This is a genomic window from Pseudomonas azotoformans, from assembly GCF_900103345.1.
Taxonomy (GTDB): Bacteria; Pseudomonadota; Gammaproteobacteria; order Pseudomonadales; family Pseudomonadaceae; genus Aquipseudomonas; species Aquipseudomonas azotoformans.
In genome coordinates this window covers 286,026-342,661 of sequence record NZ_LT629702.1, presented here as the reverse complement: position 1 = coordinate 342,661, position 56,636 = coordinate 286,026, and the positions used below count along the sequence as shown (strand labels likewise).

Below are 56,636 nucleotides of genomic sequence, written 5' to 3'. Positions count from 1 at the left end.
AATAGTCGAACAGCATGGAAGTCCCGTGTATGTCTATTCAGCACACACCCTGAAAAATCACTACAGCGTGCTGAAAGATGCTTTTTCTGCCCTCTCGCCGTTGATTTGTTTCTCAGTTAAAAGCTGCAGTAATCTCAGCATCCTTAAGCTCTTGGTCGATCAAGGATCAGGGCTGGATGTGGTCAGTGGCGGTGAGCTCCACCGGGCACTGATGGCGGGAGTGACTGCGGACAAGATTGTGTTTGCCGGGGTCGGCAAGTCGCGTGAAGAAATTCGCTACGCGGTTGAAGCTGGCGTTTTCCTTTTTAATGTGGAGTCTGAAGGCGAGCTGCTGCGTTTGGATGAGGTCGCCACAACTGCCGGTAAGCGTATAAAAGTGGCCATTCGTATCAATCCGGATGTGGCGGATGCTGACACCCCTGAAAAAACCTCAACAGGCGGCCGCCAGACAAAATTTGGCATACCGATGGAACGCGCCTACGAACTGTTCGAGCCGAAACGTTACTCAAGCGTCGATGTCGTTGGGATCCATATTCACCTTGGATCGCCGATTCCATCAGCTCAGACCTATTTGTCTGCCATCGATAAGATCGAGGACATGATCAACCGACTTAAGGCGACTGATTGCGCGATCGAATTTGTCAACATTGGCGGAGGTTTTCCAGCGCAGTACGGGACCGAAAGCAATCCCGTTGGCTCATTAACAGAAACGGGAGCACTTATTTGTCAGCGTCTGCAAGGGCTGAAACAGCGCGGTATCCGCTTCATCATTGAACCGGGTCGTTCGATCAGCGCAAATGCGGGTATTTTGCTGACCACCGTCGAATACATTAAACAAGGCTGGGATCGAAAGATCGCTATTGTCGATGCGGGCATGAACGTACTGCTGCGGCCCACCCTGTATGGTGCCAACCATGTTATTTGGCCAACCCATTTTGAAAATCTTTCTGGCCATTGGACTGCGATAACCCACAGCGCTCAGCTGTCCGACGTCACTCACTTGGAGGAGACCGATATTGTTGGGCCTATTTGTGAGACCGGCGATCACTTTGCATTAGGTCGAGCATTACCGGCGTTTGACAATGGCAGTGTATTGGCGATTTTTTCATGTGGTGCGTATGGCATGAGTATGGCCAGCCAATATAACTCCCGTGGGCGCCCACCCGAAGTCCTGGTTGAGGGAATCAATGCCAAGTTAATACGGGCTCGTGAAACTCACGAAGATTTAGTGGTTCACGAATTATGTGGCTTGGACAACGCTTGACGCTGACGTACTGCGGCGGCTCTCTAAATAGATTGGAATGTGACCATGACTCACAACATTGCAGTAATCGTCGATGCGTATTCCACTGGCGCGAAACTGGCCGCTAAGTTTCATTCAGAGGGCGTAGCGGTCCTGCACGTCCAAAGTGCCTCGCCCATCATTGATTTTTATATCAACGATTGGCGACCTGAGAGGATCCAGCAACAATACGAATTTGAGTCTTGCCGAAAAAAGCACTTAAAAAAGTACTTAAACGTACTGGATTACCCTGGTTTTCAGTGGTTTTCCGCAGGAACGAAAAAAGACGCCTAAGCGTCTATTTCGTGGATCCCAGCGTCCAGTGGACATCTGCTGATCAAATTTTGGAGCGGGAAACGAGACTCGCACCTGGTGTCCGACCCATTGAAATCTAAGGGGTTTCTTTTCTTGCCAAAGCAGGAAAAGACTCAATTCTGGACTTGTTTTTGAAGGGTATCAAGGACCAAGAAGAAGGTGATTCCAAGACAAGCTAATGGATTCCACCCTTAGCCAAAAAAACAAATACTCATCAGCGCTACATTTAAAGCGCTGCGCTGGATAGAGTACCCATGCATAAGGCCGGTATTCACGTGTTCACCAACTGAAGCCAGCTCAACCGGACGAACCTGGACGCTGATCAAGTTTTTTCATCAGCCTCTGGAATGCCGCCAGCACCTGCGCAGGCCGCTCCAACATCAATTGATGACCACACCGCTCCAACACCTCAAAGCTACCCGTTGCCAGCTGTCGGGCGAGCGCTTCACCCCCACTGGAGGGCGTCAGCCCGTCGCTGTCTCCCGCTAACACATAAGTCGGCAACGTCAGTCGGGCCAGGGCATCGGCGTCGGGCCATTGGGCGTTTTGCAGTAGAGACTTGAACACATACAAACGATTACGACGAGTCAGGTTTTCCTCGTAGGCTACCAGCCGGGAATCGGCTGCGGGGTGCCACGCACGCTGACGAAAGCCCTTGGCCAGCAACGGCCGCAGCAGCTCCAACACCCAGACAGGCAGCGCCATCAGACCACCGCGGCTCAACGGGCGATGCAGTTGCGTGCCTAGCAGCAGGGCGCCATCTATGGTCACCTGCGGCAACCTGTGTGGGAGCTCCAGCAAGGCACTCAACCCCAGTCCGGTACCAAAGGAATGTGCGACCAGGATATTCCGCCGTGCAGCGTAGCGGCTCAGTATTTCCAGCTGATCTGCCACCAGTTCCGACCAGGCATAGGCCTGCGGCTGGCGCGGCTTTTCGCTATCGCCGTGCCCCAACAGGTCCCACGCCACCAGGCTGTATCCCTGATCGGCCAACGCCTGCCATAACTCGCGCCATTGATCCTTGTGACCACCCCCACCATGCCCGAAGAACAAAACTGTATCTGCCTGATGCGTGCCTGGTTGATAAGCGATGCTCAGGTGCCGTCCTGGACGGATCTCCACCGGCTCGCCCCGCACCAGAGGTAAATCAGAAAATGCATGTAAATCAGCCATGAGTGGGACAAGCCTCTTTGGATTCAAGCTTTTGAGGAATGACGGTCGAAGGGGGGGCGGTTCTGGAAAAACCACGCAATAAGGTCTGGGTATAAACGTGTTGCGGATGGACCAGTAGCGTTGCCGTTTCCCCCTGCTCCACCACATGCCCGCCCTGCATCACGGCAATGCGATCACACAGTCTGGCGGCCACTCGCAAATCGTGGGTGATGAACACAATGCTCAGCTTGAGCCGACGTTGCAGGTCTTCAAGCAACTCGAGAATCTGTACCTGGATCAGCGCATCCAGAGCGGAAACGCATTCGTCCGCGATGAGTATTTTCGGCTCTACAGCCAAGGCACGGGCGATACCGATACGCTGGCGCTGACCACCGGAAAACTGATGAGCATAGCGTTCGAACGCGGCTGCGGGCAGCCCAACCAACTCCAGTATTGCCCGCGCGCGCCGCTCGGCCTCGGCCTTTGAGTGTCCCTGTACCAGCGGGCCGGTCATGACGATACGACCGACGGTCTGGCGCGGATTGAGCGAGGCAAACGGGTCCTGGAAAATCATCTGCACGTCGCTGCGCAATGCTCGCAAACGCCCTTCGGACAGCGCCGTTACATCCTGACCCAGCCATTGAATTTGACCACTGTCAGCACGTAGCAGCCGAACAAGGCAACGGCCCAGAGTGGATTTCCCCGAGCCTGACTCCCCAACAATGCCCAGGGTTTCACCCTCGCGCAGGGTCAACTGAACCTGCGTCAGGGCCTGGGTGGCACGCTTGCGCCACCAACCGCTGTGGCTGTGAAACACTTTATTGAGTTGCTCGGCCTTGAGCACCACACTCCCGTCCACCGTCGTGCGCGGGGCCCGCGGTTGCGCCGAGACCGCTGCCAACAGTTGCTGGGTATAAAGCGCCTGAGGCTTGCGCAATATTTGATGGGAGCTGCCCTGCTCCACCAGCTGGCCTTTTTCCAGCACCAGCACGCGGTCGGCAATGGCCTCGACCATGGCGAAATCATGGGTGATGAACAACAGCGACATGCCCTTGTCCTGTTGAATCTTGCGTAACAGATCGATGATTTGCGCCTGGGTGGTCACGTCCAGCGCCGAGGTGGGTTCGTCGGCGATCAGTAACGAGGGATCGAACGCCAACGCCATGGCGATGACCACGCGCTGACGCTGGCCACCGGAGAGCTCAAAGGGATAGACCAGGCGCAGGCGTTCCGGCTCGGGCAGGCCGACATAACCCAGCAACTCCACAACCCGTCGGCGACGCTCCTGGGCCGATTTCACCCCGTGGGCGCGCAGGGTTTCATCGATCTGCTCACCCACGCGCAGCAGCGGGTTCAGCGCGCTCATGGGCTCCTGGAACACCATGCTTATATCTCGCCCGCGCAGCTGGCGCATCGCGGTTTCACTGAACTTCGCCAGGTCTTCATCACGAAACACCAGTCGCCCGCTTTCCACGCTCAGCGGCGTCGGTAACTGGCGCAACAATGCCTTGGCCAACATCGACTTGCCCGAGCCGGACTCGCCCACTACACATAGGCATTCGCCGCTGCGCAATTGCAGCGACAGGTCATACAGCGCGTGACTGCGGTCGGCACCGGCCGGCAAGGCGATACGCAGGTTTTCCACACTGAGCAACGTCATAGCGACCTCCCCGGTTCAAAGGCCACGCGCAAGCCTTCGCCCACCCGGTTCACCGCCAGCACGCACAGCACAATCGCCAACCCCGGCAAGAAACTCATCCACCAGGCATCCCGCAGCAGCCCACGGGACGCGTTGATCATGTAACCCCAGCTCATGGCCTCAGGGTCGCTCAGGCCGAGAAACGCTAACGCGGCTTCGGTGAGAACGGCAGTGGCCATCACAAAGGTCATGGTCACCAACAACGGCGCCAAGGCATTGGGCAGGATTTGTTGGCTGATGATGCCTAATGGCGATTGCCCCAGCACCCGCGCCGCCTGCACAAACTCACGTTGTCTCAGGGTAAGGAATTCGCTGCGCACCAGCCGCGCGACGCCCGGCCACGCCACCAGCGAAATCGCCAGCACGATGGAACCCAGGGACGGCTCCAGCACCGCCACCAGGATCACCGCTAACACTAACTGCGGAATGATCTGAAAGAACTCGGCGATTCGCATCAGCACGCCGTCGAGCCAGCCACCGAAATAACCGGCGACAGCGCCGACGAGCAGCCCCACCAGCAAGGTCGCCAGACTGGTCAACATCCCCACGGCCAAGGACACACGGGCGCCGTAGAGCAAGCCGCTGCCGAGGTCGCGGCCGAGCATATCGCTGCCCAGCCAGTGCGCCGAATCGCGGAACGGCGGGAGCATCGGCTGGGTGTTCATTTCCCAGGGCGAGCTACTGGTGAGCCACGGTGCGGCAGTCGCTAGTGCTGCTAACACCAGCAAAAACACCGCGCCAGCCAGCGCCGACGGCTGGTGAATAAAGCGTGTGAGCACCGCCATCAGCCCTGTCCTCCGGCGCCTATACGTGGGTCGAGCAAACGGCAAATCACATCGGTCAACACATTGAAGCCCACCACCAAAATCGAGATCACCAGAAAGCCGCCCATCAACACACCGTAGTCACGCTGGGCCAATGAGTCATACATCAAGCGGCCAATGCCAGGCCAGGAGTACACCACCTCCACCAGTAACGCACCGCTGGCCAGTTGGCCGAGTTGCAAACCAGCGAAAGTCACCACCGGCAGCAGTGCATTGCGCAACACATGTACATACAGGATCCGTCGTGGATGCAGGCCTTTGGCGTGAGCAGTGCGCACGTATTCCTGACCAAGAGCATCGAGCACGGCGGCTCGGGTGAGGTGGATATACAGGGCCAGAAACAGCACGCTCAGGGATAGGCACGGCAACAACAGATGCCGCAGGCGATCCAGCAGCGAGAAGTCCCGGCCCACGGTCTCCATACCGAACGCCGGCAACCAATCCAGACTTACGGAGAACAGCAAAATCATCAGCATCGCCAGCCAGAACGGCGGCATCGCGTACAGCAACAAAGCACCGTGGGAGATCACGTCGTCCAGCCAATGCCGTTTCTGCCGTGCCCGCGCCGCCAGCACACCCAAGGTCACGCCAAGCACGGAAGAAACCACAAAGGCCGAGCCCATCAATGCCAGCGTTGCCGGCAACCGTTCGGCGATCAGCGACCACACCGACGTCTGGTTTCGGTAGGAATAACCCAGGTCCAGGTGGGCGATATTGCCCAGGTATATCAGCAACTGCTGGAGCAGCGGCTTATCCAGGCCCATGGTCTGGCGCAGCTGCTCGATAAACTGCACATCGTCCACCCCCGCCTCTCCGGCCAACAGCAATGCAGGATCGCCCGGCGCCAGGCGAATCAGCAGGAAGCTCAGCACCAGCACCGCCACCACCATCAGCAACGCCTTGACGAGCCGCCCGCTGAAATACAACGCGCCGTTCATGGTGCCAGGGCCTCGAGGTACACGCTCTCGTCGTCCTCGTTAAGGCTGGTAGCGGTCTGCAGCAGGTTTTTCACCTGTTTGTGAAACAGCGTCGGGTAACGCATTTCGAAGATCGGTGCGATGGGCAGGTCAGCGTTCAGCACGTTCTCCAACTGGCTGTAGAGCTGTTTGCGCTCCGGGCCTTCCGGGGTATCGGCGACTTTCGCCCACAAGGCGTCGGCCTCGGCGCTGTTGTAGCCGCTGACGTTGGCGAACGGCGAGGTTTTGAGTATGTAGTCGGAGCGGAACAGGTAGGCGCTGGTCAGGTAGGGATCGCCGATCTGGAAGATAAAATTGTAGGTCAGGTCGAAGTCCCAGTCGCTTACGCGCTGGAACCAGGTCGCCGCGTCGGATGTGACCACCTGCACCTTGAAACCCAGGGGTTGCAAGGACTGCTTGGTGTATTCGGCCAGGCGCTCCCAGGCCCCCCCCTTCTCGCCATTGAGCAGGCGAATGCGCACCGCGCCGACATCCACGCCGGATTCGGCAATCAGCGCTTTGGCCTTTTTCACGTCATAGGCGTACTGCGGCAACTGGGGATCGTGGTAAGGCGAGCTGGACACAAACGGCCCCTGAGCGACCTTGCCCGAGCCGAAGAAGATGTTATCGACGATGAACTGTCGGTTCAGCGCATACAGGATCGCCTGGCGCACCTTGGGGTTGTTCAACGGTGGCTTGCGCGTGTTGATTTGCAGGAAGGCCAGACCCGCGTACAACTCCCAGCCCTTTTCCGACGACTGCACATCGGGCAAGGCGGTCAGGCGCTTAAGGTCGGAGTAATCCGCATCGCCGCTGCGCAGCACTTGCACGTCGTTACGCTCGAACGCGGCGGCACGCGAAGAGGCATCAGGAATGACGTGGAAGATGATGCTGTCGAGGTACGGCAGGCCCTTTTTCCAGTAGTTGGGGTTTTTAGCCAGCTTGATATAGGCGCCTCGTTTCCACTCGACGAACACAAACGGCCCGGTACCCACCGGTTTTAGGTTGTAGGGGTTGTTACGAAAGTCGGTGTTCTCGTAAAGGTGCTTCGGCACCACCGGGCGCAAGCCGCTGCCCAAGGCCGAAAGCAACGGTGCGAAAGGTTTCTTCAGGTGAAAGACCACCTGCAGCGGACCTTTGGCGGTGATGCTCTCGACGTACTCGGTGATGATACCGCCAAGACGCTTGTCCACCTCGGGGTAGAAGATCTGGAAGCTGAACACCACGTCATCGGCGGTGAACGCTGGACCGTCGTGCCAGTGCACGCCGTCCTGCAAGTCGAAAGTATAGGTGAGGCCGTCAGGGGAGATAGTCCAGGCTTTGGCCAATACCGGTTTGGGCGCAAGGTGTGTGTCGAAAGTGAGCAGGCCCTGGAGCACCTTGCCGCTCACGTATTGGGTCGACACATGGCTGACTACGCCGTGCATCAGCGAGGGCGGCTCCGGCTGGGCCACCAGGTTGAGCACCCCGCCCTCCTGGGGTTGCGCTTGAGCCTGGCCGGCCAACAACGTGGTGCACAGTGCCACGGACGTGAGGGCACGGCGGAAAGAGAATGAGCGCATGGAGTCTCCTCGAATTGAAAAATATAACGAGGGTTTTGCAAGCGTTGTGCCATGGCCGGTTGGGCGGGTATTGCTGGGGTTGGTGGTGATCGCGCTGATGAAAAAACCACAGAGCTGCGCCTGAGTGTGCAAAAAGCAGCAGCAAAGCATTTCAAATGCGGGAGGGGGCTTGCCCCCGATACCGGTCGGTCATCAATGAATGAGCCAACTGACACGCCGCTATCGGGGGCAAGCCCCCTCCCACAGGGGTTCATCGCTGGTCGATGGCACAAGGTTTGCCCCTGTAACCGTCATCTGAATAAACGAGCCTCGCCACTATGTCACTGGATTACCTGGGCAACCCCATCGACACCACCGACCCCACCACCCGCCAAGGGCTGGACGACTTCATAGGCGGCTTCCTCGGCTACCAGCCCCGTGCCGAACGCATCCTTGCCACCGCCGATGCCGATCCCGGCTCCGCGCTGGCTAATGCGTTTGCCGGCTTGCTGCTGATGTTCAGCGAGTCGCCCGAGGGCCCGGCACTGGCGGAAAAATACCACCAACGTGCGGCGCACGCCGCTCACCCGCGCGCTCAGCTGTACCTTGGCGTGCTGCAAGCCTGGATCAAGGACGACCTCGATCAGGTCCTGCATTTGAGCGCAAACCTGCTCGACCGCTACCCCCGCGACCTATTCGCCGCCAAGCTCAACCAGTACCTGGAATTCAACCGCGGCAACTGGCCCGCCCTGTTGCGCATCGGCCTAAAGGCCACCGCTGGCGCACCCGATATTGCCCACAGCCACGGTCTGCTGGCCTTCGCCTACGAGCAATGCCACCTGCTTGAAGACGCCGAAGCCAGCGCGCTGCAAGCCTTGCGCCTGCAACCCTCGGAGCCTTGGGCCCAGCACGCCCTGGCCCATGTGATGCTGACCCAGGGACGTATCGAGGAAGGCACGGTATTCCTGGAAAGCGTGACCCATCACTGGGACGGTTTGAACTCGTTCATGTACACCCACAACTGGTGGCACCTGGCGTTGTTCTACCTGGCGCGGGGCGAGAAACAGCGCGTGCTGGAGATTTACGACCAACACGTGTGGGGCATTCTCCCGGAATACTCCCAGGACCAGGTCGGCGCCGTGTCCTTGCTCGCGCGATTGGAACTGGCCGGCATCAACGTGGGAGAGCGCTGGCAGGCGCTGGCACCCTACCTACAACGTCGGGTCTGCGATACGGTACAGCCGTTCCTGAGCGTGCAGTACCTGTATGGCCTGGCCCGGGCGGGCAAGCCGGAGGCGGATAGGTTGCTGGCGACGTTGCGCCAGTACAGCTTTGACGCACGGCCGGTGTGGGGCGAAGTGACCCTGCCGTTGGCGAAGGGCTTATTGGCCCATGCACGTGGCGACTGGCAACAGTCGCTGGCGCAACTGACGATCGCCCTTCCCCGGCTGAATGAGATTGGTGGCAGCCACGCACAGCGCGATCTGTTTGCCCTGGTGGAGCTGGATGCACGAGTGAAGGCCGGGGATTGGTTGGGGGCGCAGCAGACACTGGAATTGCGGCGCCGGTATGACGGGTGGGATGTGCCGACGAATCGGAGTTTGGTACGGGTGTATGAGGCGTTGAAGTTGCCGGAGCTGGCGGCAAAGGCACAGACGCGCCTATCACCTTTCACCTGAGCAGCAGGAGCCGGCTTGTCGGCGTTAGCGGTCTGTCAGTTAACACAGGCGCAAGCTAAACCGCCGCCGTCGCCGGCGAGCCGGTTCCTACAGTGGATAGTGGCTAGCCCCTGGCACTGAACACCCCTCTGGCGATCGCCCGCACCACGCAATCCGCAGCCGCCGAGCCAATACAACCAATCTCCACCTGCCGCCGTGGGCCATCGGTCAACTCAACCGCCTCCGACGCCAAGGCAAATACAGTGTCCCCATCAAACGGCAAATGCGCCGGACGCACCGCACGGGCAATTCCGTCCTGAGCCATGATCGCCACGCGCTTGCACTCAGCCACAGTGAGCCGAGCGGTACTGGCGACCACCACCAGCGTCGTGTTGGCCCCGGCTTGCAGGCGGCCCATCGAACCCAGGCGTGACAACTCCGGCATCGGGTCGCTGCAGTCCATCTCGGCTTCAGGCCGCCGGCCACCGAATTCCCCCGCGACTTCCCAGGGCCAGGCCCAGAACGTTTTACCGTCGGGCATGTACACCGAGCCAATGGGGTTGGCGACGACCAGTGCGGCGACGATCAATCCGTCACCCAGGTCCAGCGAGGCGGTACCCAGCCCGCCTTTCAATACACCGGCCATGGCGCCACGGCCGGCGCCCACCGAGCCCAACTCGAAATCTTCTCCAGCATTGGCCAGCGCTTCAAAGCCCAGGCGTCGGTAAGGCGGGTCCAGGCCCCAGTCCTTGTCGCCGCCGTTGGCCAGGTCGTGCAACACGGCGGCGGGCACTATGGGGATTGCCGGGGCGCCGGGTTTCAAATGCAGGCCCACCTCGTCCTGAGACAGTTTTGCCGCCACGGCATCCGCCGCGCCCAGGCCGAACACCGAGCCGCCGGCGAAAACCAGAGCGTGGAGTTGGCCGACCATGTTTTCCGGCTCCAAGGCGGCGGTTTCACGCCCGCCAGGGCCACCGCCGCGAATGTCGATGCTGGCAGTCCAGAAACCATTGGGGCGAATCACTGTGACGCCGGTGTCGACGCGCAGGTCCGTGGCGTGGCCGACCGTGAGGCCTGGGATATCGGTGAGGGCATTGCGCGGGCCGGGTCTAGGCATACAGAAATAGCTTCCTTGGGTTCAGGGTGTTGCGTGGGGAGAGCAAGTCGTGTGCCAAGCACAACCACCCAAGCCTTACGGCTCGATACCCGGTTGCCGATGACAGCCCCTGCACAAAAACCAACACCCTGCCCTTCGGCTTGTTAAAAAAACACCAACACCCCCGCTTACTACGCAATAAGCCTATGTTTTTAAACAATTTTAACAGATGGCACAGCCCTTGCTCTCCAGCCTTCCCACCAGAGCTTGAACTCAACAAGCCGTCCTCTATCAAGGCCCAACACCTTAAACCACTGGAGTATTTCCCATCATGAATGCATCACGCGCCACAAGTCGCCGACCCAGTAAGGCCTTCGCCCACACGTTGTTGTTTATTGCCCTGTACGAAGCCGCCAGCTACAGCAGCCTGACTGTCGCCGCCGACGCGCCGGCCAGCGATAACCCCTTGGACACCGTTGTGGTGATCGGCAACCGTGGCCAGGCGCGCACCCTGGCCGAGAGCCCGTCGCCCGTGGACGTGATCTCCTCCAAGCAACTGCTGGCCACCGGGCAAGGCGATCTCACCCGCGCCCTGAGCAAGGTACTGCCATCCCTCAATCAGCCAGCATCGTCAGGCTTCGGCTCAACGTCGGTGGTGCGCCCGATCAGCCTGCGTGGCCTCAATGGCGACCAGGTGCTGGTACTGGTCAACGGCAAGCGTCGCCACAACAGCGCGCTGCTCAATAACGGCACCTACCTCAACTCCGGCTCGCAACCGGTGGACTTGGACATGATCCCCACCGCTCTGGTGGATCATGTCGAAGTGCTCCGTGACGGCGCCTCGGCCCAGTATGGTTCGGATGCGATTGGCGGCGTGGTCAACATCGTGCTCAAGCAGACCGACCACGGCGGCAGCCTGTCCACAAGCTACGGCCAGAACTATGAAAACGGCGACGGAGAAACCGCGCGCCAAACCGGCAATGTCGGCCTTTCGCTGCCCAACGACGGCTTTATCAACCTCGCCCTGGACGTGAAGAAACAGAAGATCTCCGACCGCTCCGACAACGCGCCATATACCGACTCGGCCGGCAACACCAGCCTGCAACACACCTACTACGGCACCGGCCTGCCCGAGGCACGCAACTTCAGTTTCGGCTACAACGCCGAGCTGCCGGTGGACGATGCCCTCACGCTCTACTCATTCTCCACCTACACCCGCCGCAACTCGGAAAAACCGCTGGCTTTCCACCAGCCCGCCAGCTTCGATGGCATCCGCACCCCCTTCCCCGAAGGCATCGAAGACACCCTGCGTTTTATCGAAAATGACTTCCAGGTAGCGTTTGGCGGCAAGGGCGAACTCGCCGGCTGGGACTATGACCTGTCCAGCACCTATGGCCAGGACCATGCCGAAGCGACCCTGCGTCACACCTACAACCTGAGCTACGGCCCGGACTCGCCGACCTCGGTGGACACCGGCGTCAAGACCTTCAGCCAATGGACCAACAACCTCGATCTGACCCGCGCATTTGACCTCGGCCTGCACAAACCCACGCAGATTTCCTGGGGCCTGGAGCAACGCTACGAGAACTACAAGATCGGCAAGGGTGACTTCGCCTCCTACGCCAGCGGCCCTTTCACCACCGGAGCCAGCGGTGGCCTGATCGCACCGGGCACCATCTCCGGTGCCGGTACCACCCCGCAGGATGCTGCGCAAAAAGGCCGCACCAGCCTCGCCGGGTATGGTGAGATCGGCCAGGACTTCACCGATAAATGGCACGTCGACCTGGCCGGTCGCTACGAGCACTACAACGATGGCTCGGGCACCACGACTAACGGAAAGTTCTCCACCCGCTACCAACTCACACCGATCCTGGCAGTACGCGGCACCTTCAGCACCGGTTTCCGTGCGCCTTCACTGGCCCAGCAGATTTACAGCTCCACCTCGCAAACCAGCGTCAACGGCCAGCTGTTCGACTACCGTAACGTTGCAGTCAACTCCGACGTGGCCAAGGCGCTCGGTGCCGAGACTCTCAAACCTGAGAAGTCCACCAACTTCAGCCTGGGCCTGACTCTGCAACCGACGGACGCCACCAGCATCACCCTTGATGCCTACCAGATTAAAATCAAGAACCGCATCGCGCAAACCGGCTACCTGGGCGGCACACCGCAAATCAGCGCAATCCTCGCAGCAGCGGGTCTCAACCCGAACCAGGCGGTGACCTATTTCACTAACGCCCTCGATACCACTACCCGTGGCGTCGACCTCGTCGGAGACTACCGCCAGAGCATCGGTGCCTACGGCAACCTGCGTTACACCTTGGGCTTCAACTGGAACACCACGCAGATCGACGACATCCACGCCTCCAGCGTGGCCCAACAAGCCCTCGGCCCAACCGGCGGTTATGACCGTCAGCGCCAGGGCAACCTCAAGTACGGTTTGCCGCAATCCAAATTGCTGCTGGGCACCACTTGGACCGTCGACAAGTTCGAGATCGGCCTCAACCTGACCCGCTACGGCGAGTACACCCAGTACGGCACCGCCGAATCCTTCGACCGCACGTTCTCGCCAGCGTGGATCACCGACCTGAACATCGACTACCACCTGACTCCGGCGATCACTCTGAATGCAGGCGCCAACAACCTGTTCAACAAGTACCCGGAACGCACTGACCTGGCCAGCAGCTCGGGCGGCTTTCCCTATGGCAACTTCTCGCCCTACGGCACCACCGGCGGCTACTGGTACACCGGCGTGACGTACAACTTTTAAGCCAGCCTGCGGAGCCGGTTCACCCGCTCCGCACCTGCCCCTGATGGGAGCCTGTTCATGACCCGCCGCACCGACAAACTCAAACTAGGGGCCTTCCTCGCCAACAGCGGCCACCACGTCGCCGCCTGGCGCCACCCGTTGGCCCAAGCCGATGCCAGCCTGGATTTCGACCATTTCAAACACATTGCGCAGACCGCCGAGCGCGGCAAGTTCGATGCATTGTTTATTGCCGATGTGGTCGCCTTGTGGGGCCACCATCACGATGCCCTGAGCCGTACGGCCCGCGCCGAACACTTCGAACCGCTGACGTTGATGTCGGCCCTGGCTGCCGTCACAAACAATATCGGGCTGATTGCAACCGCGACCACCACCTACAACGAGCCGTACCATATCGCGCGCAAATTCGCGTCCCTGGACCACCTGTCCAAGGGACGCGCCGCCTGGAACCTGGTGACCTCGGTAGTCTCGGATGAAGCGTGGAATTTCGGCCGCGAAAACCACGTCGACCATGGCGACCGCTACCAGCGTGCCGAAGAGTTCCATGACGTGGTCAAGGATCTGTGGGACAGCTGGGACGACGACGCCTTTACTCGCGACAAAGCCAGTGGCGAGTATTTCGACCCGGCCAAATTGCACACCCTCAACCATCGCGGCAAGCACTTTGCCGTACGCGGCCCGCTCAACATGGCTCGCCCGCCCCAGGGTCACCCGGTACTGGTGCAGGCCGGGGCATCGGAGCCGGGCAAACAACTCGCCGCCCGGGTTGCCGAACTGATCTTCGCCCACTCGAATAACCTGGAAGGCGCCCAGGCGTTCTACCAGGACATCAAGGCACGCGCCGCTGCCCTCGGCCGCGACCCGGATCACGTCAAAATCCTACCCGGCGTCACACCGTTTATTGCCGATACCCGTGAACACGCCAAGTTGCTGTTCGAAGAGTTCCAGGCGCTGATCGACCCGGTGCTGGGCCTGCGCCTGCTGGCCGACACCTTGGGCGATGACATCGACCTCTCCGGCCATGACCTCGACGGCCCATTGCCGGAAACCCCCGTGGGCCAGCGCGGCAGTCGTCGGGATAAGGTGCTGGAATTGGCGCGCACGGAGAACCTGAGCATCCGCCAGCTGTACTTGCGCCTGGCCGGAGGCAACCCGGTGATAGGCACAGCCGAGGACGTTGCCGATCACTTTGAGGCATGGTTCCAGGCGCGGGCATGCGATGGCTTCAATGTGTTCTTCCCGTACTTCCCTGGCGCCATCGACGTGTTCGTCGATCAGGTGATTCCGTTGCTGCAGGCGCGTGGGCTGTTTCGCCAGGAATACGAGGGCGCCACCCTGCGCGAAAACCTCGGCCTGCCGCGCCCGGACAACCGCTTTACGGGAGAGAGGGCATGAAACGCAGCGCCTGGATGCTCGCCTTCGCCAGCTTGATCGCCCCCAAAGCCTTCGCCTTGAACATCTTGCTGAGCAATGACGACGGCTATCAGCATCCGAACATTCGCGCACTCTACACCGTGCTGAAAGCCCAGGGCCATAACGTGAAAATCGCCGCGCCCCAGAGTGATCAGAGCGCGCGAGGCGGTTCGTTCTTCTTCGGTCGCGAAGTGAGTGTTGGACACGATACCGACCCCGCTTACCCCGACAGCTACTACATCAGCACCACCGACAACGGCATATGCCAGAGCACCGAGTGCGCCGGCAAAGCAGTACAGATCGAAATCAGCGGCTCGCCGGTGATGGCACTGCTGATGGGCCTGAACAAAGTCCTGCCACATCCCGACCTGGTGATCGTCGGCCCCAACCCTGGCAATAACCTCGGCGCGATCAATATGGCCTCCGGCACCTTCAATACCGCCAGCGTGGCGCTGCAGTCGGGCATTCCGGCATTGGCGGTGAGTACTGATCTGAAGGAGAAAGACCCGCAGCGCGCCGCCCAACTGGTAGCAAAACTGGTGCATGCCCTTGAGCAGCATCGCCAACCCGATGGCGCGCTGCTACCGCCGGGCCTGGGCTTGAATATCAACTTGCCCAAGGATGGGCAGATAAAAGGCGTCAAACTGACCCGCGTCGGCAGCTATGTGGGTTTTGAGGCGCTGTACACCGATGATCTCAAGCAGTTCAACCTGCCCGGCAAACCCGGCATCGGCTTCCAATACAGCCCCGCCGCTACCGCTGCGCAACAGAACGATGAAGCGGTATGGCTGAACAAAGGCTACCTGACCATCAGCCCGTTCAGTGGCCTGCCGGAATCCGTCAGCGCAGGGCCAGCACTGCAAAATCAGTTGGCCCATGAGGTGAAACCATGAGTGCAGGCTTTTCCCTCGGGTTTCTGAGCCGGGTCTATAGCCCGAGTGCTGATCCCAAGGTCTACCGGGACACCCTGGAACTGTTCAAGGTTGCCGAAGCGCTGGGCTTTGACAGTGGCTGGTTAGCGCAGCACCACTTCGCCAGTGAAAATGGGCGCTTGCCGTCGCCGTTGGTAGTGTTGGCGGCCGTCGCCCAGCAGACACGGCATATCAGCCTCGGCACCGGGATTATCGTATTACCCCAGGAGGCGCCGCTGCGCCTGGCGGAAGACGCCGCCGTGCTGGACTTGCTGTGCAACGGCCGACTGGAACTGGGCCTCGGTGCGGGTTTTGATCCTGAGACCTTCCTCGCCTTCGGCCGCGAGCATGAAACACGGCATCGTGACTACGAGCAGCACCTTCAACAGTTGCTCAATGCATTTGGCAACGCGCCACTGACCGATAGCGGTTCCCGCCTCCTGCCACGCACCAACGGTTTGAGCCAGCGTGTGTGGGAAGCCACCGCGCGGGTGGAGCTGGTAGCCGAACGTGGCCACGGCCTGATCATGGCACCCAATCCGCATTTGCCTGCCCAAGCCGGTGTGGAACTGGTGAACCGCTACCGCAACGCCTGGACCGGCGACAACGGCACGCCCGCCCGCGTCGCACGGGTGCAGGCCTTGCTCGCCGCACCGGACGATGCCACACGCCGCGATATCCAGGCCTATGTGCAACGCCAGCAAAGCATCGGCGTACTCAAGGGCACTCTGGACGCTGACTTCGACACCACCCTCAAGCGCCTCGGCGTGTTGCACGGCCCGGTGGAGCAAATCATCGAGCAATTGCAGCAAGGCCCGCCATTGACAGCCCACGACCAACTGATCCTGCAAGTACAAACCACCAGCACGCCGCTGCGCGAGGCGATCCGTGCGCTGGAGATCATCCGCGAACACATCGCACCAGCACTGGGCTGGCAACCCACAGGAGCCCCGTCATGACGTTCAAATTGGGTTTCCTCAGCCACGCTTTTGGTGATGACCCCCAGCAGGTCTACCGCGACCTGATCGAACAATTCGAAGTGGCTGAAGCCCTCGGCTTCGACGGTGGCTGGATTGCCCAGCACCACTTGAGCAATGGCTTTGGTCGTCTTCCTTCACCCTTGGTGCTGCTGGCGGCCGTTGCCGAACGCACGCGGCATATCGAACTGGGCACCGGGGTGATTGTGTTGCCATTCGAGGACCCGATCCGCCTGGCCGAAGACGCCAGTGTGGTGGACGCCCTGAGCAGCGGGCGCGTGCAATTGGGCCTGGGCAGTGGTGGCGCCAACCTCGATAACTTCAGCGCTTTTGACCGCGACCCAAGCCGGCGCCAGGCGGATTTTACCGAGCGCCAGCAACGCTTGCAGCGCCTTCTGGAAGGTAAACCGCTGACCGGCGAATTAACGTTGCAACCGCCTGCACTCGGTCTGGGCGAACGCCTTTGGCATTCCCACGGCAGCACTGACGGCGCGGTCTATACCGCCCGACAAGGCAACGGACTGCTGCTGGGCACCGCCACCCATGATCCGCTCACCGTGCAAAAGCCTTTGGCGGATGCCTACCTGCAAGCCTGGTCGCGCAGTGACCGCGCACCGCGTATTGGCGTGGTTCGTGCCATTTTCCCCGCCATCGACCGCGCCAGCGCCCAGGCCGAACTGTCGGTGGATATCGAGCGGCATATCCCGCGCTTGCAACGTGAGGGCCTGATCGACGAAGCCGTGGATTTGCAGGAACACCTGCGCTTGATGAACGTGCACCACGGCCATCCCGATGAAGTGATCGAAAGCTTGCAACAGGACCCGTCGCTGCTGCCTTATGCTGACTACATGATTGCTGTGGTTCAGGCGGAAAGCTCGACCCAGGCACAAATTCTCACACGCTTGGAAATCCTGGCCCGGGACATCGCCCCGGCCTTGGGTTGGAAAAAACGATGAATAACGGAGCTTATACATGCCCCTGGAATTCAGCTGGTTGATGCCCCTGTGTACCCCAGACTGGGCGGCGCGGCCGGGACAATGGATTCAATTGGCCCAGGCCGTGGAGTACGCCGGGCTCGATGGCCTCTGGATTCCCGGCGGCGCGTTATGTGCCGACAGCCTGGGCGTGGCGGCAGCTTTGTGCGCGCATACACGCAGCGTGCAGTTGTCGGTGAGTGTGCCGCCGGAAGTGATGCTGCCAGCCGCGCTGGCCACTACCCTGCAAAGCCTGCAGTCGATCAGCGGCCACCGTGTGCGGCTACATTTACCCAATAGAGAACACAGTGCCTTTGGGGAGTGGCTCAACCGCGACCAACGCAGCGAACGCATTGGCGAATATCTGGAACTGCTGCAACACCTGCTGGCGTCCAACACCGAAGGGTTCGACTATCAGGGCCGTTATTTCCAACTGGAGAACGCCGGCTTCACCCGCCGCGAAATACCCGCCCCATCGTTGCTACTGGACGACACCCAGAGCCATGCGCTGGTGGCGGCACATGCCCATACCTGCCTGTTAGCACCTGGCCATCCACAACGACTGGCCCAGGAGATACAGCGCTGGCGGCAGGTCCAACCTACGCTCGACTTTGCCTGCACGTTTGGGTTGATCCTCGGCGACAGCGAAGACCTCGCCTGGGAGACCGCCGCCACTTTATTATCGGTGCCTCAATTGCCCGAGGAACCCCTGGCCACCCTGCCCCGTGCACGCCACCCGCTGCGCCAGTGGGAAGTGCATCCCAACCTGCTGCAACGGGACGCCGGCCAACCGCTGGTCCTGGTGGGCACCCCACAACAAGTCGCTACACGCCTGCAAGAACTGCACGGTATTGGCTTGAATCATCTGATCCTGGAGGGCGGGCCGTCAGTCAGCGAAGTGCTGCGCTTTGGCGAACAGGTTTTACCGTTGCTTTTTCAACAGGGTTTGCGCAAGGAGCGCCTGCACCATGACTGATGATGTACGCCCACCGATCCAACTGGACTGGTTTTTACCCACCAATGGCGATGGCCGTCACCTCACCAGCAGCGGCTTGCCAAGGGTCGGGTTGTTTCAGCAAGGCGAGCGTGCACCGACGCTGGACTATCTGCGCCAGATTGTACGCGCCACCGAGCAGGCCGGTTTCGACGGCATCATGGTGCCCACCGCTGCCGGGTTTGAGGACCCGTGGCTGATCACTGCGGTGCTGGCCCAGGAAGTGCGCCGCCTGAAATTCCTCCTGACGCTGCGACCGGGCACCGAGCTGCCAGCCTATACCGCCCACCGCGCGGCGACGTTGCAACTGCTCAGCGAGAACCGCCTGGCGTTGCATGTGGTGACCGGCTCCAGCCGTTTTGAACAGCGTTCCCTCGGGGATTTTCTCGAACACGATGAACGTTACGCACGCACCGCAGAATTTCTGCAGGTGTTCCAGGCCGTGTGGGCAGCCCAACCGCCCGCGCATCAGGGACGTTACTACCGCAGCGGCATTCAAACGCCGATTGCGCCAGGCGCACGAGTACCGCCGATTTACTTTGGCGGCGCTTCCGAAGCGGCTGAGCGTGTCGGTGCGGCCCATGGGCAAACTTATCTGATGTGGTGCGAACCGCCGGTGATGATCGCCGAACGCATCCAACGCATGCGTGACCTGGCTGCCGCCCAAGGCCGTACGCTACGCTTCGGTCTGCGTCTGCACGTGTTCGCCGCTGTCACTGATGACGCGGCGTGGGCCCACGTGGAAAGGCTGCTGGAAGAAATCCCAAAGGATACCATTGACCATGCACAACGGCAGATGGCGGCGTATGAGTCGGTGGGGCAAAGCAGGCAGACGCAGTTGATGCAGGGCCGTGGGCGCGGCGCTCGGGAACTTGAGGTGTCAGCCAATCTCTGGGCCGGTGTAGGCTTGGTACGCGGCGGCGCAGGAACAGCGTTGGTCGGCAGTTATGCGCAGGTGGCAGAGCGAATCGAGGAGTACCACCAGTTGGGGGTGGACAGTTTTATTCTGTCGGGTTTCCCCCATTTGGAGGAGGCGATTCACCTGGGCGAGCAGTTGCTGCCTCAGCTGCGCCGTATAGGTAACCCACCCAGCCAGGTCAAACAAGGTTGAACGCAGGTCAGGGTTTTGCTCGGCCTTTGAGCATGCCGTGATTGACCAGTAAGGTGCGCATGGCGTTGCGGGTAATACCCAGCAGTTGCGCGGTGCGTAACTGGTTGAAACCGCAGTAGGCAAACGCCTCGCGCACCATCAACGCCTCAATATCGTGCAAGAGCGAATCACCTGGAACGTCGAAAAATCGCAAAAACTGTTCGCGAAGCACTTCCTGAGGAAGCTTTTGCACCCCGTTGGAACTTGCGCCTTGCAATGCACTAAGGCCTGCCGAGAACTTCAAGTGCTCGGGGCGGACCGGTCTGTCGCCGGCCACCAGTAAAGCCAAGTGAACAACGTTCTCGAGCTCTCGGATATTCCCCGGCCAGGGATAATCGAGCAGCGCCTGAGTAGCCGACTCCGAAAGCATAGGCTCATTGATTTTAAGGCGGGCGCTGTAGAGTTTCCTGAAGTGTTCCACCAACGGCAGAATGTCCAAGGGACGCGCCCTTAACGGCAGAACTTCCACTTGGGCGACGTTTATTCGATAGAACAGATCGAGCCGAAAATTGCCAGCTTCAATGGCCTGTTCCAAATTGACGTTGGTAGCCGTCACCAATCGGATGTTGATCTTGATCGGTTTGCGCGAGCCGACTCGAACCACTTCCTGTTCCTGTAGGACACGCAGCAATTTAACTTGCAAAGGCAACGGCAAATCGCCGATCTCATCGAGAAACAGCGTCCCCCCATCAGCCTCCTCGAACCAGCCGGCTCGCCGACCGACAGCTCCGGAAAACGAACCGGCCTCGTGGCCAAAAAACTCGCTTTCAGCCAGGGTCTCACTGATCGCACCGCAGTTGACCGCAATAAAAGCGCCAGTGCGGCCACTGCTCGAATGGATGTAGCGCGCCACCAACTCCTTACCGGTGCCCGTCTCTCCATTGATCAACACTGGCGCGTCACTGGGCGCCACCCGCTGCAGATACTCCAGCAACTGCCGAGACCGGGGGTCGGCAAATACCAGCGCTTTCGCTCGGATTGAAAGAGGATCTTTATCGCCCTGAGGCAATGTCAAAATCGGGCTGGGGTGTCCGCGCGGGATGTTCATAGACAATTTCCAATGGCGGCCATGAAGGAATTAACAGCACTTTACTGCTCGCGCCATATAACAAGAAATATTAAAAAAACATGAGGATATAACCTCGCAACAAGAACGCTATTCGACCTGTCCTACGCCAATCGCTTACATGGGCGAACGATAAGAAACGATCCAGGGGGCTTAATTACAGGCTGGGCCTTCTGATCCCCTACGCCTGAAAAGACGAGCATAACCTTAGCTGTCGATATTCTTATTCCTCCCGCCCGGCCATGGGTAGATTGGTAGCCACTTACCCCATCGGAGGATGTAGCGCATGGCGGAATCAGTGGTGTGGATTGCCGGGGTCGGCGCGGTTGCCGGGCTGGGTGCAGCCTTGGCGCGGCGTTTTGCCCGCGAGGACTACCGCGTAGCGGTCAGCGGCAGGAGCCTGGACAAGTTGCAGACGGTGGTGGCGGATATAGAAGCGTACGGCGGCAAAGCCAATGCAATCGTGGCCGACTTGGGTATCGAAGCCGACGTGCTCGCCGCCATCGCCCAGGTCAATGAGCTCGGCACACTCAGGGCGGCGATCTTCAACGTGGGCAATTCGGTGTCCAAGCCGGCGCTTGAGTTGAGCGCCGAGTTGTTCGAGCAAACCTGGCGCGCCTCGACGTTGGGGGGCTTTTTATTCGCCCGCGAAGCCACCCGCACCTTGCTTGCCAATGGTGGCGGCAGCCTGTTGTTTACCGGCGCCACCGCGTCATTGCGTGGCAAGCCGCCTTACACCGCGTTTGCGGCAGGTAAGGCCGGGCTGCGCTCGGTAAGCCAGTCGTTTGCGCGGGAATTCGGGCCGAAAAATGTGCATGTCGCCCATGTGGTCATCGACGGTTCCATCGATGGCGAACGCGTGCAAAGCCGCACACCGGATTACATGGCCAAGCTGGGTGAAGACGGCGCGTTGAAGCTCGACGATATCGCCGACGCGTATTGGTACCTGCACACCCAACCGCGCAGCGCCTGGACCCAGGAGCTGGACCTGCGGCCGTTCAAGGAACCGTTCTGACCTGGAGGTTTTTTATGGGAACCCATCAGACTCAACTCGCCCCCACATCCGTGCTCGGCGTGCTCAATTATCTGCAGGACACCGGCCAGCGCCCGGTGAATTACACCTACCCGCCACCAGACGGCGAGGCCCTGCGCAGCGGCGTGCTGGACCCGACCCAGGTGACCATTCATAACGCCCGGTTGCTCGACGAACCGGCGAATATCAACCGCCAAGGCTTCGAAAAGGTCGATCACACCAGTGCCGTTGCGAACCTGGAGGATGACGACCAAGTGCGCCTGCACTACTACCCGGAAACCGAAGCCTTGCTCAAACAGCAGACCGGCGCGGTGAAGGTGGTGATTTTCGACCATACGATTCGCGTCGATGACCCTGGCCGTGAGGCGCGTGGCCTGCGCGAGCCGGTACGCTACGTGCACAACGACCAGACCGAACGCTCGGCGATTCGCCGTGTGCGCGACCACCTCGACACGGACGAAGCCGAACAGCGCCTGCTCAAACGCTTTGCGATCATCAATGTGTGGCGCCCAATCGGCGCGACAGTGCTGAGCACGCCCCTTGCCTTGTGCGATGCGCGCAGTATGGCCGATAGCGATTTGTTGCCCAGCGACCTGGTGTATCGCGACAAGGTCGGCGAAACGTTTTCGGTCAAGGCCAACCCGGCTCACCGCTGGTATTACTACCCGCAGTTGCGGCCGGACGAGGCCTTGCTGTTGAAGATCCACGATTCGCGGCGGGATGTGGCCAGGCTGAGTGCACACACCGCGTTTGATGACCCCACCACGCCAAAGTACGCGCCGCCACGGCGCAGCATCGAATTGCGCGCACTGGTGTTCTTCGACACGTAAATCAAGGCTTCACCCAGCAACGGATCGCGGCTAACCTTGGTCACCGGCCAAGCCTGCGATCCGCGCTTGCCGAACAAAATGATTTCGGAAGCCGCTGCCACCATGGATATTTCTTCGACTCCTCCCCCGCCCACCAGCAGTAAGGAAAACGCCGGTGGGCGCGTTCAGGTCATCGACCGTTCGATCGTACTGTTGCGCACCTTGTCGGGCCTCAAACATGGCGCCAGCGCGCTGGACCTGGCGCGACTGACCGGTATCGACCGCACCACCATCCACCGTTTGCTCAAGACCCTCACCCACTGGAGCCTGATCGAATCCCAGGCCGGCACCTACCGGATCGGGCCGGAGTGCCTGATCTATTCGGCGGCGTACCTGAACCGCCTGAACCTGCGCAAGATCGCCCTGCCCTATGCGATTGAACTGCAACGGGTGATCGGCGAACGCCAGGCGATTGTGTCGTTGTCGGTGCCGGTGGGTGACCAAGTGGTGTTGATCGAGCGGATGTGGACACCGACCACGCCGCTCAACGTGATTGTCGACCTTGCCGACCAATTCCCCATCGACGGCAGCCCCAGCGGGCGGGCGGTACTCGCCACCTACAGCGAGGCGGCCGCGCAGGCAATCCTCGGCGAAGCGCGTTACGCCAAAGCCCTGCCGGCACTGGAACAGATTCGCAGCCAGCAGGACTTCGCCTTCGGACACGGCGAGTTCAAGCCGGGCCTGTCTTCAGTGGCGTTTCCGATTCGCGTGGAAGCCGGGCAAGCGATTGGTGCGGTGGTGGTCGCCGGCCTGGAAATGGAAGACGAAACCCACCCCGGCTCGTCCCTGGCCAGCCATGTGCGCCGCGCCTGTGAAGGTATCGCGGCGCAGTTGGGCAACCTTTAGGGCTTGAGGCCCAGTGCGGCGAGCAGGCGGTTTTTCTGCACCTTGCCGTAGTGGGAGCGCGGTAGTTCGTCGATGAAGTAGACGCGGCGCGGCACCTTGTAGCGCGACAAGCCGGCGCGGCAGTGGTCCATCAACTGCTGCGCCGACAGGTCTTGGGAACCCTCCAATACCACGGCTGCGCACACTTGCTCGCCCCATTCCAGGTCCTCCAGGCCAAACACGTGGGCGTCCTGCACGCCGGGATGGCTCAGCAGGTTCTGTTCGACTTCACCGGGCTGCACGGACTTGCCACCGCTGCGGATGATGTCCTTGCAACGCCCCAGCACACGCAGCAACCCATCGGCGCCAATGCGCCCGAGGTCACCGCTGCGCAGCCAGCCGTTGTCCAGGGTCTTGGCGCTGAGTGCTTCCAGCTGCCAGTAGCCGCTCATCAATTGCGGGCCGCCGAGCAGAATCTCGCCCACACCGTTTGCGTCCGGTTGATCGATACGGATCGCGGCGCTGAACAACGGTCGGCCCACCACGCCTTCGCCACTGTCGCCGGCCGCGCGCACCGCCGCCATTTGCGCGGGCGAGAGGTAGCAACTCCAGGGCGCTTCGGTCATGCCGTAAAGCACGCCGATGCGTTCACTGAACAAACTGCATGAGCCTTCCAGCACTTCGCCGGTCAACGCGGCAGCGCCGACATCGAGGCTCTTGAACACCGGAAGATCGGCCTCTGCAGTGCCGGTTTCACGCAACAGGCGCAGTAATTGCGTCGGCACCAGGGAACTGAACGCCACCCGGTACTCAGTGAGCTGAGCGATGAAGGCCTTGCCGTCGAAGCGCCCGCCCAACACCACTCGGCCACCGCTGAGCACATGGGCCAGCACCGCCACCGCTGCAATCGGCCATAGCGGGCGGACGTTGAGTAGTACATCGCCAACCACGGCACCCCGCCCCATGACGATGTTTTGCAACACCGCACACAGGCTGGCATGCCGGTGCATCACGGCCTTGGGCGTGCCGGTGGTGCCGCCGGTGTAGTTGAGCGAGGCCAGCGCCTGGGGTGATTGCGCCGGGCGTGGAAGGATGTCGACGGGCTTGGAGTCGGTCACGGCTTGCAGCGGCAGGCAACGGATGCCCAAGCCTTGCGCCACACCGACGTACTGCTCGGAAAACAGCAGCAAGGCAGCGCCCGCGTCCTGTAGCTGAGCAAGCAATTCGTCAAGCGCCAGGGCCGGGTCCAACGGCACGCGCACACGGCCGCTGGCCATGCAGCCATAGTCGGCCAGCAGGTAGTCGAGGCTGGCGTCGGCCAGTAAGGCCACCCGCGCACCCACCGGGATTTGCAACCGATCCAACGCTTGTGCGACGCCGCTGAGGGCGCGGTCAAATTCGTCAAACGTGAGGGTGCGAGCACTGGCCGGTTCGTGCAGTGCGATGTGGTCTGGCCATTTAAAGGCTGCCTGGCTGAGCAGCGTACTGATGTCCATGCTTACCACCCGCTCAACACAATGCGCCCATTGACCTGACGCGATTCCAGCAGCGCGTGGGCCTCGGCCACTTGGTGAAACGGCAGCACACGGTCAATCAACGGCTTGACCTGCCCGCCCTTGATGAGTGCCAACGCCAGGCGTACCTCTTCCAATGTGGCACTGCCCGAGCCTTGCACCCGTAGGCGACGGCCAATCAACAGGCCGGGGTTGACCGGCACGCTGGCGGGCGCGACGTTACCCAATACCACCACGCGACCACCGAGGGCCATGCTGCGCAGGGTGTCTTCGAGGGTGCTGCCAAGGTTTTCCATGGCCACGTCCACACCGCGTTTGCCCGTGAGTTTCCACACCTCGGCGCTGTACCTGCCGCTGCTGACGATGACGTCGTCGGCACCCAGGCGGTGGAGAACCTCGCGCTTATCTGCACTGCCGGTCACGGCGATGACCCGTGCGCCGAAGGCTTTGGCCAGTTGGATCTGGTGCGCGCCCAGGCCGCCGCTGGCGCCATTGATCAACACACTTTCGCCGGGCTTGAGCGCCGCCTCGCCGTGCAGTGCGCGAACGCTGGTGCCGATGGGACAGGACGCCAACGCGGCCTGGATAAAGTCGAGCCCGTCGGGCAGTTCGATGGCGGAAATCGCCGGTACTCGCAGGTATTCGGCGTAGGCGCCTTCGGTGTCCACCGAAGGCAAGCCGAGGGCGCGGCACAAATCCTGGCGCCCGCGCAGGCAGTCACGGCACTGGCCACAAAAACGACGTTGATAAACCACGACCCTGGCGCCAACCGTTAGGTGATGCACGCCGGCGCCGACCTCAACCACTTCCCCCGCCACTTCATGGCCCAGCACCACACCCGTATGAGCCCCCGGCAAGCGCCCGGCACGATGTAGCAGATCGTGATGGCAAACCCCGGCAGCGGCGACTTTAACCAACACTTCACCCGCGCCAGCCTGTGGGGTCGGCACCTCCTCGACCTGCAATTGCTCCGGCCCGCCGAAGGCTTTTAGAACTATGGCTTTCATTTTATATAACCGTTTTTGACCCGATAAGAATATGTTCATATAACAAACATATTGTTTGCATTGTGCACATCCTTTAAGTTTTCCTCACTTTGGCGCTGACCTCAAGGGGCAATCGCGTCTTTCTTTCACACCGGATAAAAAGCACCCCATGACAGTCGAGTATCAAAACATTGGCGAAGGAATCCTGGTGGTCACCCTCAACCGCCAGGAGCGCCTCAACGCAATGGACAGCCAGGCCAAGCACGCGCTGGCCGAGGTGTGGCAACGCGCGCAGCAAGACACCGCCGTGCGCGCCATCGTGCTGCGCGGCGCCGGTGAGCGGGCGTTTTGCGCCGGTTCCGACCTCAAGGAGATCGAGGCCACCGGCGAGACCGTCAGCAGCGAAGTCCTGGCCCGTGCCCTGCCCGGTGTCGGCAACGATTTGAGCAAGCCGGTGATTGCCGCGTTGCACGGCCACACCCTGGGCCTGGGCATCAGCCTGGCGATTCATTGCGATTTCCGTATTGCGCGGCACGACACGCGCTTTCACTTCCCCGAAGTGCAGCACGGCATGTTGTCCGGCTTCAGTGCGATCACCCTGCCCAGCCTGATCGGCGAAGCAGCGGCCCTGGACATCATGCTCAGCGCGCGCAAATTCGACGCCCAAGAGGCGCTGGCCATCGGCCTGGTCAACCAGGTGGTGGACGACGCCTACGCCAGTGCGCTGGAACTGGCCGCACGCCTGGCCAGCCATTCCGGCAAGGCGGTGGCGTGGACCAAGACTTTGCTGCTGGCCGAACGCAAGGCTCGTCTCCTGCGGCAGATGGCACTGGTCGACCAGGCCCGCCAGGACGTGATGCTGGGGCGTTGACCTCAACCCATAACTAGAAACAGCCAACACATAAGCCTCCCCAGTACTGTCAGGAACTCCCACCACCAGGAATGGAAAGCGGCACCTAACCATTGGAGCCTCACCATGTCTCGCCCATACACTCGCTTTCGTCCCAGGTTCAGCCTGCTGACCGCCGGCATCCTCGGGCTGTGCGCCCAACCGGCAGCCCACGCTGAAGAGAATCCGTCACGTCCGTCGGCGGCCAGTGACACCGCCCTGCAAACCGTGGTGGTCACCGGTGCCAGGGACAGCGGTCGCACCGTGGCCAAGAGCCTGGCGCCGATTGATGTGATCAGCGCGGACGACCTCGCCCGTTCAGGTAAACAGAACCTGCGCGACGCGCTGGCCGCCAGCGTGCCGTCCTATACCAATGCCGCAGGGTTTACCGGCGGCACCGGGTTGTCGGTCAAGTCCGCGACCTTGCGAGGCCTGGGTGGCAACCATGTGCTGGTGCTGGTCAACGGCAAACGCCGCCACAATACGTCGCTGATCTTCGTGCAGACCGCCGCCACCTCAAGCGGCCAGTCGCCTGCCGACCTCGACCTGATTCCCATCGCCGCGGTGGACCACGTGGAAGTGCTGCGCGACGGCGCGGCGGCGCAATACGGTTCGGACGCGATTGCCGGGGTGATCAACATCATCCTCAAGACCAACCGCTCCGGCGGCAGCGGCAGCGCCCTCTATGGGCAGTACGCCAACCGTGTGGGCGGCAAGGGCAATTTCGGTGCGCGGGGCCAGGGCCAGATCAACCAAGGCTTCGAGCTGCCCAATGACGGCTTTTTCAGCCTCAGCGCCGACATCGGCCTCCAGGAAAGCTCCAACGTGGCCGGCGCCGTGCCGGACCGCACCAGCATCTATTTCCGCCAGAACGGCCAGCCCGACCCGCGCGAGACCAGCGAAAGCCGCTACCGCCAGCAACTCGGCCAGCCTCGCTCACAAACCTACAACTTCGGCTACAACGCCGAACTGCCGCTGAACGAGGACTACACGCTGTACTCGTTCTCCACCCTCAGCCACCGCAACTCCACCAGTTGGGGCACCTACCGCACCGCCAACTCGCCGCAGAACATTGTCTCGGTGTACCCGGACGGTTTCTCACCCCGTTTCGTGGTGGAAGAAGACGACTTCCAAAGCGTGTTCGGCGTGCGCAACGACGACCTGCTGGGCTGGGCTTGGGACCTGAGCACCAGCTACGGCTACAACAACGCCAACACCCGCAACGAACGTTCGCTGAACCCGTCCCTGGGACCAAACAGCCCTCAGGATATGGACGGCGGCAACCTGATCGCCAGCCAATGGACCAATAACCTCGACCTGACCCGTTCGTTCGATACCGGGCTGTTTGCAAAGCCCCTGAACGTGTCGACCGGCCTTGAGTTCCGCCGCGATGGGTTCGAGATCCAGGCGGGCGAATACGCCTCCTATGCCGATGGCGGCTACGTGTTCCCAGCCGGCAGCCCACTCGCCGGCCAACGCCCCAACCCCGGCGCGCCTGGGCTGGTGGGCTTCACTCCGGCCGACGCGCACAACTACTCACGCACCAACACCGCAGGCTACGTCGACTTCAGCCAAAGCCTGACCGACCAATGGGACGTGAGCCTGGCCGGTCGTTTCGAGCACTACAGTGATTTCGGCGACACCGGCAGTGGCAAGTTCTCCACGCGTTACGCGTTCACCCCGCAATTCGCCGTGCGCGGCACCGTGAGCAACGGCTTTCGCGCGCCGTCCCTGCAACAGCAGTTCTATTCGTCGTCGCTGACCGCCTGGCGCACCAGCCCGCTCACCGGGCAACTCGAGCAGGCCACCACGCGCTATGTCACCGTCAACGACGCTGCCGGCCAGGCCCTGGGCGCCAAGGAGCTCAAGCCTGAACGCTCGATGAACTACAGCCTCGGCTTTGTCGCCACACCGACCGAGAACCTGGACATTACGGTCGACCTGTACCAGATCGACATCAAGGATCGCATCCTGCAGACCAGTAACCTGCAAGGCACGGCGGTCTCCAACGTGCTGGCCGCCCAGGGCCTGAACCCGAACCAGATCGTCTCGTACTTCGGCAACCTGGCCGATACCCGCACCCGTGGCATCGACCTGGTGGCCGACTACCGCTATGACCTGGGCCGCTACGGCAAGACCAAATGGACCTTGCTCAGCAATCAGAGCCTGCAAACCATCGAGAAGATCAAGGAGCCCGCAGCACTGGCCGGCACCGGTGTCAGCGTGATGGGCCGTGACCGCCAGGGCAACCTGACCTCGGCCTACCCGAAAAACACCACGTCGCTGAATGCCGCCTGGCAACTGGGGGATTTTGAGGTGAATCTCAAGGAAACCCGCTATTCCAAGGTCACCGGGCGTAACCAGATTTCGGCCAGTCGCGATGAAAAAATTCGCCCGGCATTCATCACCGACCTGAGCGTGGGTTACTGGTTGAGCGACGCGGTGAAAGTCACCGTCGGCGGCGAGAACATCTTCGACCGGCGCCCGCAGCAACTGAATGATGAGGCCAAGCGCTTCTACTTCTTCCCCACCGACAACCCCACCTACAGCTGGTACTCGCCCTATGGCCTGGAAGGCGCCTACTACTTCGCTAAAGTCGACGTGAGCTGGTGATGACGAACTTCGAACGCCCGCAGGCGACCTTCGACCAACGCCTGTATCGCAAACTGGCGTGGCGGATCATGCCGTTCCTGTTCCTGTGCTTCGTGCTCAATTGGCTGGACCGGGTCAACATCAGCTTTGCGCATTTGCAGTTCAAGACCGACCTGAACATCAGCGACGCCACGTTCGGCATCATCGTCGGGGTGTTCTCCATCGGTTACCTGCTGTTCGAGATCCCGAGCAACCTGCTGCTGGAAAAGATCGGCGCGAAAAAAACCATGATGCGCATCATGGTGCTGTGGGGGCTGGTGACCATCGCCACCGCGTTTGCCCAGACCCCGGCGCAGTTCTATGTGCTGCGGGTGTTGCTGGGCGCCGCCGAAGCCGGATTCTTCCCAGGGGTGATCCTGTACCTCACCTACTGGTTCCCGGCCAGCCACCGCGCGCGCATCACCTCGCGTTTCATCATGGCCATCGCGGTGTGCGGGATCATCGGCGGGCCGCTGTCGACCAGCATCATGGCGCACTTCGCCGGTGTCGGCGGCTTTACCGGCTGGCAATGGCTGTTCGTGATCACCGGCATTCCGCCGGTGCTCGCGGGTTTGTTCGCCTGGTACTGGCTGGACGACAAACCGGCCTCGGCCAAGTGGCTGAGCGACGATGAAAAACACGCCATCGAGCAAGCCCTGGCGCGTGAACGGCTACAGCGCAAACCCGGCGGGCATACGCGTTTCGTCGAGGCATTGAAGGACCGCAAGGTGTGGTTTATCACCCTGGCCTACTGCCTGACCATCATGTGCACCGGCAACGTCACCAATATCTGGGCACCGTCGATCATTCGCGATTCGGGCGTGAGCAACCTTGGGCAACTGGGCTTGCTCTCGGCTTTGCCCTATGTGGTCGGCGTGTGCGTGATGCTGTGGGCGTGCCGCCATTCGGATGTGAATCAGGAGCGGCGCTGGCACTTCGCGCTGGGCGGCCTCACTGCGGCGCTGGCAATGCTGGTGCTGCCCAACTTTCTGTTCAGCCCGTACTCGGCAATCGCCGTACTGACGCTGATGACCAGCGGCTACCTGGTGGCCACGGCGATTTTCTGGACCATCCCCACGTACTACCTGTCGGACCACGCCAAGGCCGCGGGCTTGGCGCTGGTCAATTGCTGCGGGCAGATCAGCAGCCTGCTCACGCCGATCATGATCGGCGCGATCAAGACCTCCACCGGCAGCATCAGCCTGGCGCTTTATATCGTGGCGGCGCTGGTGGCCTGCGGCACCTTGACCCTGTTGCTCGGCGTCCCGCGCAGCGCTCTGCGCGACGCATCCTGACCTCTTTGATGGACTTTCCATGACTGATTACCTTGCCCTCGCCCACCAACTCGCCGCGCAGATCCAACCCGGTGCCGCCGACCGCGACGCCGGCAGAATCCTGCCTTACGCGCAGCTCGACCTGATCCGCGAATCCGGCCTGGGCGCCGCCCGGGTACCCACTGAGCTGGGCGGCGGCGATGTCAGCCAACTGCAGGTGGCACAGATTTTCATCACCCTGGCCAAGGCCGATCCGAGTGTGGCCCAGGCGTTGTTTCCGCATTTCGCCACGGTCGAGCACCTGCGCCTGATCGCCAACCCCGAACAGCAGCGCGAGTACCTCGGTGCCTTTGCCGAGCGCCAGTTGTCATCTGGCGCGATTGCCGAACGCAGCGGCACCTTTCGTGGTGAAATCCACACACGCCTGGAGCGTCGCGGCGATCAACTGGTGCTCAATGGCAGCAAGTTCTACAGCACCGGTTGCCTGTTTGCCGACCTGCTGAAAATCCAGGCGGTGGACGAAGCCGGCAACGCGGTCTACGTGATGCTGCCCGCCGACGCTGCGGGCATTACGCTGCTGGATGACTGGGACGGCATGGGCCAGCGCGTCACCGCCAGCGGCAGCACCCTGCTGGAAAATGTGCCGGTGCGCCCCGAGCAAGTGATCCCGCTGGCGCAGTGGTATCAACGCCGCAACTATGTCGGCGCCAGTGCCCAGTTGATCCACTGTGCCCTGGATGTCGGCATCGGCCTGGCGGCCTTGGATGACGCGGTAGCGTGGGCGCGCACTGGCTCGCGGCCGGTGCGCGAAAGTGGCGTGGACCAGGCGCGCCACGACCCGTACATCCTGCACACCCTCGGTGATCTGGCCGCGCGCATCCATGGCGCCGAGGCGCTGGTGGAGAAAGCCGCCGGGGCGGTCGACTTGGCCGCGCGCACACAGTTGCAGGGGTTGGCGCAGGGTGAGGAATTGGAAGCTATTTTGGTCAAGTCCTCGATTGCCGTGGCCGAATCCAAGATCGCCTCAACCCGCGCCGCGCTCTTCGTGTGCGAGCGCCTGTATGAAGTCGGCGGCGCCGCCACCACCCAGTCGCGCTACAACTTCGACCGCCACTGGCGCAATGCGCGCACCCACACCACCCATGACGCCCTGGCCTACAAGTACAAGGCGATTGGCGATTATTTGCTGAACGCGAAAGCACCGCCGATTGCGTTTACTTATTGAGCCCTGGATATGTTGAAGCTACCGATTTCCCTGCTGCTTCTGTCCGGCTCCGTGTCGGCCGCCGAGCCTTGGGACGAGCTGGACGCGCAGATCAGCCAGGCATTGCCCGGCGTGATAGAGCTGCGCCACGCGATTCACCAACAACCCGAACTGGGCAATCGCGAGTTCCACACCGCCGAGCGCATCGCCCAACGCCTACGGGAACTGGGGCTGGAGGTGCAGACCGGCATCGCGCATACCGGTGTCATTGGCATTTTGCGTGGTGGCAAACCTGGCCCGGTGGTCGCAATTCGCGCCGAACTGGACGCGCTGCCGCTCACCGAGGCAACCGGCCTTCCGTTCGCGTCGACAGTGCGCAGCAAAGATGAAGGCGCTGACTTTCGCAGCCGTGGCAAGGACGTCGGGGTGATGCATGCTTGCGGTCACGATGCGCATATGGCGATGGCGCTAGGGGTTGCCGAGGTGTTGGCGGCCCATCGCGACCAGTTGCCGGGCACCCTCAAGCTGATCTTCCAACCGGCCGAAGAAGGGCCGCCGCTCGGCGAACAAGGCGGCGCGCAATTGATGATCAAGGACGGCGCGCTGCAAAATCCCGCGCCGGCGGTGATCTTCGGCATCCACGTAACTGCGGGGACGGCGGGGACTTTCACGCTCAGCCGGCAACGCACCACGGCGGCAGCCGACACCTTTGTCGCGCGCATCATCGGCCGCCAGACCCATGCGGCCTTCCCGTGGACCGGCATCGACCCTGTGCCCGTCGCCGCCCAGGTAATCCTGGCCTGGCAGACCATTCCCAGTCGCCAATCCAACCTCAGCCTGTTGCCGGCGCCGGTAATTTCGGTGGGCCGTATCGAAGCCGGTGACCGCCACAACATCATCCCCGCCGAAGTGCGCCTGGAAGGTTCGATTCGCACCGTCAGCGATGAACAGCGTGAGGACGTGTTGCAGCGCATGACCCGCACCGCCGGGCACATCGCCGAAGCCTCGGGGGCCACCGCCAAGGTGGACTACCTGCCGGGCAATTACCGCGCCGGCTACAACAACACTGCATTGGTTGACCAGTTGATGCCGGTGCTGCAACAGGTGTCGACCACACCGGTGCGGATCGACAATGGCACTTACGGTGCCGATGACTTCGCCGAATACGCCCGCCAGGTTCCAGGGATTTTCATGCGTATGGGCGTGACACCGCCTGCGCTGGAGGGCAAAAACGTATGGCCTACCCATTCGCCGGGCTTCCAGGTGGATGACCCGAGCCTGGCGGTGGGGATCCGGGCGCTGAGTCGGATGACGTTGAGCTACATGATTGACGCTCCTCGGTCCTAGTGAAAAAACGGATCAACCCCACTTCAAAACCACGCCGACCTCTACCGACTCGGCACCTCGCTGCTCAAGCGAAAGCGACAGCAGCGCAGTGACTGTACCGATTTGCACCCTCTGCGACAGGCGCCGACAGGGTATTTATATTCGTGAGGGCATATCCGCCTCATTGACCTAAGGTGTCGGCGGTGGCAGGCATGCCTATCATCGCGACCATCCAAAAATGGGTCATAAGCATATGAATTTATAATTAGTGGTTCATTCCTAAATTGCTGCTAGTTTAATTAGCGAAAGACGTCATTGTTCCTGCTGGCCAACAGAGCGGGTCATGTTTCACGGGATGAAAGTTGCACGCGGACTTCAAGGGATTAAAGTCTTCTCAGCATTCGCTACATGGCCACTGGGAAATCGCTATATCTGTTGTAAGTCCATTGACATGGATTGATAAACGGTACCTGACATGACGGCTACGCTGAATTACTCGTTTTCAAAAATTGCGCCTACGGCGCCACAACCCCTGGATATATTCGAGCTTAAAGAATCTAACGTTCGCTCTTACTGCCGGGACTTCACCGCCACCTTCCATACCGCCGAAGGCTCAACCTTGACCAGTGAGCAAGGCCAGGTATTCATCGATTTTTTTAGTGGCGCAGGAGCCTTGAACTACGGGCATAACAACCCGGTCTTGAAGGCAGCACTGCTCGATTACATCGGTAACAATGGCATCACCCATGGCTTGGATTTCAAGACCACTGCCAAGAAAGCCTTCCTCACAACGTTCGAAGAGCAGATCCTGGCACCGCGTAACCTGCACTACAAAGTGCAGTTTCCCGGGCCCACTGGCACCAACGCGGTGGAGGCCGCCATCAAACTGGCCCGCAAGTACACCGGGCGCCAGAATGTCGTGGCGTTCACAAACGCGTTCCATGGCATGTCCCTGGGCAGCCTCGCCCTGACCAGCAACCCGCGTAAACGCGCAGGGGCCGGCGTCAGTTTGAACAACGTGACGTTCATGCCCTATGACCGGTACTTCGGCGACGGTGTGGACACCTCGTTGTACCTGGCCAACATGCTGCGCAGCGGCAGCGGGGTCGACAAACCGGCGGCTATCGTACTAGAGACGGTGCAGGGCGAAGGCGGCGTTAACAGCGCTTCCGCCGCCTGGGTACGAGCCGTGCAAGCCATCGCCCATGAGCATGACGTTCTGCTGATCATTGACGATATCCAGGCCGGCTGTGGTCGCACCGGCGAGTTCTTCAGCTTCGAAGCACTGGGTGTCACCCCGGATATCGTGACCTTATCCAAATCGATCAGCGGTTATGGCTTGCCCATGTCCCTCGTCTTGTTGGCTCCCCATCTGGATGTCTGGGAGCCGGGAGAGCACAACGGCACATTTCGCGGCAACAACCTGGCATTCGTCACGGGCAAGGCGGTGATCGATCACTACTGGAGCAACGCGGGTTTTACCCAGGTGCTCAGGGACAAGGCAGAACAGTTGCATCAGGGGTTGCAGGAGTTATCCCTAGGCTTTGCCGCCAAGGCACCTAACCGTCTCAAAGGGAGGGGGTTCTTCAGGGGCATAGAGTTTGACGACTCGGCCCTAGCGCAAAAAATTGCAGCGCAGGCCTATGCTGGCGGGCTCATCATTGAAACCTCCGGCATCGACAATCAGGTACTCAAGTTCCTCCCGGCGTTAACGATCACTCCCGTGCAGATCACCCAAGGCTTGCACATACTCAAGCAAGCCTTTACCGAGGTGACCGCGCCATGAGCGATCCGATCATCACCCGGCACGCGTCCCTAGACGACGCCGCGGCCATCGCGCCGTTGCTGGACAAATACCGCGAGTTCTATGGCGAAGCACCCGACTTGGCCCGCTCCCTGGCATTTATTCAACAGCGCTTCTTTCTGGGCGAGTCAATAATCATCGTGGCGCAAGTTAACAATGAAGTCATTGGGTTTACGCAACTCTTCCCCAGCTTTTCAAGTGTCACACTGGAGCGTCTGTGGATACTAAATGACTTATATGTCGAAGCCTCCAAACGCAGTACGGGGGTGGGCCTAGCGTTATTGAATGCTGCAAAAGCGTTCGCCCAGACAACCGGGGCCAAACAGTTATTTATTGAAGGCGCGGACGACAACCCTAAGGCACGCAACTTATACACGCGCTTCGGGTTTATCGAAAACACCGCGTACCATTATTACCATCTTCCATTGAAGCCAATCCAGGGATAGGAGCTTTCCCATGTCAGACACTGTTTTCGATATCGTGGGTATTGGTTTCGGTCCCTCAAACCTGGCGCTGGCTATAGGATTGGAAGAGTCAGCTTCTGCGCTGACCTATCGCTTTCTGGACGCCAAGCCAACGCCGGACTGGCAGGATGAAATGCTGCTCAGCGGCTCGGACATCCAGAACAACCCGTTGCGGGACCTGGTCACGCCGCGCAACCCGCGCAGCCGCTATGGCTTCGTCAATTACCTGAAAGAAACTGGCCGCCTGTTCGACTACCTCAACCTACCGCTGACATACCCGCTACGGCGCGAGTATGCGCAATACATCAAATGGGTTGCCGGGCATTTTCTCGGCAGTGTCGAATCCTCGGCGTTCGCCCAACGTGTCGAGCCGTTGCTATCACAGGGCGAGCATGTATGGAAGGTCACCTATAACAATCAGCGGGTCATTTACGGGCGCAGCCTGGTATTGGGTACCGGGCGCACGGCGAATATCCCGGCGGTTTTCGACGGCCTGTCCGGCCCGCAGGTGTTCCACCTTAATCACTACCTTGAACGCATCAATAGGTTGCCATCGAACGTGCAGCGCATCGGTGTAGTCGGCTCCAGCCAAAGCGCCGTGGAGATTGTGCTCGACCTGACCGCCAGGTTTCCGGACAAGGAAATCTACTCGCTGCACCGCAGCTTCAGTTTCCGACTCAAGGACACCAGCCCGTTCAGCGACAAGGTGTATTTCCCGGAGTTCATCGACTACTACTTCAACCTGCCGCCAGAGGCCAAGGCGCGGGTGGATAAGCAATTGCGAGGCACCAACTACAGCTCGGCTGATGAAGATGTGATCAATGCGCTGTACATGCGCATCCATGAGGAAAAGTTGCAGGGTAAGCAGCGCATCCACATCCTCAACAATATTGCCATCGAGCAGGCGCAGGTTAATGCCTCAGGGCATGTGCAGTTGGCGCTCAAGGAGGTCAATCAACTCACGCACTCGACCCTTGAGCTGGATGCACTGGTGCTTGCCACCGGGTTCAAGGACATTGCCGCCAAGGAAAATGGCGAGTTGTATCCGCCGTTACTGGCGCCTTATCACCGTCGGTTTCGCGCCGATGCGCACGGCGCGCTCGTGGTGAATCGCGATTACAGCCTGACCTCTTTGGATGATCTGCCCACGGTGTTCCTCAACGGTCTATGCGAAAGCTCCCATGGCCTGGGGGACGCCGGTTCATTCAGCCTGATTTCGTTGCGGGTGGAACACATTCTCTCGGCCCTGGAGGCACAGTTGGCGCAGGTCGAGGCTCCGGCGCACGCATTGGCCTGAATCAGCCCCGGTAGCAGCCCCGCGGGCTGCTGCTTCACACAAGGAGGTCACATGTTTACAGCAGCATTGATTTACATACTGGCGGTGATAAGTCCCGGGCCGAATTTCATCATCGTCAGCCGGTTCTCTTCATTAGGGTCGGTCACTACCGGCCTTGGTGCAACCTTGGGGATCTGCACCGTAGGCGTATTCTTCTCGACCATTTCCTTGCTGGGCCTGGCGGCATTGCTGCATGAGTACCCGGCCTTTTCCAAGGTCGCCACCCTGTGTGGTTCAGCGTACCTGCTGTACATCGCCTACAGCATCATCAAAAGCGTGCTGGCAAAAAACACCGGTACTGCAGAAAGCACCACACCTGGCGTCACCAGCTTCGCCAAGGCGTATCGCGTGGGGGTCATCACTAACATCAGCAACATGAAAACCATCGCCTTCATGATCAGCATCTACGCCGGCTTTCTTTCTTCGCCACGTACCGACCTCGAAAAGGTACTGGTGGTGATGTTGTGCTCTACCTTGGAAGTCATCTGGTACTCCCTGGTCTCGCTGCTCTTCGGCCAAGGCCCGATCAAGGCGCTGTTTCTCAAATACACCCGCCAGATCGATGTGGGATTGGCTGTATTTCTGGTGGCGTTCTCCCTCAACAACGCGATTCCCGTGTTGATTGCCAGTCGATGAGGCCGTGTCATGGAATGGAACGATCTGCTCAAGGACGTGAGCGCGCGCTTCAAATACCGCAGTTGGCTGCTGATCGATCTACCCCGCGATCGCTTACCACTGAACTGTCCAATACCGAACTTGTCGAGCAATTGCGAAGCCACCTTGATCCTCGACTGCGGCCTTGAAGATATCTTCCCCATCATCGATGCTTTGGGCATGGGGGTAAGCTACGCAGCCTCGTTACAAGCGACAAGGCGCCGGATTGAAGCTTTAGTGGCAGCGCCACCGGAGGCGATGGCTTTTCACGATTTCAGATGGGCGTGTTGATACCGGTCCACGAAAAAGCCCCAGGTCAGCGAAAAGCCGGAATCGCCGGTCCTTCCGGTAGGACTAAGTCCAGCATAGCGGGATGTCGCCAAACTGCTGATTCCCGGGCGGCTGGTCCAAACGCTAAAGCGGCCAATTTTCAGGATAAAACGTGTACGTAAAACGAGGTTTCCACACCTGCCTAGTGGCTATCAAGGACGAAAGATAAAACCAGTTCGTTCACCGAGCGTCGTCGGGCAGCGACGGTACTGGCTGCTGGGCAAGCGTATTTAACAGGCATTGAGTAGAGCTTGCTGTTCAGTTTTAAGCGCTCCGTACCAGACTCGTCAAAACAGCCCCAAGCGGTTTGGAGTTGATACAGTTCCCACGTTTAACGCTGAGATGGATCTCATGTATTTATACCTCATACGGCACGGGGAAACCTGGGCCAATGCCGAACAGCGCTACCTCGGTTCGCTTGATCCAGGGCTGATCGAGCTGGGGCGGCAGCAGGCTGAAGCTCTCAGTCGAGATAATGGCGTGTTTCCGAGAACGGGATGTCGGGGTTTTTGAGGGTTTGACTCAAGCTGAGGCAAGAGCGTTGGCTAACTATGATGAGATCTAATCAAATATGCCTAACACTCTCTCCAATAATTCAGTGTTCACAGTGTTGTAGCAGATCGTGCGGCAAGTCAGCCTGGATGAACTGGACACCCCACTGATGCGAGCATGCGACTGGGCACAAACCGGTGGCCAAACTCGCGCGAGCACTGACGGTGGGATAAAACTTTGGGCTAAAACACGAAACTATGCCCTAACTCCACTTCCATCCAACCCAAGAACCGCCTGACCCTGGGGAAACTGGAGTGAGCCTTGGGGAACACCAAATGGTGGGCGGCGACCGCAGAGCTCAACGCTTCGGGGGCGACTTCAACCAGCGAACCGTTGGCGAGGTACTTTTGCGCCAGCAGTGTGCTTTCAAGGGCGAACCCCAAGCCGTGGCTCGCTGCTTCGAGGCTCATGTAGGATCGGTCAAAACTCAAGGCGTAGGGTTTTTCGGGGCGCGCCAGGCCATGCTGGGCGAACCACTCAGGCCACCTGAGCAAGGTTGCTTCGGAAAGGATCAGCTCTTGCGCCAGGAGATCTGCTGCGTTTTTTACCGCGCAGCACGCGATCAGCTTGGGCGAGGCCAGCACGGCGAAACTTTCGTTTCGCACGGTGCGCACTTCGTAGCTGGGCCAGTTAGGCCGGCCATGACGAATATCCACATCGATCTTGTCTTGGCTGAAGTGCAGCGACTCGTAGGAGCATGACAAATTGATCTGAATGTCCGGATTAGTCATGCGAAATGACTCCAACCGAGGCATCAGCCAGAGCAAGCCAAAGCTGGGGGCAGAATGCAGCCGCAGGCAATCCAGGCTGACGTCACTCGCGGCCCGTTCGGTGGCGACCTCCAGGCTCTGCAACAAGCCGGAAATGTCTTTCAAATACTGCTCGCCGACCGGCGTCAGTGTCACCCCGCGTGCCGCGCGCACAAACAACTGTCGACCGATCATGACCTCCAGTTTGGCCAATTGATGGCTGATCGCTGAGGGGGTCAGGTCGAGCACTTCGGCCGCTCTGGCCAGGTTGCCAAACCGCGCGGTTTGCTCGAAGGCTTGAATTGCTCTCAGCGGTGGCAGGTGGGATGAAGGCGTGTCGTCCTGGCGCATCAGTATTCAGCCTATTGTTTTGGTGTTGAACGGGCAGCCCCATTCAAGCATTTGCGCTGTGGATTGACGAGTGCTGAATTTTATTCATGTAGCAGTGACGTTTGCGTTATTGCTCGGCCTCTCGACGCAGACCACTCTGAGTCATCGATCGCTGAATCGAATCATAAAAACAATCAGAGGGAACCCTCATGCTTCTTCAAGGTAAAGTCGCGATTATCACGGGTGCTGCGTCCGAGCGTGGTATCGGTCGCGCAACCGCTGTTACCTTCGCCAAACACGGCGCCCGCGTTGTGATCCTGGATCTCGACGAATCCGCCGCACGCGACGCCGCATCTGCCCTCGGCGAAGGCCATCTGGGCCTGGCTGCCAACGTCGCCGACGAAACCCAAGTCAAAGCCGCTGTTGCCAAGGTAGTCGCGCACTACGGCCGTATCGACATCCTCATCAACAACGCCGGCATTACGCAACCGATCAAGACCCTCGACATACGCCCGGGCGATTACGACAAGGTCCTGGACGTTAGCCTGCGCGGCACGCTGTTGATGTCGCAGGCGGTTATTCCGCTGATGCGCACCCAGGCCACAGGCAGCATCGTCTGCATGTCATCCGTATCGGCCCAGCGCGGCGGCGGCATCTTCGGCGGCCCACACTACAGTGCGGCGAAAGCCGGGGTGCTTGGGCTGGGCAAGGCCATGGCGCGCGAATTTGGCGCCGATAACATTCGCGTCAACTCCATAGCGCCAGGTTTGATTCATACCGACATCACCGGCGGCTTGATGCAGGATGACCGCCGCCACGCGATCATCGAAGGCATCCCGCTGGGCCGGCTGGGCGCCGCGCAGGATGTTGCGAATGCGGCGCTGTTTCTCGCCAGTGACCTGTCCTCTTACCTCACCGGCGTCACACTGGATGTAAACGGTGGCATGTTGATCCACTGACGAGCGCTGCCCATTAAGTTCTGGATCGATGATACGTCGGGCTTTAAGCCCGGCGGTCTATAAAAACAAGAGATCAGACCCTCATGATGACCACCATGACGCTCGACGCTGTGTCCACAGTGCGCTCAAGCGCTTACCGCAAAACTGCCTGGCGATTGATGCCATTTTTGATGTTGTGCTACCTGTGCGCTTACCTGGACCGGGTAAACGTCGGGTTCGCCAAGCTGCAGATGATGAATGACCTGTCCCTGAGCGAGACCGTTTACGGGCTTGGCGCGGGCGTGTTCTTCCTGGGCTATTTCCTCTGCGAGGTGCCGAGCAACCTCATCCTCCACAAGGTCGGTGCGCGGCGCTGGATCGCGCGCATCATGATTTCGTGGGGCATTATTTCCGCCCTCTTCGCTTTTGTAGAAACAGCGTGGCAGTTCTATACGCTGCGCTTTCTGCTGGGTATCGCCGAAGCAGGTCTGGCGCCGGGTTTGCTGCTTTACCTGACTTACTGGTTCCCCTCCTACCGCCGCGCCAAGATGACCGTGCTGTGGTTCATCGCCATCCCATTGTCCGGAATGATCGGCGGACCGCTCTCAGGCTACATCATGACCGCGTTCGCAGGCGTTCATGGCTGGGCGGGCTGGCAGTGGATGTTCGTGATTGAAGCCATCCCCACGGTCATCGTTGGCCTGATGGTGCTGGCTTACCTCAAGGATGGCGTGCACCAGGCGACCTGGCTCACTGAGGAAGAAAAGGCGCTGGTCAGCAAAGAGTTGGCCGAGGACAACAGCCGCAAAGTCACCCACGCATCGGTCGGGGCATTCCTGCGCGACCGCCGCCTGTGGATGCTCGCTTGCATCTACTTTTGCGTGGTCATGGGCCAGTACGCGATCACCTTTTGGTTGCCGACGCTCATCCGTAACGCAGGGGTTGCCGACCCGATGCACATCGGCTTGCTCACCAGCCTCCCCTACCTGTGCGCCATCGTCGCGATGCTGCTGATGGGGCGCAGCGGCGACAAGCATCAGGAGCGCCGCTGGCACCTGGTCGGGCCAATGATTGCTGGCGCGTTGGGCCTCACGCTGGCCGCGCTGTTCGGCGGCAACCTGATGCTGTCGGTGTTAAGCCTGTGCCTGGCAGCAGCAGGCGTGCTGTCGGCGTCTTCACTGTTCTGGATGCTGCCTACCACCCTGCTCGGGGGTGTCTCCGCCGCTGCGGGGATCGCCGGCATCAACAGCTTTGCCAATCTTGCGGGGTTCTGCTCGCCCTACCTGATTGGCTGGATCACCACCACGACCGGTTCGAGCGCCATCGGCATGTACCTAATTACCGGTGTGCTGTGCATCGGTGCCTGTTTGGTGCTGCGTATTCCTGCCGCTTCGGTCAATCGTTGAGTTAACGGAGAATTTCCATGACTGTCACATTATCTCGTGCGTCGTCCACCACGCTGGTGCAGCGCGCCCATAACATTCGCCGCCATGCCTTGCGCATGGGCCAAGTCCAGGGCCAAGGCTATGTCGGCCAGGCGCTGGGCGCGGCCGACTTGCTGGCCGTATCGTACTTTCATGCCTTGAACTACAAGCCCGAAGACCCCGAATGGGAACAGCGTGATCGTTTTTACCTGTCCATCGGTCACTACGCGATCGCGCTGTATGCCGCACTGATCGAGGCTGAAATCATCCCACTGGATGAGCTTGAAACCTACGGCTCGGATGACAGCCGCCTACCCATGTCCGGCATGGCTGCGTACACCCCTGGCATGGAAATCACCGGTGGCTCGCTGGGCCAGGGACTGGGCATCGCGGTGGGCGCCTGCCTGGGTTTGAAGCGCAAACAATCCGAGTCTTTCGTTTACAACCTGCTCTCGGATGGCGAGCTGAATGAGGGCTCCACCTGGGAAGCGGTCATGTCAGCTTCGCACTGGAAACTCGACAACCTGATCGCCATCGTCGACGTCAACAATCAGCAAGCCGACGGACACTCCAGCGAGGTGCTGGCATTTGAACCCGTTGTTGACCGCTGGCAAGCCTTTGGCTGGTTCACCCAGCGGGTCGACGGCAACGACCTTGACGCTCTGGTCAAGGCGTTTGACGCAGCCCGCAGCCACCCCGCCGCACAACCACGCGTCATCATTTGCGATACCAAGATGGGCAAAGGCGTGCCGTTCCTGGAAACCCGCGAAAAGACCCACTTCATCCGCGTGGATGAGCATGAATGGGATGTGGCCCTGAACAACCTCGAAGAAGGCAAAACACTATGAGCACTGCAAACAACCCATCGGCTCAGGCGCCCACGGTCGTGAAGAAAAAGCTGACCACCTCCGCGATGATTGCGTCGATTGCCGCTGAAGGCCAAGCCACCCGATCCGCGCCCTTTGGCCACGCATTGGCTGCACTCGCCGACCAGCGCCAAGACATCGTGGGTTTATCCGCTGACTTGTCCAAGTACACTGACCTGCACATCTTTGCCAAGGCGCACCCGGAGCGTTTCTACCAGATGGGCATGGCTGAGCAGCTATTGATGAGCGCCGCAGCCGGCATGGCGCGGGAAGGCTTTGTGCCCTTCGCGACCACCTATGCAGTGTTTGCTTCGCGCCGCGCCTATGACTTCATCTGCATGGCAATTGCCGAGGAAAACCTCAACGTCAAAATCGTCTGCGGCCTGCCAGGCTTGACCACCGGATACGGCCCCAGCCACCAGGCAACCGATGATTTGGCGATCTTCCGCGCCATGCCGAACCTGATGATCGTCGACCCCTGCGACGCCCTGGAAATCGAACAGGCGGTTCCTGCCATTGCCGCGCATCAAGGTCCGGTCTACATGCGTTTGCTGCGTGGCAACGTACCGCTAGTGCTTGACGAATATGGCTATAAATTCGAGATAGGCAAAGCTAAAACCCTGCGCACGGGCAATGAGGTTTTAATCATTTCCACCGGTTTGATGACAATGCGCGCCCTGGAAGCTGCCAAGGAGCTTCAGGCTGACGGTGTGGATGTTGCTGTGCTTCACGTCCCCACCATCAAGCCTTTGGATGAACAGACTATCCTGGCTGAGGCCAGAAAGCCGGGACGGCTGGTAGTGACGGCAGAAAACCACTCCATCATTGGTGGACTGGGCGAAGCGGTGGCAACCGTACTGTTGCGCAATGGGGTCACGCCGACGTTCAGGCAAATAGCGCTGCCGGACGCGTTTCTCGATGCTGGCGCGCTTCCGACGCTGCACGATCGCTACGGTATTTCTACCCAGGCTGTGTGCGCACAGATTAAGGGTTGGTTATAGGATTTAACTTGCAAGGGGCTGGAGTCAGCCCCTTGGCAGGAGGACTTCCCGTTGAGGCAGGCACATGGCTGTTCAACATCAATCAGTACATATTGCATACCGATTTCTTGCTTTACTCCTTGTGTCTCTCGGAGTTGTTCAAGGTGGTCCACTCGTCGAAACCTTTGGGGATGTCGTCTGTGTTCTACTTGGTGGCTGTGACGGGTGATCTTAGCGGGATTCTCGTAGGGGTCTTAAAGAAACCGCTTGGAGAGAGATAGAGGGGCGCCTTACGGGAAAGCGCCCTTGGATATCGTTAGCTGGATTATTGTGAGTAAATGCGAATGCCGCAATAAGCTGCGCCTATTGAAATATCAACCAAGCCGTTCAGTAGCCCAATGTTAAGTAAGCGCCCCTGTTCACAAGGGGCGGGATCCGCTGAGGCTGTCTGAGCCCCCATAAGAGACCCCATTAACACAACCACACAGACCATTGATTTCAGAAATTTACTCATTTCAACTCTCCCGGATATCAAAAGGTAAATCACCTAATTGGCAGGTGGGCCGCGAGGATCTAAGAGGTCCTTGTAGAGCCCGCTCCGACGCCTTGAGTATCCATGAGCTGTTGGATTCTGCACTCGTAAATTGGTGATATCACTTTAATGTGGTCAGTGAGTGGCTTTGAGAATCTGACAGAAAAATCTGAATGACCACCTCAATAGGGGTCAGCCCGCAGTTCCCCCCCATGGGGCCTCGCCTGGGGTCCTTATCGCGCACATGGGCGCCTCTGTAGGCCGCTCCTTTCTGGTATCGTTACGGTCTGTCGCCGTGTGGCCTGAACGTTAGACTTGGGTTAGAACAGCGTTAGACATTCGTTCAAACATGCTCGTATTATGGCTGGGCCATGCCTCTTGTGCCCACACAGCGAGTAGAATGCCTTTCCACCTCGTAGCCAGTTGTGCCGATGAATATCCCTAATCTGATCACCGTTCTACGCGTCCTGCTTATTCCTATTTTCATCCTGTTGTTTTATTTGCCGTACCAATGGAGCTATGCGGCCTCCAGTTCGGTATTCGCCTTCGCGGCCGCCACCGACTGGCTCGACGGCTACCTGGCCCGTCGCCTGGAACAGAGCACGCCGTTCGGCGCGTTCCTCGACCCGGTGGCCGACAAACTCATGGTCGCCGTCGCCCTGGTCCTGCTGGTGCAGGAACACGGCAACCTGTGGCTGACCCTGCCGGCCGCCGTGATCATCGGCCGCGAAATCGTGGTGTCCGCACTGCGCGAATGGATGGCCGAAATTGGCGCCCGCGCCCACGTCGCCGTCTCCAACATGGGCAAATGGAAAACCGCCGCACAGATGCTTGCGCTGGTGATCCTGCTGGCCAACCCGTCGGACTTCTCCTTCTGGGTGTTGACCGGCTACGCCTTGCTGCTCATCGCCGCCGGCCTGACCTTGTGGTCCATGCTCCAGTATCTGCGCGCTGCCTGGCCGCATCTGCGCACCACCGTTGAAAAGAAATAAAACATTTTCGAATCAAGGGGTTGACCGGTTCTGATAATTCTATAGAATGCGCATCACCAAGACGCGGGAATAGCTCAGTTGGTAGAGCACGACCTTGCCAAGGTCGGGGTCGCGAGTTCGAGTCTCGTTTCCCGCTCCAAACATAGATCCACAGATGTCCACTGGGCGCTGGGATCAGCGAAATAGACGCTTCGGCGTCTTTTTTTCGTTTCTGCGGAAAACCACTGAAAACCAGGGTAATCCAGTGCGTTTAAGTACCTTTTTGAGTACTTTTTTCGGAAAGACTCAAATTCGTATTGTTGCTGGATCCTCTCAGGTCGCCAGACGAGCATCGGGTGCTGACTCTCTTACAGGAGCTCACCATGCCTCTATCAGATATGGCCATTCGGCACGCCAGACCTACAGATAAAACCTACACCCTCGGCGATTTTGACGGCCTGTGCCTCATGGTACCTGTCAACGGCAAAAAACGATGGCTGTTCCGTTTTTACTGGGCGGGTCAGCAAGTCAAAATGTCCTTCGGCTGCTATCCTGCGGTCAGCCTGAAACAAGCACGTGAATATCGCGATGAAGCGCGCAAGCTGCTGGCTCAAAACATCAACCCGTGTGAACACCGTAAGCAACAGCTGCGTGAAGTCGAGGCCCAAGAAAAGCATACCTTTCAAGCGGTCTACAACGACTGGATCGCCTACCGCCGCCCGAGCCTGAAGGAAGGGCGCCAAACCACCCTCTCGCAAATCCTCAGGGTCTTCAAAAAAGACATTTTGCCCACCTTGGCTGAGCGCCCTATCAAAAGCATTACCCGCCACGATCTGTTGGCGATCCTCAGCATCATCGAGCAGCGCAAAGCCTTCACTATGGCTGAAAAATGCCGCACCTGGTTCAACCAACTGTTTCGCTATGCCTTGGTAAAAGTTGAACGCATGGAACTCAACCCCGCTTCCATCACCAATACTCCATCAATCTCTAAGATATCCGGGGTAGTCAATTGGTGAATCTCACCTATACGCGCACCGCTGATAACCCCTAAGGTCAACGCCCAACGTTTCCAATCGTCAGCAGGAAGGCAGTTAGCGTGATCTATCAACGTGGCTATCTGTTCCTGAGAGAATGGTATACGTCCGCTCTCAGCACCCTTCGTTAGCTGAAGCTTCTTACCAAAAGCCTGTTTGATATGACCGTTGTCCACTGCCCAATTTAGAATGGTGGTCATCTGAGTAACGATCTTGTTAACAGTCACGGGCTTACGCCCTTCCTTCAATGTCTCACGGACGCCCACAAGGTCTGCCCTTGAGTGAGTCGCCATGTCCATCTCACCCAGCACCCCTACGAGAATGTCGCAACAAGCCTTCATGCTGCGCATAGACGACGCCTTAACGTCCTCCTTGCGTTCTTCCAAGTAGGTATCTGCGAGCGTCTTGAAGGTGAGTGTCTTGCTGGCTGGTGCTGTCTCAACCACACTCGGAACCGATATTTCCGGTTTCCAATCATTCCTCCCTTCGCCCTCACCTAACTCAGCGATGATTGCCAGGATAGGCCCCATATCGCCCTCGTCCCGTCTTTCACCGGCAGTCGTTATCCGTTTGCCATAGGACACAGCTCGGGCCTGATCAATGCTCAGTGGCTCCGTACTGGATATCTCGTTGAGGTCTTTACGAACGTCCCGGTAGACCAACCGAGTGTCGCCAAACTGATCCCACACAGAGCGAGTCTTGAGGATGTCTTTGGCGATGTCTAAGAGGTTCTCTTTGAGGTCTTGCCAGGTAGCGTCGGGTGTATCGAGGTGGAAGGCTCTGAGGGTTCCCAGAAGGTGTGCAGCGGTAGCCAATGCGGATTGCCTGTTGGTTGTCTTGAGGGAGACCGAAAGGGTCTCTTTGGAGCCTAAAGGACGGACCCTGAGTGTGTAACGACCTTGGCGCCTATACAGATAGGGACGCGCAAGCTCTAACATTGTTCTAACACTTTGAGGGTGCGTGGCGGTGGTCATCATGGTCAAAGCCCCGGAATCATTGGGTTGACCTCTTGCCACACTAAGTAGGCATTCTATTCGCTGTGCAGATTCGCATAAATCAACTCAGCGAGCTTTTTACTGATACCGGGAGCTTTGGCTATTTCGTCAATGCTGGCACGGGATAGCTCCTGCAAGCCACCAAAATGTTTAAGCAAGTCGCGTCGCCGTGTCGGCCCGACGCCCGCCACCCCTTCCAGGGTTGAGGTTCGTCGGGTTTTGCCACGACGGGCGCGGTGGCCGGTAATGGCGAAACGGTGGGCTTCGTCGCGGATCTGCTGGATCAGGTGCAGCGCCGGTGAGTCGCCCTTCAAGGTGAACTCATGGGCAGCATCATTCAAGTACAACGTCTCGAACCCGGCCTTGCGCGTGGCGCCCTTGGCCACGCCGAGCAGGATCAGGTCGGGCACCGCCAGTTCGTTGAGTACATCGCGGGCCATGGACAGCTGGCCCTTGCCACCGTCTACCAAGAGGATATCCGGCAGCTTGCCCTCGCCATCCTTCAACTTGCTGAAACGTCGGGTCAGGGCCTGGTGCATGGCCGCATAGTCATCGCCGGCGGTGACGCCTTCGATGTTGTAGCGACGGTAATCGGCTTTGATCGGCCCTTCCGGCCCGAACACCACGCAGGACGCCACGGTGGCCTCGCCGCTGGAGTGGCTGATGTCGTAACACTCCAGGCGCTGCGGCGGTTCGTCCAGGTTGAGGACTTCGGCCAGGGCGTCGAAGCGTGCGGCGACGTGCTGTCGATTGGCCAGGCGCGCGCCCAGGGCCTGTTCGGCATTGGTCACGGCCAGTTGCTGCCAACGGGCTCGCGTGCCGCGTACGCGGTGGCTGATGTCCAGCTCGCGGCCGCGCAGTTCGTGGATCGCCTCGATCAGCGTGGGGAAGTCTTCGTGCACCACGTTGACGATCAGCTCCGACGGCAGGTCGCGCTCGGGGCTGCTCACATAGTACTGGCCCAGGAAGGCCGCCATGACCTCGGCCACGTCCTCGTCGATACCGGTCTGCGGGAAGAAGTTCTTGCTGCCCAGTACCCGCCCGCCACGCACGCTGATCAGGTGCACACAGGCGCCGCCCGGGTTGACGAAAGCGGCGATCACATCGACGTCACCCGTACCGCCTTCCATGCTCTGCTGGTCCTGCACGCGGCGCAGCAGGGAGATCTGGTCGCGCAGTTCAGCGGCCTTTTCGAAGTCCAGGGTGCTGGCGGCCTGCTCCATGGCGCCGGAGAGTTCGTCGGTGAGGGCATTGCTGCGCCCCTCAAGAAACATCACCGAGTGGCGCACATCCTCGGCGTACTCGGCCGGCTCCACCAGCCCCACGCAGGGCGCCTTGCAGCGCTTGATCTGGTATTGCAGGCACGGCCGGGTGCGGTTCTTGTAGAAGCTGTCTTCGCACTGGCGCACAAAAAAGGTCTTTTGCAGCAGGCTCAGGCTTTCGCGGATCGCGCCGGCGCTGGGATAGGGCCCGAAATACTTGCCCTTCTGCTTCTTCGCGCCGCGGTGAATGCTCAGGCGTGGGAAGTTGCCGTCGGATAAAAACACGTAGGGGTAGGACTTATCATCGCGCAGCAGAATGTTGTAAGGGGGCCGCCATTCCTTGATCAGCGTCTGCTCAAGCAGCAATGCTTCGGTTTCATTGGCGGTGATGGTGGTTTCGACCTGGGCGATGCGCGCCACCAGCGCGGCGGTTTTCGGTGCGAGACCGCTCTTGCGAAAGTAACTCGCCAGGCGGTTCTTCAGGTTCTTGGCTTTGCCGACATACAGCAGGCGCGCCTCGCTGTCGAACATGCGGTACACGCCAGGGCGGCCACTGCAGGTCGAGAGGAAGGCACTGGGATCAAACGGTGTGCTCATGTCAGGCGCTGGCGTCGACCATGCCGTGGCGCACCGCGAGCAGGGTCAATTCAACATCACTGCTGATGGCGAGCTTCTCGAAAATGCGATAACGGTAGGTGTTGACGGTCTTGGGCGACAGGCACAGCTTGTCGGAGATCGTCTGCACCTTCTGGCAGCCGACGATCATCAAGGCAATCTGGATCTCCCGCTCAGACAGCGCATCGAACGGCGAGTCGCTGGTGGGCTGGAAGGATTTAATGGCCAGTTGCTGGGCGATCTGCGGGCTGATGTAACGCTGCGCGGCAAACACCAGGCGAATGGCTTGCACCATCTCGGCCAGGCCTGCGCCCTTGGTCAGGTAACCGGCCGCACCGGCTTGCAACAGGCGCGTCGGGAACGGGTCTTCTTCACACACGGTCACCACCACGACCTTGATGTCCGGGTGGCTGCGCAACAACTTGGTCGTGGCGCCAAGACCGCCGATACCGGGCATCTTGACGTCCATCAGCACCACATCGGGTTTCAACTCCCGGGCCTTGATCAGGGACTCTTCCCCGGACTCGGCCTGGCCGACTACTTGCAGGCCATCGATGTCAGCCAGCATTCGTGTAATGCCTGTACGAACGAGATCATGGTCATCGACTACTAGCACCCTAATCAAGCAGACACCTCGCGATATGGTCTTATAGGTTGCTGAACACCTTAGCAAAAAACCAAGGCGCAGACCTAGCTGCAAGCGTCATATATATAGAGTTTGAACACACAGAAGCCGTCCGCCCTAGGGTGAACGGCTCTATTTGTTGGGCAGCAGGTCAGGAATCCTGGGGCTGCGGCTTGGGTTTTCCATTCAGCGAAGCTGAATGTTCGGCCAGGGTAGACGTCAAGCGGCGGATCGCAGCCTGGTCTTCCTTGAACATTGCGCGGTAGTCACCCAGTACCTTTTCTTCAATCTGGCTCAGGTTATCCAGTTGAATGGGGGTGGCAATACCGGTCAATACGTACAACACGTCCACACCTTTTTCGGCGACACGCGACAAGTAGTCTGCTTTAGGCGCCCGCCCTCCACTTTCGTATTTACCTTGTGCGTTGGCTTCAACGCCTCCAATTTCACCAAACACTTTTTGCGACAGCCCAAGTCGCTCCCTTTCTTGCCTCAAACGCGAACCGATTCCACTCATTTGGATGCATGATCCTATTTGGCACACCCCAAGAGGTGACACACTCATCTCGTTGTTAAACAAACTTGAACGGTTTTGAACTATGCCCGGAATCCGCACTGCCGCACAAGCCAAGGCTTGGCTGGAACATCAAGGAAAGTCAGTTCAAGCGTTCGCCCGTGAACATGGCGTTGATCCGGCAACCACCTATCAAGTGCTCGCGGGGCGCAAAAAGGGACGGCGTGGAGAGGCCCATAAGGTAGCGGTCCTTCTGGGCATGAAAGAAGGGGTCATCCTTTCTGAGGCTGATGACCAAAACATAGGTCAGGAAGTCGTCTCCTGAAAACCAGTATGCGCTTATTAGGATTGAGCGCATGGTTTAGCTTGATGGACAGATACGTTCCATGCGCCAGAAGCAGTCTTCCTCACCGACAATGCTAAATCCCATGCGCTGATAGAGCCTGCGGGCCGGGTTGGTCTTGAACACGGTCAGACGCAGCAACCCCAACGCCTGGGCCTTGAGTGCCATCTGCTGCAATACCCAACTGCCCGCGCCCTGCCTGCGGCACGCCGCGAGCATATGCAACTCACGGATGTAGAGCGCCCGGCTGTCGCGGCTCAGGCTGATAAAACCCAGCACGGCCTCGTCGTTGCAGATCAGCCAGTTTTCGCGGCCCGCCCAGGCGACATCAAAGCCCTCGTTGGACCATACCAGGTCGTATTGCAGGTAATAGCGACTCATGGCCTCGAAGGTCAGGGTTCGGGCGAACGGCAAGTCCTGGTCCGCCGCGGCGCGCAGGTGAAACGCCATTTACAGCGCGACCACTTGACCAGCCCACGCCGCACCCTCGCGGCGGGCGATCACCAACGCCTCACCCAGGCCCGCAGCGGCGGCCAGTAAACGGCCATCGGCGGCCCAAATGGCGCTGCGACCGGCACATACATAGCCACCCGATGGCCCGCCATGGTTGGCCATCAACACCAACAGGCGATGTTCGGCCGCATAGCCCTGGAGCAACGCGCTGTCTGTTGCATAGCCGCCTTCGCTGATCAACACACCGGAGGCGTAGACAGTAGCGCCCGCCTCAGCCGCCTGGCGCGGGTGACTGGCGTGGGAGAAATCCGCGCACACCGCCAGCGCAATTCGGTCATCGCCAATGTCGAGCGCCGCACCACCCTGCCCCGGGACAAACGCCGCTTCTTCGCCAGGATGCAGATGCTGCTTGGTGTACACCGCAAGAGAACCATCGGCCCCCAACACCAGCGCAGCGATCAGCACACCTGCCCCAGGTGCCAGGCGGATCGGCATGCCGACCACCGCGGTCAAGCCCAATTCCCGTGCCATTTCGCGCAGCGGCACCAACACCACGTCCTCGGGAACAATCGCCAATTTGGCCGCCAGCGACGGTTCATAGCCGGTCAACGAGAGTTCAGGAAACACCAGCACGTGCACGCCATGTTCGACCGCCGCGTGCATGAGGGCCAAGTGCCGCTCGATATTGGCCGGCACGTCGCCCGCGATGGAAACAGATTGAGCAGCAGCAAGGGTCAGGGCAGTCATGGTCGCGTCCAAGCAATCATCCAAGGTGTGACAAGCATATCGCGGTCGATAGCGGTCAGTACCCCCGCGCAATAGAAATTACTGATTGAATCCTCCTGCATGCCTCTAGTAAGCTCCCCCCATCATTTGGAGACACACCATGTTGCAACTCACCATCCCTCAGGTTTGCCCTGCTGCCAGCGCCCCGCGCTCGGTATCGGCTACCCGTGTGAACGGTTCGAGCGCACTGGTCAGCTTTTATTTTGGGTATTGGTTTAGCCACTGGCGCGCCTGATACCTGAAATCGGCGCCCACTACTCAAGGGGTCGCCTACCAGAGAAATCCAAACCCCCGGTCGGCTCCCCGACCGGGGGTTTTGTTTTTCAGGCCCCACTATTTTTTGACGAACACTTAAAGGACTCACGACATGAACTACGCCACTTATTACCGCTACGACACTTCCACCGCATGGCGATTTAGCCAGCTCCGCTCGGGACAGCCTGCCGCCTCCGATCGGTCACCTATGGGTGGCAAGCCAACACACTCAGCCAATACGGCCCATTGTCGAACACCCCAGTAGGGCCAGGCGCGCGGGAACCGCCCGCCGCTTGTCCAGGAAGCCTTGAATATGAACTCTGCCACCGCCGCTCTGCCCGTTTCTGCCCTGACCAGCGCCAATGAAGCCCTGACCCAGCGCTTGCCCAGCGCGCTTGATTTAAAGCTCAAGCTGCCGCTTAGCCCGTTCCTCACTGAACAAGTCCACGCCCATCGCCACGCCGTGCGCGCCATCCTCAATGGCCAGGATTCACGTTTGCTGGTGATCGTCGGCCCGTGCTCGATCCACGACCCGGAGTCGGCCATGGAATACGCCCGCAACCTGAGGAAGCTCGCACTCGACGTCAGCGACCAGGTGCTGCTGGTGATCCGCGCCTACGTCGAAAAACCGCGCACCACCATCGGCTGGAAAGGCCTGGCCTACGACCCGCACCTGGACGGTAGCGACGACATGGCCGCCGGCCTCAACCTGTCCCGCGAACTGATGCGCGAAATGCTGCGCCTGGGCCTGCCGGTCGCCACCGAGCTGCTGCAACCCATGGCAGCCGGCTACTTCGATGACCTGCTCAGTTGGGTCGCGATTGGCGCACGCACCACCGAATCGCAGATCCACCGCGAAATGGCCAGTGGCCTGGGCATGCCCGTAGGCTTCAAGAACGGCACCGACGGCGGCGTGGCGATTGCCTGCGACGCGATGCGCTCGGCGTGCCACCCGCACCGTCACTTCGGCGTCGACAGCCAGGGCCACCCGGCGATCATCCAGACCCCGGGCAACCCCGACACCCACCTGGTACTGCGTGGCGGTCACCGTGGGCCGAACTACGATGCGCAAAGCGTGGCGCAGGTGAAACACGACCTGGCCAAGTCCAAGGTGGCGGCGCGGATCATGGTCGATTGCAGCCATGCCAACAGCGGCAAGGACCCACTGCGTCAGCCGGCAGTGTTCAACGACGTGCTGGAGCAGCGCTTGCAGGGCGACACGTCGCTGATCGGCATGATGCTTGAAAGCCACCTGTTCGAAGGCTGCCAGCCGTTGAGCGCATCGATGAAGTACGGCGTGTCGGTGACCGATGGCTGCCTGGGCTGGGATGCCACCGAGCAGTTGTTGCGTAGCGCTGCCGAGCGTTTGCGCGCACAAGGCTGAACGACCAGGGCGCTGCTACAGCGGGTACAGCGCCTCATCAAATTGCTCAAGTTTCGGAAACACCAAGGGCTGTTCATGCGCCAGCCCTTGCAGCCGCCGCTCATACTCCACCAGGAAATCCTGCCGCGCCTCGGCACTGATATACGGCACATGCCACGCCACAAACGGCGCCAGTACCTCATAGCCCACATACGCCAGCGTGCCGCGCAGGATCGGTCGCAACATGTCCTCCAGCGGCCCATGAATCGCGCCCTCGCCGAACATATGCTCGCGCCCGCCCAGGGTCACGGTGACCAGCGCCCGCTTACCGGCCAGCCCGCCCTGATCGTAAAAGCGCTTGCCGCCATAACACACGCCCGACACCAGCACGCGGTCAATCCAACCTTTGAGCATGGCCGGTGCCGAGAACCAGAAGATCGGAAAGTTGAGGATCAACAGATCGGCCCACAACAGCTTGTCCAGCTCCCCCTGGATATCCGCCGCTATCGACTGTTTCTTCACCCCCAGGCGTTGCTCCAGGGCATACACCAGGTAATCGGGGTTTTCCCGCGTGGAAAAATCCGCCGCCGACGCCACCGGATTCCACTGCATGGCGTACAAATCACTGACCTTGACGCTGTGCCCCTGGCCTTGCAGCGTGGCGATCGCTTGATCACGTAGGGCCGCCGTGAACGACTGCGGCTCGGGATGGGCGTGAACAATCAAAACCTTCATGGGAGTTCCTCAAACAGCGCAGGCCTGTTTCAGCTCGATCAGGGTCACGCCATTGCGTTGGAAAGCGTTGCGCAGGTCCGTCTGCAATTCATCCAGATTGTGGGGTTGGTTTACGGTGCAGCCGAACGCCTGGGCGAACAGCGCAAAGTCGGGGTTGCGCGGCAGTACGCCAATAGGCTCGATGTCGAGGTTGAGCATATCGTCGCGGATCTGGCCAAGTGCGTCGTTGTTCCACAACAGCACCACCAGCGGGCTGTCCAATTCCTCCACGGCGGTGGCCAGTTCCTGGGCGGTGTAGAGAAACCCACCGTCGCCAACCAGCACCAGGCCCGGCCGCTGCGGCGCGCCGAACTTGGCACCGATGCCCGCCGGCAGGCCGTAACCCAAGGTGCCGTAGCCGGTGGGGTGCAGCCAGCTGCGCGGTGCGCGGCTGCGGTAGGTGTAGTTGCCGGTGTAGGCCAGTTGGGTCATGTCGCTGCTGATGAACGCATTGGCGGGCAGTTCGGCTTCGATGCGGTCAAGAATCGCTTGGTGGGTGGACTGCAACGGGCCGTGTCCCCGCTCAACGGCCTGGAGCAATGCCGCGACCTTCTTGGTCGCCGTCTGCGCGTCAGCTGACACGGTTGGCAAACGCTCCAGCAACGCCAGCACCGTCTGGTTGGCATCGCCGCGCAGCGCCACGGCACAGGGGTAGAAATCATTGAACTTGCGCGGGTCGATATCCACCCGCAGCAGCTCGGCGTTGAGGGGCAGACGCTCGCGCCAATAATCGGTATCGGCCATTTCCGTGCCCACCGCCAGCACCACATCGGCCTCGCTGATCAGTTGCCAGCCAGGCTCGACGCACAGGGTGGCACCGGCATTCAACGGGTGATCGAGCGGCAGCAACCCTTTGCCGGCCACGCTGGTGAAAAACGGCGCAGCCAACTGCGTACTCAAACGCTGCAACGCCTCGCCTGCCGCCAGTGCACCGCCCCCGGCGATAATCATGGGCCGCTGGGCCGCTGCGAGCTTGGCCACCGCCTGGTCCAAGGCTTGCGCAGACGGCACGCCGCGACCGGGGCGGCGCACCACTTCATCGCTCCAGTCCCGCTTGATCGGCGCCGCCAACACGTCCAGCGGCACCGAGATGTGCACCGGGCGGGGTCGCTCGCTGTCGAACACCGCATAGGCGCGGGCGATCAGTTCGGGCAGATCCTCGGCGCTGAGTGCGACCGCCGAAAACGCCGTGATCGGCGCGGTGATCGCCCGCTGGTCCTGGGTTTCGTGCAGGCTGCCCCAGCCCTTGCCAAGGCTGGCGGTGTGGTTGACGCTGGAGATAACCAGCAGCGGAATCGAGTCGGCATACGCCTGGCCGATTGCGGTGGCGGCATTGGTCACACCGGGCCCAGTGATCACAAAGCACACCCCCGGCTTGCCGCTGACCCGCGCATACCCGTCGGCCATGAAACCGGCGCCTTGCTCGTGGCGCGTGAGCACATGGCGAATGCCGCTGCCGGGCAGGCCGCGATACAGCTCCAGTGTATGCACACCAGGAATGCCGAACACGGTATCCACCCCATAATTGGCCAGCAACCGCACCAGGGCCTGGCCACCGGTCATCGCGTTATCGTGCATGCTCATCTCCTAGACGTATCAATGCGTCGACCGCCGTAGCGCCCTGGGCACTGACCAACAATGGGTTCACATCCAGCTCCAGCAACTGCCCCGCGTTGGCGCAGGCGTAGTCGGCCACCGCCCGAATGGCCGCGACCAATGCCTGCATATCCGCCGCGTCACGGCCGCGAAAACCTTGCAGCAACGGGGCGCTGCGCAGGCTGAGTAACGCATTGCAAATGGCACTGTCGGTGGTGGGCAACAGCAGGCTGCGGCTGTCCTTGAGCAGCTCCACCAGGATGCCACCGGCACCGATGACCAGTGCCAGGCCAAACTCGTTTTCACGCTGGATGCCCACGATCAACTCCGCCAAAGGTGGCGCAGCCATCGACTCCAGTAGCAGTTGATCGAACGCGACATTCGGCGCATAAGCGGCGATGTGCTCGCGCATCTGCTCAAGTGCAGCGGTCAGCGCCATACCGTTTTGCAGGTTCAGCACCACCGCACCGGCTTCGGTTTTATGCGGCAACTGCGCGCTGACCGCCTTGAGCACCAAGGGATAACCAACCACCGCGGCATCACTGATCGCCCTGGCCGGAGTACTCAACACTCCGGTTGGCGTGGTCAGGCCGAACGCGCGCAAGGCTTGTTTGGAAGCCCACTCGTCGAGGGCCTCGCCGCTGCCTTGCAGAGCCTTCGGGCACAGCGGTTCGAGGATTGATTCGCCGCGCTCCAGCAGCTCGCGGCGATTGCTCTGGTAACCGGCAATCCGCCCCCACGCCGCCAGTGCGTCTTCCACGCCTTGCA

51 protein-coding genes and 1 tRNA gene (2 of these 52 cut by a window edge) are annotated in these 56,636 nt (G+C 60.2%); 33 read left to right on the top strand and 19 right to left on the bottom strand.

All coding sequences use genetic code 11. From position 1 onward, the window contains the following. Together lysA and BLR69_RS01625 are read left to right on the top strand one after the other, a co-directional pair. Positions 1-1,264, top strand: the 3' portion of a protein-coding gene (gene lysA, locus BLR69_RS01630) for a diaminopimelate decarboxylase (protein ID WP_071495021.1). The gene continues 59 nt to the left of window position 1, outside the view; only the last 1,264 of its 1,323 coding nucleotides appear in the window; its start codon lies off the left edge, out of view; its stop codon occupies positions 1,262-1,264. 45 nt (positions 1,265-1,309) lie between these two features. Further along, a complete protein-coding gene (locus BLR69_RS01625) occupies positions 1,310-1,576 on the top strand; it encodes a hypothetical protein (RefSeq protein ID WP_071495022.1) in 267 nt (88 codons plus the stop codon). 318 nt (positions 1,577-1,894) lie between these two features. Here the strand turns inward: BLR69_RS01625 and BLR69_RS01620 are convergent, their stop codons facing one another. From BLR69_RS01620 to BLR69_RS01600, 5 genes are read right to left on the bottom strand one after another with little or no spacing between them, the layout of a single operon-like run. Then, on the bottom strand, positions 1,895-2,770 hold the full coding sequence (locus BLR69_RS01620; RefSeq protein ID WP_071495023.1) for an alpha/beta fold hydrolase: 876 nt from the start codon (positions 2,768-2,770) through the stop codon (positions 1,895-1,897). Beyond that, positions 2,763-4,409, bottom strand: a complete 1,647-nt coding sequence (locus BLR69_RS01615) for a dipeptide ABC transporter ATP-binding protein (protein ID WP_071495024.1) — start codon at positions 4,407-4,409, stop codon at positions 2,763-2,765. Before BLR69_RS01615 ends, BLR69_RS01620 begins: the two co-directional genes overlap by 8 nt. Then, positions 4,406-5,233 carry an ABC transporter permease gene (locus BLR69_RS01610; protein WP_071495025.1) on the bottom strand — a complete coding sequence of 276 codons (828 nt, stop codon included), beginning with the start codon at positions 5,231-5,233 and terminating at the stop codon, positions 4,406-4,408. Before BLR69_RS01610 ends, BLR69_RS01615 begins: the two co-directional genes overlap by 4 nt. Beyond that, positions 5,233-6,210, bottom strand: a complete 978-nt coding sequence (locus BLR69_RS01605; protein ID WP_071495026.1) for an ABC transporter permease — start codon at positions 6,208-6,210, stop codon at positions 5,233-5,235. The genes BLR69_RS01610 and BLR69_RS01605 overlap by 1 nt, the downstream gene beginning before the upstream one ends. Continuing rightward, positions 6,207-7,790, bottom strand: coding sequence for an ABC transporter substrate-binding protein (locus BLR69_RS01600; protein ID WP_071495027.1), 1,584 nt, complete (start codon positions 7,788-7,790; stop codon positions 6,207-6,209). The genes BLR69_RS01605 and BLR69_RS01600 overlap by 4 nt, the downstream gene beginning before the upstream one ends. 317 nt (positions 7,791-8,107) lie before the next feature. Between BLR69_RS01600 and BLR69_RS01595 the strand changes: the two genes are divergently transcribed. Further along, entirely contained in the window at positions 8,108-9,448 is a 1,341-nt protein-coding gene (locus tag BLR69_RS01595) for a tetratricopeptide repeat protein (protein ID WP_071495028.1), read from the top strand. 103 nt (positions 9,449-9,551) lie between these two features. Here the strand turns inward: BLR69_RS01595 and BLR69_RS01590 are convergent, their stop codons facing one another. After that, positions 9,552-10,544 (bottom strand): P1 family peptidase, encoded by a 993-nt coding sequence (locus BLR69_RS01590; RefSeq protein ID WP_071495029.1) that lies wholly within the window; start codon positions 10,542-10,544, stop codon positions 9,552-9,554. Positions 10,545-10,854: 310 nt separating this feature from the next. On the opposite strand from BLR69_RS01590, the gene BLR69_RS01585 reads away from it, so the two are divergent. From BLR69_RS01585 to BLR69_RS01555, 7 genes are read left to right on the top strand one after another with little or no spacing between them, the layout of a single operon-like run. After that, a complete protein-coding gene (locus BLR69_RS01585; RefSeq protein WP_071495030.1) occupies positions 10,855-13,290 on the top strand; it encodes a TonB-dependent receptor plug domain-containing protein in 2,436 nt (811 codons plus the stop codon). Positions 13,291-13,347: 57 nt separating this feature from the next. Further along, entirely contained in the window at positions 13,348-14,682 is a 1,335-nt protein-coding gene (locus tag BLR69_RS01580; RefSeq protein ID WP_071495031.1) for an LLM class flavin-dependent oxidoreductase, read from the top strand. Then, the gene (locus BLR69_RS01575) at positions 14,679-15,593 is read left to right on the top strand and encodes a 5'/3'-nucleotidase SurE (RefSeq protein ID WP_071495032.1); all 915 of its coding nucleotides are present in this window, start codon (positions 14,679-14,681) and stop codon (positions 15,591-15,593) included. Before BLR69_RS01580 ends, BLR69_RS01575 begins: the two co-directional genes overlap by 4 nt. Continuing rightward, complete coding sequence (locus tag BLR69_RS01570) at positions 15,590-16,570, top strand: LLM class flavin-dependent oxidoreductase (protein WP_071495033.1); 981 nt, start codon at positions 15,590-15,592, stop codon at positions 16,568-16,570. Before BLR69_RS01575 ends, BLR69_RS01570 begins: the two co-directional genes overlap by 4 nt. Next, positions 16,567-17,544, top strand: coding sequence for an LLM class flavin-dependent oxidoreductase (locus tag BLR69_RS01565; protein ID WP_071495034.1), 978 nt, complete (start codon positions 16,567-16,569; stop codon positions 17,542-17,544). Before BLR69_RS01570 ends, BLR69_RS01565 begins: the two co-directional genes overlap by 4 nt. Before the next feature lie 16 nt (positions 17,545-17,560). Beyond that, positions 17,561-18,538: an LLM class flavin-dependent oxidoreductase gene (locus BLR69_RS01560; protein ID WP_071495035.1), complete on the top strand. Its 978-nt coding sequence runs from the start codon at positions 17,561-17,563 to the stop codon at positions 18,536-18,538. Further along, complete coding sequence (locus tag BLR69_RS01555; RefSeq protein ID WP_071495036.1) at positions 18,531-19,667, top strand: LLM class flavin-dependent oxidoreductase; 1,137 nt, start codon at positions 18,531-18,533, stop codon at positions 19,665-19,667. The genes BLR69_RS01560 and BLR69_RS01555 overlap by 8 nt, the downstream gene beginning before the upstream one ends. 7 nt (positions 19,668-19,674) lie before the next feature. Here the strand turns inward: BLR69_RS01555 and BLR69_RS01550 are convergent, their stop codons facing one another. Beyond that, the gene (locus BLR69_RS01550) at positions 19,675-20,754 is read right to left on the bottom strand and encodes a sigma-54 interaction domain-containing protein (protein WP_071495037.1); all 1,080 of its coding nucleotides are present in this window, start codon (positions 20,752-20,754) and stop codon (positions 19,675-19,677) included. Between the two features lie 304 nt (positions 20,755-21,058). Between BLR69_RS01550 and BLR69_RS01545 the strand changes: the two genes are divergently transcribed. The 3 genes from BLR69_RS01545 (at position 21,059) to BLR69_RS01535 (ending at position 23,520) form a co-directional block, all read left to right on the top strand. Then, on the top strand, positions 21,059-21,787 hold the full coding sequence (locus BLR69_RS01545; protein WP_071495038.1) for an SDR family NAD(P)-dependent oxidoreductase: 729 nt from the start codon (positions 21,059-21,061) through the stop codon (positions 21,785-21,787). Positions 21,788-21,801: 14 nt separating this feature from the next. Next, the gene (locus BLR69_RS01540; protein ID WP_071495039.1) at positions 21,802-22,635 is read left to right on the top strand and encodes a CmcJ/NvfI family oxidoreductase; all 834 of its coding nucleotides are present in this window, start codon (positions 21,802-21,804) and stop codon (positions 22,633-22,635) included. 102 nt (positions 22,636-22,737) lie between these two features. Continuing rightward, positions 22,738-23,520: an IclR family transcriptional regulator gene (locus tag BLR69_RS01535; protein WP_071495196.1), complete on the top strand. Its 783-nt coding sequence runs from the start codon at positions 22,738-22,740 to the stop codon at positions 23,518-23,520. On the opposite strand, the gene BLR69_RS01530 is transcribed toward BLR69_RS01535, so the two are convergent. After that, the gene (locus BLR69_RS01530; protein ID WP_071495040.1) at positions 23,517-24,995 is read right to left on the bottom strand and encodes a class I adenylate-forming enzyme family protein; all 1,479 of its coding nucleotides are present in this window, start codon (positions 24,993-24,995) and stop codon (positions 23,517-23,519) included. The two genes, BLR69_RS01535 and BLR69_RS01530, sit on opposite strands and share 4 nt — an antisense overlap. Before the next feature lie 2 nt (positions 24,996-24,997). Then, the gene (locus tag BLR69_RS01525) at positions 24,998-26,020 is read right to left on the bottom strand and encodes an alcohol dehydrogenase catalytic domain-containing protein (protein ID WP_071495041.1); all 1,023 of its coding nucleotides are present in this window, start codon (positions 26,018-26,020) and stop codon (positions 24,998-25,000) included. 148 nt (positions 26,021-26,168) lie between these two features. Here BLR69_RS01525 and BLR69_RS01520 point away from each other — a divergent pair, with 148 nt between their 5' ends. The 11 genes from BLR69_RS01520 to BLR69_RS01470 all read left to right on the top strand — a co-directional run bounded on the left by BLR69_RS01520 (position 26,169) and on the right by BLR69_RS01470 (position 38,424). Next, positions 26,169-26,870 (top strand): enoyl-CoA hydratase/isomerase family protein, encoded by a 702-nt coding sequence (locus BLR69_RS01520; RefSeq protein ID WP_071495042.1) that lies wholly within the window; start codon positions 26,169-26,171, stop codon positions 26,868-26,870. A gap of 105 nt (positions 26,871-26,975) precedes the next feature. Then, entirely contained in the window at positions 26,976-29,501 is a 2,526-nt protein-coding gene (locus BLR69_RS01515; protein ID WP_071495043.1) for a TonB-dependent receptor plug domain-containing protein, read from the top strand. Further along, entirely contained in the window at positions 29,501-30,814 is a 1,314-nt protein-coding gene (locus tag BLR69_RS01510) for an MFS transporter (RefSeq protein WP_071495044.1), read from the top strand. The genes BLR69_RS01515 and BLR69_RS01510 overlap by 1 nt, the downstream gene beginning before the upstream one ends. A 19-nt stretch (positions 30,815-30,833) precedes the next feature. Continuing rightward, complete coding sequence (locus BLR69_RS01505; protein ID WP_071495045.1) at positions 30,834-32,018, top strand: acyl-CoA dehydrogenase family protein; 1,185 nt, start codon at positions 30,834-30,836, stop codon at positions 32,016-32,018. A gap of 9 nt (positions 32,019-32,027) precedes the next feature. Further along, complete coding sequence (locus BLR69_RS01500; RefSeq protein ID WP_071495046.1) at positions 32,028-33,344, top strand: amidohydrolase; 1,317 nt, start codon at positions 32,028-32,030, stop codon at positions 33,342-33,344. A gap of 511 nt (positions 33,345-33,855) precedes the next feature. After that, entirely contained in the window at positions 33,856-35,109 is a 1,254-nt protein-coding gene (ectB, locus tag BLR69_RS01495) for a diaminobutyrate--2-oxoglutarate transaminase (RefSeq protein ID WP_197681380.1), read from the top strand. After that, positions 35,106-35,573: a GNAT family N-acetyltransferase gene (locus BLR69_RS01490; protein WP_071495048.1), complete on the top strand. Its 468-nt coding sequence runs from the start codon at positions 35,106-35,108 to the stop codon at positions 35,571-35,573. The genes ectB and BLR69_RS01490 overlap by 4 nt, the downstream gene beginning before the upstream one ends. A 10-nt stretch (positions 35,574-35,583) precedes the next feature. Further along, positions 35,584-36,888 carry a SidA/IucD/PvdA family monooxygenase gene (locus tag BLR69_RS01485; protein WP_071495049.1) on the top strand — a complete coding sequence of 435 codons (1,305 nt, stop codon included), beginning with the start codon at positions 35,584-35,586 and terminating at the stop codon, positions 36,886-36,888. 51 nt (positions 36,889-36,939) lie between these two features. Next, on the top strand, positions 36,940-37,563 hold the full coding sequence (locus tag BLR69_RS01480; RefSeq protein WP_071495050.1) for a LysE family translocator: 624 nt from the start codon (positions 36,940-36,942) through the stop codon (positions 37,561-37,563). Between the two features lie 9 nt (positions 37,564-37,572). Continuing rightward, the gene (locus tag BLR69_RS01475; protein ID WP_071495051.1) at positions 37,573-37,872 is read left to right on the top strand and encodes a hypothetical protein; all 300 of its coding nucleotides are present in this window, start codon (positions 37,573-37,575) and stop codon (positions 37,870-37,872) included. Between the two features lie 381 nt (positions 37,873-38,253). Further along, positions 38,254-38,424 (top strand): histidine phosphatase family protein, encoded by a 171-nt coding sequence (locus BLR69_RS01470; protein ID WP_317845851.1) that lies wholly within the window; start codon positions 38,254-38,256, stop codon positions 38,422-38,424. A 221-nt stretch (positions 38,425-38,645) separates the two neighbouring features. Here BLR69_RS01470 and BLR69_RS01465 read toward each other — a convergent pair whose 3' ends face one another. Next, the gene (locus BLR69_RS01465; RefSeq protein WP_071495052.1) at positions 38,646-39,563 is read right to left on the bottom strand and encodes a LysR substrate-binding domain-containing protein; all 918 of its coding nucleotides are present in this window, start codon (positions 39,561-39,563) and stop codon (positions 38,646-38,648) included. A gap of 188 nt (positions 39,564-39,751) precedes the next feature. Here BLR69_RS01465 and BLR69_RS01460 point away from each other — a divergent pair, with 188 nt between their 5' ends. The 7 genes from BLR69_RS01460 (at position 39,752) to BLR69_RS01425 (ending at position 46,269) form a co-directional block, all read left to right on the top strand. Further along, entirely contained in the window at positions 39,752-40,501 is a 750-nt protein-coding gene (locus BLR69_RS01460) for an SDR family NAD(P)-dependent oxidoreductase (RefSeq protein WP_071495053.1), read from the top strand. Between the two features lie 83 nt (positions 40,502-40,584). Next, positions 40,585-41,886 (top strand): MFS transporter, encoded by a 1,302-nt coding sequence (locus tag BLR69_RS01455; RefSeq protein ID WP_071495054.1) that lies wholly within the window; start codon positions 40,585-40,587, stop codon positions 41,884-41,886. 17 nt (positions 41,887-41,903) lie between these two features. Then, entirely contained in the window at positions 41,904-42,752 is an 849-nt protein-coding gene (locus BLR69_RS01450) for a transketolase (protein ID WP_071495055.1), read from the top strand. Beyond that, entirely contained in the window at positions 42,749-43,771 is a 1,023-nt protein-coding gene (locus BLR69_RS01445; RefSeq protein ID WP_071495056.1) for a transketolase family protein, read from the top strand. The genes BLR69_RS01450 and BLR69_RS01445 overlap by 4 nt, the downstream gene beginning before the upstream one ends. 942 nt (positions 43,772-44,713) lie before the next feature. Continuing rightward, positions 44,714-45,274, top strand: a complete 561-nt coding sequence (gene pgsA, locus BLR69_RS01435) for a CDP-diacylglycerol--glycerol-3-phosphate 3-phosphatidyltransferase (protein WP_071495058.1) — start codon at positions 44,714-44,716, stop codon at positions 45,272-45,274. Between the two features lie 63 nt (positions 45,275-45,337). Further along, positions 45,338-45,413, top strand: a tRNA-Gly gene (locus BLR69_RS01430). A gap of 223 nt (positions 45,414-45,636) precedes the next feature. Continuing rightward, the gene (locus BLR69_RS01425; protein WP_232000942.1) at positions 45,637-46,269 is read left to right on the top strand and encodes a tyrosine-type recombinase/integrase; all 633 of its coding nucleotides are present in this window, start codon (positions 45,637-45,639) and stop codon (positions 46,267-46,269) included. Here the strand turns inward: BLR69_RS01425 and BLR69_RS01420 are convergent. From BLR69_RS01420 to BLR69_RS01405, 4 genes are all read right to left on the bottom strand, one after another. Further along, positions 46,173-47,264, bottom strand: coding sequence for a site-specific integrase (locus tag BLR69_RS01420; protein WP_134434936.1), 1,092 nt, complete (start codon positions 47,262-47,264; stop codon positions 46,173-46,175). The genes BLR69_RS01425 and BLR69_RS01420 overlap by 97 nt on opposite strands. Positions 47,265-47,317: 53 nt before the next feature. Continuing rightward, positions 47,318-49,141: an excinuclease ABC subunit UvrC gene (uvrC, locus tag BLR69_RS01415; RefSeq protein WP_058427131.1), complete on the bottom strand. Its 1,824-nt coding sequence runs from the start codon at positions 49,139-49,141 to the stop codon at positions 47,318-47,320. Between the two features lies 1 nt (position 49,142). Further along, entirely contained in the window at positions 49,143-49,784 is a 642-nt protein-coding gene (gene gacA, locus BLR69_RS01410) for a response regulator transcription factor GacA (RefSeq protein ID WP_076955225.1), read from the bottom strand. Between the two features lie 151 nt (positions 49,785-49,935). Continuing rightward, on the bottom strand, positions 49,936-50,301 hold the full coding sequence (locus tag BLR69_RS01405; protein ID WP_058427132.1) for a helix-turn-helix domain-containing protein: 366 nt from the start codon (positions 50,299-50,301) through the stop codon (positions 49,936-49,938). 82 nt (positions 50,302-50,383) lie between these two features. Here BLR69_RS01405 and BLR69_RS01400 point away from each other — a divergent pair, with 82 nt between their 5' ends. After that, complete coding sequence (locus BLR69_RS01400) at positions 50,384-50,623, top strand: DNA-binding protein (protein WP_076955226.1); 240 nt, start codon at positions 50,384-50,386, stop codon at positions 50,621-50,623. A 36-nt stretch (positions 50,624-50,659) separates the two neighbouring features. Here BLR69_RS01400 and BLR69_RS01395 read toward each other — a convergent pair whose 3' ends face one another. Both BLR69_RS01395 and BLR69_RS01390 read right to left on the bottom strand, forming a co-directional pair. Continuing rightward, complete coding sequence (locus BLR69_RS01395) at positions 50,660-51,091, bottom strand: GNAT family N-acetyltransferase (protein ID WP_071495063.1); 432 nt, start codon at positions 51,089-51,091, stop codon at positions 50,660-50,662. Next, complete coding sequence (locus BLR69_RS01390) at positions 51,092-51,841, bottom strand: carbon-nitrogen hydrolase family protein (RefSeq protein WP_071495064.1); 750 nt, start codon at positions 51,839-51,841, stop codon at positions 51,092-51,094. It lies immediately after the preceding gene. 607 nt (positions 51,842-52,448) lie between these two features. Here BLR69_RS01390 and BLR69_RS01385 point away from each other — a divergent pair. After that, on the top strand, positions 52,449-53,519 hold the full coding sequence (locus BLR69_RS01385; protein ID WP_071495065.1) for a 3-deoxy-7-phosphoheptulonate synthase: 1,071 nt from the start codon (positions 52,449-52,451) through the stop codon (positions 53,517-53,519). A 15-nt stretch (positions 53,520-53,534) separates the two neighbouring features. Here BLR69_RS01385 and BLR69_RS01380 read toward each other — a convergent pair whose 3' ends face one another. The 3 genes in view from BLR69_RS01380 to BLR69_RS01370 are tightly spaced (at most 9 nt apart) and all read right to left on the bottom strand, a layout consistent with a single transcriptional unit that may run on beyond the window. Further along, positions 53,535-54,233, bottom strand: coding sequence for an NAD(P)H-dependent oxidoreductase (locus tag BLR69_RS01380; protein ID WP_071495066.1), 699 nt, complete (start codon positions 54,231-54,233; stop codon positions 53,535-53,537). Positions 54,234-54,242: 9 nt separating this feature from the next. Further along, complete coding sequence (locus BLR69_RS01375) at positions 54,243-55,850, bottom strand: 5-guanidino-2-oxopentanoate decarboxylase (protein ID WP_071495067.1); 1,608 nt, start codon at positions 55,848-55,850, stop codon at positions 54,243-54,245. Beyond that, a protein-coding gene (locus tag BLR69_RS01370; protein ID WP_071495068.1) for an acetate--CoA ligase family protein crosses the window boundary here: on the bottom strand, positions 55,840-56,636 show its end. Its footprint extends 1,312 nt past the window's final position; 797 of the gene's 2,109 nt are visible here — the last part of the coding sequence; its start codon lies beyond the right edge, outside the window; it ends in the stop codon at positions 55,840-55,842. The genes BLR69_RS01375 and BLR69_RS01370 overlap by 11 nt, the downstream gene beginning before the upstream one ends.

What these genes read in the sequence shown, in the direction of transcription:
- BLR69_RS01625 (WP_071495022.1), top strand. Translation starts at nt 1,310, where the DNA reads ATGACTCACAACATTGCAGTAATCGTCGATGCGTATTCCACTGGCGCG.
- BLR69_RS01620 (WP_071495023.1), bottom strand. Translation starts at nt 2,770, where the DNA reads ATGGCTGATTTACATGCATTTTCTGATTTACCTCTGGTGCGGGGCGAG.
- BLR69_RS01615 (WP_071495024.1), bottom strand. Translation starts at nt 4,409, where the DNA reads ATGACGTTGCTCAGTGTGGAAAACCTGCGTATCGCCTTGCCGGCCGGT.
- BLR69_RS01610 (WP_071495025.1), bottom strand. Translation starts at nt 5,233, where the DNA reads ATGGCGGTGCTCACACGCTTTATTCACCAGCCGTCGGCGCTGGCTGGC.
- BLR69_RS01605 (WP_071495026.1), bottom strand. Translation starts at nt 6,210, where the DNA reads ATGAACGGCGCGTTGTATTTCAGCGGGCGGCTCGTCAAGGCGTTGCTG.
- BLR69_RS01600 (WP_071495027.1), bottom strand. Translation starts at nt 7,790, where the DNA reads ATGCGCTCATTCTCTTTCCGCCGTGCCCTCACGTCCGTGGCACTGTGC.
- BLR69_RS01595 (WP_071495028.1), top strand. Translation starts at nt 8,108, where the DNA reads ATGTCACTGGATTACCTGGGCAACCCCATCGACACCACCGACCCCACC.
- BLR69_RS01590 (WP_071495029.1), bottom strand. Translation starts at nt 10,544, where the DNA reads ATGCCTAGACCCGGCCCGCGCAATGCCCTCACCGATATCCCAGGCCTC.
- BLR69_RS01585 (WP_071495030.1), top strand. Translation starts at nt 10,855, where the DNA reads ATGAATGCATCACGCGCCACAAGTCGCCGACCCAGTAAGGCCTTCGCC.
- BLR69_RS01580 (WP_071495031.1), top strand. Translation starts at nt 13,348, where the DNA reads ATGACCCGCCGCACCGACAAACTCAAACTAGGGGCCTTCCTCGCCAAC.
- BLR69_RS01575 (WP_071495032.1), top strand. Translation starts at nt 14,679, where the DNA reads ATGAAACGCAGCGCCTGGATGCTCGCCTTCGCCAGCTTGATCGCCCCC.
- BLR69_RS01570 (WP_071495033.1), top strand. Translation starts at nt 15,590, where the DNA reads ATGAGTGCAGGCTTTTCCCTCGGGTTTCTGAGCCGGGTCTATAGCCCG.
- BLR69_RS01565 (WP_071495034.1), top strand. Translation starts at nt 16,567, where the DNA reads ATGACGTTCAAATTGGGTTTCCTCAGCCACGCTTTTGGTGATGACCCC.
- BLR69_RS01560 (WP_071495035.1), top strand. Translation starts at nt 17,561, where the DNA reads ATGCCCCTGGAATTCAGCTGGTTGATGCCCCTGTGTACCCCAGACTGG.
- BLR69_RS01555 (WP_071495036.1), top strand. Translation starts at nt 18,531, where the DNA reads ATGACTGATGATGTACGCCCACCGATCCAACTGGACTGGTTTTTACCC.
- BLR69_RS01550 (WP_071495037.1), bottom strand. Translation starts at nt 20,754, where the DNA reads ATGAACATCCCGCGCGGACACCCCAGCCCGATTTTGACATTGCCTCAG.
- BLR69_RS01545 (WP_071495038.1), top strand. Translation starts at nt 21,059, where the DNA reads ATGGCGGAATCAGTGGTGTGGATTGCCGGGGTCGGCGCGGTTGCCGGG.
- BLR69_RS01540 (WP_071495039.1), top strand. Translation starts at nt 21,802, where the DNA reads ATGGGAACCCATCAGACTCAACTCGCCCCCACATCCGTGCTCGGCGTG.
- BLR69_RS01535 (WP_071495196.1), top strand. Translation starts at nt 22,738, where the DNA reads ATGGATATTTCTTCGACTCCTCCCCCGCCCACCAGCAGTAAGGAAAAC.
- BLR69_RS01530 (WP_071495040.1), bottom strand. Translation starts at nt 24,995, where the DNA reads ATGGACATCAGTACGCTGCTCAGCCAGGCAGCCTTTAAATGGCCAGAC.
- BLR69_RS01525 (WP_071495041.1), bottom strand. Translation starts at nt 26,020, where the DNA reads ATGAAAGCCATAGTTCTAAAAGCCTTCGGCGGGCCGGAGCAATTGCAG.
- BLR69_RS01520 (WP_071495042.1), top strand. Translation starts at nt 26,169, where the DNA reads ATGACAGTCGAGTATCAAAACATTGGCGAAGGAATCCTGGTGGTCACC.
- BLR69_RS01515 (WP_071495043.1), top strand. Translation starts at nt 26,976, where the DNA reads ATGTCTCGCCCATACACTCGCTTTCGTCCCAGGTTCAGCCTGCTGACC.
- BLR69_RS01510 (WP_071495044.1), top strand. Translation starts at nt 29,501, where the DNA reads ATGACGAACTTCGAACGCCCGCAGGCGACCTTCGACCAACGCCTGTAT.
- BLR69_RS01505 (WP_071495045.1), top strand. Translation starts at nt 30,834, where the DNA reads ATGACTGATTACCTTGCCCTCGCCCACCAACTCGCCGCGCAGATCCAA.
- BLR69_RS01500 (WP_071495046.1), top strand. Translation starts at nt 32,028, where the DNA reads ATGTTGAAGCTACCGATTTCCCTGCTGCTTCTGTCCGGCTCCGTGTCG.
- BLR69_RS01490 (WP_071495048.1), top strand. Translation starts at nt 35,106, where the DNA reads ATGAGCGATCCGATCATCACCCGGCACGCGTCCCTAGACGACGCCGCG.
- BLR69_RS01485 (WP_071495049.1), top strand. Translation starts at nt 35,584, where the DNA reads ATGTCAGACACTGTTTTCGATATCGTGGGTATTGGTTTCGGTCCCTCA.
- BLR69_RS01480 (WP_071495050.1), top strand. Translation starts at nt 36,940, where the DNA reads ATGTTTACAGCAGCATTGATTTACATACTGGCGGTGATAAGTCCCGGG.
- BLR69_RS01475 (WP_071495051.1), top strand. Translation starts at nt 37,573, where the DNA reads ATGGAATGGAACGATCTGCTCAAGGACGTGAGCGCGCGCTTCAAATAC.
- BLR69_RS01470 (WP_317845851.1), top strand. Translation starts at nt 38,254, where the DNA reads ATGGATCTCATGTATTTATACCTCATACGGCACGGGGAAACCTGGGCC.
- BLR69_RS01465 (WP_071495052.1), bottom strand. Translation starts at nt 39,563, where the DNA reads ATGCGCCAGGACGACACGCCTTCATCCCACCTGCCACCGCTGAGAGCA.
- BLR69_RS01460 (WP_071495053.1), top strand. Translation starts at nt 39,752, where the DNA reads ATGCTTCTTCAAGGTAAAGTCGCGATTATCACGGGTGCTGCGTCCGAG.
- BLR69_RS01455 (WP_071495054.1), top strand. Translation starts at nt 40,585, where the DNA reads ATGATGACCACCATGACGCTCGACGCTGTGTCCACAGTGCGCTCAAGC.
- BLR69_RS01450 (WP_071495055.1), top strand. Translation starts at nt 41,904, where the DNA reads ATGACTGTCACATTATCTCGTGCGTCGTCCACCACGCTGGTGCAGCGC.
- BLR69_RS01445 (WP_071495056.1), top strand. Translation starts at nt 42,749, where the DNA reads ATGAGCACTGCAAACAACCCATCGGCTCAGGCGCCCACGGTCGTGAAG.
- pgsA (WP_071495058.1), top strand. Translation starts at nt 44,714, where the DNA reads ATGAATATCCCTAATCTGATCACCGTTCTACGCGTCCTGCTTATTCCT.
- BLR69_RS01425 (WP_232000942.1), top strand. Translation starts at nt 45,637, where the DNA reads ATGCCTCTATCAGATATGGCCATTCGGCACGCCAGACCTACAGATAAA.
- BLR69_RS01420 (WP_134434936.1), bottom strand. Translation starts at nt 47,264, where the DNA reads ATGATGACCACCGCCACGCACCCTCAAAGTGTTAGAACAATGTTAGAG.
- uvrC (WP_058427131.1), bottom strand. Translation starts at nt 49,141, where the DNA reads ATGAGCACACCGTTTGATCCCAGTGCCTTCCTCTCGACCTGCAGTGGC.
- BLR69_RS01405 (WP_058427132.1), bottom strand. Translation starts at nt 50,301, where the DNA reads ATGAGTGGAATCGGTTCGCGTTTGAGGCAAGAAAGGGAGCGACTTGGG.
- BLR69_RS01400 (WP_076955226.1), top strand. Translation starts at nt 50,384, where the DNA reads ATGCCCGGAATCCGCACTGCCGCACAAGCCAAGGCTTGGCTGGAACAT.
- BLR69_RS01395 (WP_071495063.1), bottom strand. Translation starts at nt 51,091, where the DNA reads ATGGCGTTTCACCTGCGCGCCGCGGCGGACCAGGACTTGCCGTTCGCC.
- BLR69_RS01390 (WP_071495064.1), bottom strand. Translation starts at nt 51,841, where the DNA reads ATGACTGCCCTGACCCTTGCTGCTGCTCAATCTGTTTCCATCGCGGGC.
- BLR69_RS01385 (WP_071495065.1), top strand. Translation starts at nt 52,449, where the DNA reads ATGAACTCTGCCACCGCCGCTCTGCCCGTTTCTGCCCTGACCAGCGCC.
- BLR69_RS01380 (WP_071495066.1), bottom strand. Translation starts at nt 54,233, where the DNA reads ATGAAGGTTTTGATTGTTCACGCCCATCCCGAGCCGCAGTCGTTCACG.
- BLR69_RS01375 (WP_071495067.1), bottom strand. Translation starts at nt 55,850, where the DNA reads ATGCACGATAACGCGATGACCGGTGGCCAGGCCCTGGTGCGGTTGCTG.